Raw genomic sequence first — 57671 nt, 5'->3', positions numbered from 1 at the left:
GCCGCGTGCCGGGCTGCGGTTCGTACGCGGGCGCCTGCTTCGGCCGCGCCGCGGAGGAGCCCTCGGCGGTCGGCGCGGGCGAGCGCTTCCGGGTCGTCGAGGAGTGACTCGTCGAGCATGTGGTGGGCCTCCGATCGCCGTGCGGGTGCTTCTACGTCAGTGGCGTGAGGATGTGCCGGGCCGCCGGGCGTCGGTCGGCTCCGGGGCTCGGCTCACGCTGTCGTGGCGGGGGCACGGGTCCGTGCGGTGCCCTGCCGACGCACCGGGCGTGTGCACCGGATGGCGGCGGAGCGGTGGGCGTGTCACCGGTGGCACGTGTCAGGCGGGTCGGCGGGCTTCGTCGACGAGCAGTACGGGGATGTCGTCCCGCACGGGGTAGGCGAGGCCGCAGTCCTGGCCGGTGCAGATCAGCTCGGGGTCATCGGCTGCCGTGCGGTCGTCGAGGGGTGCGTGGCAGGCCGGGCAGGCGAGGATCTCAAGGAGGCCGGCTTCAAGCGGCATGGGTGCGGTGTCCTCTCGTGGTGATGGAAGTGACTCGGCGTTGGCCGGGTCTGGGTGGATTGGCCACGTCAGCGTACCGCCGGGGGAACGCGCGGGGCGCGTTCTGGCGATGCTGGGCCTTCGCCGGGCGCTGCGCCCACGGGCGCGACGGGCGGCCGGAGGCAGCAGGGCCGGGTCAGGGCCGCGTGGCGGTGGGGTCGGTGGCGGATTGCCGTGGGACTGGGCAGCCGATGAGGGGTGGCGGGACGCCTGGCTAAGGGTGCAGGCCAGGGGTGCGCGACGACCACGGCGTGCGGTCGTGCCTGATCGTCAGGGGGTACGAGCGCGGGGCCACCCTCGGGATGCGCACCCAACGGATGAGAACTGAGGGCCGGAACCCAGGCCGTCGTCCTGATCCACGGCTTGCGGCTGCGGCCCACACCTGCGCGGCGTGTAGAACGAGGGACCGGCTCGGAGGAGCTCGCCGACGTACGCGGGCCGCACCGCCGTCGTGGTTGCAGCGGCTGCTGTACGGCGGTCGGCTTTCGACTGCCGTACAGCGGTCGGCTTTCGGGCTCGCCCCGGGCCGGTTCCGAGGACGTACCTCGGTACTTGGCCTTCGGACAGGGCGAGCGCCCATGAGGTGGTGGTGCGGCGGGGACGGGCAGCCCGCCCCCGCCGCACAACACCGGCAACCGCGCCCACCGAACAAGCGCGACGAACCAGGTGGATCTACTCGGCGCGCACCAGTGCCAGTACCTCGTCGCGCACCTTGTTCAAGGTCTCCTTGTCGCGTGCCTCGACGTTCAGGCGCAGCAGCGGCTCGGTGTTGGAGGGGCGGAGGTTGAACCACCAGTCCTCGGTGGTCACCGTGAGGCCGTCCAACTCGTCCACGGTCACTCCGGGCAGGGAGGCGTAGGCATCCTTCACCGCGGCGGTCCGCCCCGCCTGGTCGTCCACCGTGGAGTTGATCTCGCCCGAGCCCTGGTAGCGGTCGTACTGGGCCAGCAGTTCGGAGAGGGTGCCCTCCTGGGAGCCGAGGGCGGCCAGGACGTGGAGTGCCGCGAGCATGCCGGTGTCCGCGTTCCAGAAGTCGCGGAAGTAGTAGTGCGCGGAGTGCTCACCGCCGAAGATCGCGCCCGTGTTCGCCATCTCCTGCTTGATGAAGGAGTGGCCCACGCGGGTGCGTACGGGCTCGCCGCCGTTCTCGCGGACGACCTCGGGCACCGACCAGGAGGTGATCAGGTTGTGGATCACCGTGCCTCCGGGGTGCTTGGCCAGCTCCCGGGCGGCGACGAGTGCGGTGATCGCGGAGGGGGAGACTCCCTCGCCGCGCTCGTCCACCACGAAGCAGCGGTCGGCGTCTCCGTCGAAGGCGAGGCCCAGATCGGCGCCTTCCGCCCGGACGCGTGCCTGGAGGTCGACGATGTTCGCCGGGTCCAGGGGGTTCGCCTCGTGGTTGGGGAAGGTGCCGTCGAGCTCGAAGTACATCGGTACGAGGGTGACGGGCAGCGAGGCGAAGACGGTCGGGACGGTGTGACCGCCCATGCCGTTGCCGGCGTCGACGACGACCTTGAGATGGCGCATCGAGGACAGGTCCACCAGGGAGAGCAGATGGGCCGCGTACTCGACGAGCGTGTCGTGCTCGCTGATGCTGCCCGGCTTCTCAACGGGGGTCGGGGCCCCGGAGTCCGACCAGCGCTCCACCAGGGAGCGGATCTCGGAGAGTCCGGTGTCCTGGCCGACCGGGGCGGCGCCCGCGCGGCACATCTTGATCCCGTTGTACTGGGCGGGGTTGTGGGAGGCGGTGAACATGGCCCCCGGCAGCCCGAAGTGCCCGGAGGCGAAGTACAGCTGGTCGGTGGAGCAGAGGCCGATCAGGGTCACATCGGCGCCGCGCGCCGCGGCCCCCCGGGCGAACGCCCCGGACAGCCCGGGTGACGACGGCCGCATGTCATGGCCGATGACGATCGCATTGGCATCCGTCACCTGGACGAAGGCCGCTCCGAAGAGCTCGGCCAGCGCCTCGTCCCACTGGTCCGGCACCACGCCGCGGACGTCGTACGCCTTCACGATCTGTGACAGATCAGCAGTCACGGGTCAACTCCTCTGAAAACTCTGCGGTCGCATCAAACTACCGGCATTCGCTCATCAGTCCTGTCCGTAGCGCGGATCGACCGACTCGGGGGCCAGTCCGAGGAGCTCGGCCACCTGCTCCACCACGACCTCGTGGACGAGCAGTGCGCGCTCCTCGCGGTTCTTCGTCCGGATCTCGACCGGCCGTCGGTAGACCACGACCCGTGCGGGCCGTCCCTTCTCCGCGGAGGACGAGCTGCCGAGCGGCACCGATTCCTCCGGTGCGCCCGGTACGTCCACGACGAGGAAGTCGACGTCCGCCAGTTGTGGCCACCGCCGCTCAAGCCGTTCCACGGAGTCCTGCACCAGGTCCTGGAAGGATTCGGCACGGCTGGCGGCGAGGGGTACCTGTGGTGGGGCGACGGGTCCGCGCATGCCCCGGCCGTGGCGGTCACGACGGCGTGGCCGCGGCTCGACCGGGTGGGGCGGTACAGGACTGTCCATCACTGACGCAGGGTAGCCCTCCGGAACACACCGCGGCCGGGTACGCGCTGGGGAAACCGCACAGGAGACCGAACTCAGCCACGAGGTGTCGTCAAATGAACGTTCGAGTCGCACTTCAGTGCGGTTCGACAGCTGTTTTCGATCATGGAATGGACGGTGAATGACCTGATTAATGGCACGCCCCGACCGAATCCTGCGGGGCAGTCTTCGGTACGCCGCCCTTTCACCGCAGGTCAGCGCGGTGAATCGGGGAACCTCCGAACAAGCCCGCAGACCACGACACGGTGGAGTGACCTGGTGGAGAGTCGTCGCAGCCCGCTCAAGAGTGCGGTACCGTCCAACGTCGTGAGCCCTGTACGTCGCTGTTCGCGCACCGCCTGCGGCCGTCCTGCCGTCGCGACACTGACGTACGTCTATGCCGACTCGACCGCAGTCCTCGGCCCGCTTGCCACCTACGCCGAACCCCACTGCTACGACCTGTGCGCCGAGCACAGCGAACGCCTGACGGCGCCACGTGGCTGGGAGGTCGTGCGCCTCACCGACGGTTCGACTCCGGCCCGCCCCAGCGGTGATGATCTTGAGGCGCTGGCCAACGCAGTTCGCGAGGCGGCCCGCCCCCAGGGACGCGCTGCCGAGGCAGCCCAGAACGGGCGCCGGGGCGCCGACCCCATGGAGGTCGCCCGTCGCGGCCATCTCCGGGTGCTCCGCTCCCCCGACTCCTGAACTCCAAAAACCACACCAGCCGCAGCTCACCGAGCGCGCCCGTCGCCCATGGCCTCTGGTCCAGGTCCAGGTCCGCTGGGCGCCCCGGTCCAGCGGCCCGGTCCAGTGGACGGCTCAGCGGACGGCTCAGTCCAGGACGGTGAGTTCATCCGTCACGCGCGGCACCGCCACCGTCCCACGATCGTCCGACAACGTCTGAATGGTGAACGCCGCAACACCACCGAGCGGTAGGGCGAGCGCACGCGACGCGTGCACCGGACCGCCGGACTCAACGGTCACGGTCAGGGCGTACGACCCCTTCAACCCGGCCGGCACCGGTGGGACGAACGCCTTCGTGGTGCCCGCGGGCACCTGGTAGGTCTTCACCACGGGTGTGCCGCCCCCACTGCCCGATGACGCGGTCACCCGGACCCGCGCCGCCGCACCCGGTGCCGTCAGCGAGAGCGTGGTCCCCTTGGCGCGGTTGTCCGCGATCGAGGCACGGGCACCCACCGGCGCCGTCGCCGGGATGAACGCGATCTCCTGCTTCGTCCCCTTGCCCCGGACCACGCGCAGTGCCGCGACCACCGGTGTCGCCCGTCCGCGCTGCGCCGGGCCGAGGATCAGGGAGCCCGCCTCACCCCGGGTGACGTCCTTGAGTTCGATGCTCGCCGTCATCCCCGACTTCACGTGCAGGCCCTCGCTCCCGGCGGGGACGATCTTCCCCCCGGGACCGGCAAGTTGGATCTTGAGGTCGGCGTCGTCCTCGCCAGGAGCAAAGGCCACCAGCCGTACGGACGTGGCATCGGCCGGGATGCCCGGTAGGACGACGGCCGCCGAGGGGCCTGCGGTGGCGTTCAACCAGTCGCTGCCTTCGGCGGCGAACGCTGCGCCCGCCTTCGCGGCGGTCGGGCGGGTCTCGGCGGCCCGCACCGCCGCGCCGACCCGGCCCGAGCGGGTCGCGACGCGCACGGTCACGTCCTCGGCGACATCGGTCGTCAGCGTCGAGAGCAGCACCGGCACGCTGGAGCCGGCCGGAACCGGGATGCCCTCCGTGACAGTGGTGCGCAGCAGACCGGCCTTGCCGTACAGCTCGACGTCCACCACGGCCGGAATGTCATCCGGGTTGGTGAGGTGCACATAGTCCTGGCGTTCCTTGGCCATGGACGCACCGGGAAACCAGAACTCCGCGTCGGGGACCGAGCAGTTGACGCCGAGCAGCCCGCGCCCGTCGCCCTTCGCGACGGAGGTCAACTGGGCCGTCCAGCCGGGGGCCAGCCGTCCGGAGGCGGTGCCGACGAGTGCGGGGGCGGTGGCAGCGGTGGTCCTGGCGGTGGCCGGTCGGCCCTGTTCGGCGAGCGACAGCACCGGTTTGCCATCGGTGGCGGGGCGGCTCACGGGGGCCTTCTTGGTCCCGGCGTTGCGGTCCGTCAGCGCCGCCACCGACCTCTTGAGCTCGGCGCTGCCCTGGGCCGCGCCCCCCGACCCCAGCGGTGTGTAGGAGGTGTAGGTGGTCTCGGCCGCCTCGGTTCCACCGGGCGCGGGGCAGAGCAGATGGACGCGCTCGACCGGCAGCCGGGCGGGAGCCTTGGCCTGTTGGGGCGCGTCGGCGGTGTCCGGCGCGGTGATGGCGGCGATCCCCGTGACCGCGGAGAGCGCGGTCACGGCGGCAAGCAGGGACAGGGTCGTGCGCTTCACTCTGACGTGCCTCTGGTCGCGTTGGGATCTGCATCGTGGTCGACGGCGGGTCGTGACGGGTCGCGTTCGGACCTGGTACGACGGACTCCCGGCGAGCTCCGGTCACCGGCGGGGAAGTCGTTCGGGCGGGAGCCGGGGGCGTGCGGATCATGTCCGTACGGGTCGGTGTCCGGCCTTGGGCGGCGCGGCTGCGGCGCCCGTTCGGAACGCCCGCTTCCGTACCTGGGCGACCGGTCGTCGGCCTCCCAGATTCCGTCAGTGGACTCGGCTCCGTAAGAGGGCTCAGTTCCGTAGGAGGACTCGGTTCCGTAGAAGGACTCACTGGAGGACTCGGGGCGGTGGGAGGACTCGGGGCCGTTCCCGTACGAAAGCGGTGTGCCGTGGGTGGTCGCGTACGCCGCCTTTGTCGGTGCGTCCGCGGCGCCGACCGTACGAGTCGATCCGCCCACGGGCTGCGGAGGAATCCCCGACCGCAGGTGCGACAGTGGCGTGGGAAGCGCAGTGGTCTCTTCCGGGAGGTCGTCGTCGAGTCGGGCGCGCCGCCCGGGAAGGGCCAGGACGACCAGGACGAACACCAGGCCGGCCTGGGTCCAGAGCCACCCGGTGTGTCCGGTGGGGTTCTCATGGGTCAGGATCAGCCGTCCCCCGGCGGCGGGCAGTTCGAAGCCCTGCGCCCAGCCGTCGACGAGCTTCTTCGGTAGCGGGCGACCGTCCAGTGTGGCGCGCCAGCCCGCATCGGCGCGATCGGCGATCCGGAGGATACGGCCTTCCTTCCCGGCCGGAATCCGGGTGTCGGCGCCGATGGTGTCCGACGCCACCGGGAGGGGATCGCGCTTGCCGTCGACGATCATGGCGCGGGCGACCTGGCGGTCCACTCGCCACAGGGCGCCGCCGTCCAGTCGACTCAGTCGCCCCAGACCGGGGGTGGCGTCGAGGGTGCGACTGATCTGCGGGGGTGCTCCCTCCCGTACCAGGACATAGCGAATCGCGAATCCGCTGAGCTGACGGGTCTGGTCGGCTCCCGAGCCGGCCACCAGGTGGGCGACCACCTTGTCGAGGCGCTCGTCACCGCCGTTCGCCTCGGCGAGTTCCGCATCACCGAGACGGCTGCCGACCCCGCGCACCAGGGTGTACGGGACGTCCGCGGCCGATTCACCTCCCAGGACCAGGGTCCGCGGCCGGTCCTTGGTGTCGCTCTCCTCGGCGACGAAGGGGGGCACCTGGACGGGATCGCGACGCTCCAGCGGACCGGCAGCGCCATGCAGCATCCAGTTCGCCGCGGCGAAGAGCGGACCGACGGCCGCGACAACGGCGATCAGGACCGCGACCGGTTGGCGCCAGCCGAAGTTCTGTGCACCCGCTCGCGTACGGCCGAGTTCGGCGCCGAGGACGGCTGCGACGAGGAGGGCGATGCCGTAGACGAGGGTGGCGGGGCCGGCCCAGCCGCTGTGATTGGTCAGCACGGCGAAGAGCAGCGCGACGAGCGCCACCACCCAGGCGACGCGGATCGGCAGTTGCCGCTCCTCTCGCACGAGTGCGGCGAGCGCTGCGAGCACCACACCGGCGAGGACGATCCCACCGACGGTCTTCGGGCCCCCGGGGCTGATGCCGAGCAGGTCGAGCGCGGAGGCACCGCCTGCACCGAGGTCGAGCCCGGCTTCGCGCAGCAGCGTGGACGGGTTGCTCAGCAGCGAGAGCGACCACGGCGCGAGGAGGAGGACGGGAGTGCCGATCGCGGCGACGAACCTCAGGGCGTACGCGGTGAGGTCGTGGCGGCGGAAGATCAGCACACCGATCCCGAGCACCAAGGCGAGCGGCCAGACGATGGGCGTGAACGCCATGGCCAGCGCCAGCAGCAGGCCGTACGCCCAGGTCGCGCGCCATGATCCACGTACCCCTGCGGGGTGGAACCCATGGGCTGCGACGGCCGCGCGGGCGAGGAACGGCAACAGGATCGCGAGGACCGCCGTGCCCAGTCGTCCGGTGGCGAGTGCTCCGGTGGCGGCGGGCAGGAAGGCGTACGCCACGCTCGCCCAGGCCCGCAGCAGCCGGGAGCCGACCAGGGAGCGGGAGGCGAAGTAGGCGCTGAGCCCGGCGAGGGGCACGGAGCAGACGAGGAGCACGGTCAGGGCGAAGCCCGTGGAGCCGAGGAAGAGCACGGACAAGCCGGCCAGCACGGCGAGATAGGGGGGCGCGGTCCGGGTGCTGCCCGTGCTGAACGGCTGCCAGGTCTCGGTGTAGCGGGCCCAGAGTTCCGATACGTCGGTGGGCGCCGGCAGCAGGGCGCCGCCCATGAGGGTGCCACCGCCGAAGAGCCCCCGGCAGGCGACGACGGAGACCACCAACAGGAGGGCGAAGAGCACGGGTTCCGGTTGCCGGCCGAGCTTCTTGAGCCGGGCGAACTGCTCGATCTCCAGGAAGTCGGCGTCCTCGTCGCCCGGACCGGATTCCACGGCGCCGTGTCGCGGCGCCGAATCCGCGGCATCGGTGCCGGTGGCGAAGTGGCCCATCGCCTGCTCGACGGTGGCCTTGACGGTGGCGCCGCGCGGCGGGAGGAGCGGGCGCAGTTCACGGGCGTCGGCCGCCCGGGTGCGAGCCCGCCTGCGCCGGCCTGCGATGATGCGCTCGGGGCGCAGCAGGGTGCCGATGAGCGCGCCGATCTCGTCTATGGCGTGGCCCGGGGCCTTGCCGAGGAGATAGGCGGCGGCACGGATCAGGGTGCCGAGCACGATCCGCAGCAGGACGTAGGGGAGTGCCGCGAGCCGGGTGTTGGTGAGCAGCGTGTAGATGGCGCCGGCTTTGGCGACGCGGTGCGGACTGGCGGTGGAGCGGCCGGCGCAGTCGACGGTGCGGCGTTCGCGCGACGCGGCTTCGGCGTGGTGCAGAACGGCCTCGGGCGCGATCAGCACCCGGTGTCCGGCGTTCTGGACCCGCCAGCAGAGGTCGATGTCATCACGCATCAGGGGGAGCCTGCGGTCGAAGCCGCCGAGCTGCTCGAAGACGTCACGACGGATGAGCATGCCGGCGGAGGAGACCGACAGGACGGTTCGTACCTGGTCGTGCTGGCCCTGGTCCTGTTCACGGCGGTCCAACCCGGTCCAGCGCCGGCCGCTGTTGGCGATGGACACGCCGACTTCGAGGAGTTGGCGGCGGTCGTACCAGCCGCGGAGCTTGGGGCCTGCCACGGCGGCCTGGTCGTCGGCGTCGACGACGCGCAGCAGTTCGGCGAGCGCGTTCGGCTCGGGCGCGCTGTCGTCGTGGAGGAGCCAGAGCCACTGGACCGGCTCGCCGTAGGGGAGTTCCGGCATGTCGTAGGCGTCGTCGTGCCACGTCCTGGTGGCGGGGTCCCAGCCGCTGGGCCGCTTGAGGTAGGGCAGGTCCTCCGGGGTGAGCACGGGGGCTGTGCGCACGGCTTCGTCGACCGCGCCGCCGAAGCCGGTGCGGCGCGCGAGGTGGAGCACTCGATGGGTGCCGAGGGAGTCGGTGAGCAGCCGTGCGCACTCGTCGGCGCTGCCGGTGTCAGCGGCGATGACGTTCTGTACGGGGCGTTCCTGGCCGAGGAGTCCGGCGAGGGTGTCGGGGAGCCAGCGTGCGCCGTCGTGGGAGACGAGCACGGCGGTGACGACGTGCCGGGGGAACTCCTGCGGGTGTGCGGGGGAGAACGCGGCTGTGGTGGCGGACATCGAGGTACGGGCCCTCCGGCCGGGGTCGCCCCGTGCGGGGGCGCTGAAGCATCTGGGACGGGGCCCAACACTAACGGTAGCGAAAAGGGCCGGAGCGCTAAGCGATGTGACGTGCGGGGTGAAGTGTGCTGTTGGGGCGAGAGATGCACATCAGGTGCCAGGGACCACTGATGTGATGGTCGGTCGGAGTCGCAGGGTCGCGGGTCGCGGTCGCGGTCGCAGTCGGAGTCGCAGTCGCGGTCGCGGTCGCGGTCGCGGTCGCGGTCGCGGAATCAACGAGGGGTGGACGGCGCGGGAAGGAACACGGAACGGAAGGGAGGAGACGGGAGGGAAGGTGAGGGACCGGGGCAGGGGGTGGCTGGCGACGGTCGGCAACCCATGACCGCCCGGGCGTATCCCGGACGCTCCCCGGCCCGTTGGTAGAAGGGGACAGTGGGCAGCCGTCGGCGGACCCGGGCGGCGAGGAGTCGCTCAGCCGGGAGTGGCGCGGCAGCCCTGGGCAGCCCGGTCGGCTTCGGCGCGGGTCGCGAAGGTCGGGTACGGAGGCCCTGGAGGATTCGCGGGGCAGGTGGTTGCGGAGGGTGGAGGGGTGACCCGCGGCCATCGCACCCAGCGGTCGGCATCCGACGGGCGATCCGTCCGGGAGTCGCGGTGGGCCGGGGCTCCGGGCCCACACGGACCACTCCCCCACATCTGCGGTGGCGGTCGATCGCCCAGGATTCGGCCATGGAATGACCGGACGAGCCCACCCGGTGCCGCACTTGAGCGTTCCACCATCGGAATCGAACCGGAGTTATGCGTCGACCCATCGAGCGGATATCCCGTACGGAGGCTGCTGATCGTGTTGATGGTGACCGGGAAACCGTTCGGGGCACAGGCCCACCGCTCATGGAAAACGGTTCGCCGATCGCGTTCTGAACGCGATCGACGAACCGTCTTCGATACTCTTATGTGTCGTTCAGTCAGGTTCGGTATATCCGTTCGGTTTTTCAGACGGCAGCCTTCTTCAATCGTCGCCGCTCCCGTTCGGACAGCCCGCCCCAGATACCGAATCTCTCATCGTTGGCCAGGGCGTACTCAAGGCATTCCGAACGGACTTCGCAGGCGAGGCAGACCTTCTTCGCCTCGCGAGTGGAGCCGCCCTTTTCGGGGAAGAAGGACTCGGGATCGGTCTGCGCGCACAACGCGCGCTCTTGCCAGCCGATTTCGTCATCCGCGTCCTCGACCAGCAGTTGTTCGAACAGCTCGGTCATGTGCGCCCCTCGTCTGTCTTTTCGTCCCCGTGATGTTGCCGTGATCGATATCGGCCGAACGACACGAGTGAAATTACAAGTGTGTGCATCCGGGCCAGTCAAGCCGGGATCTGCTATTGGGCCCCGTATTCACTCTGCGGAACCAAGGCTATGCGGAAAGTGTTCAAATCACCAAAAACCTGACACCCGCCAGCAGGCCCGCTCCGCACTCATGCGCACCCCCTCACCAACGAGGACGACGCCGGGTTCGATCTTGTTGCGAACGGACCGCCGAAGCGATCCGGATCACAGTCCGAACCCGAACCCCCAAGAGCACCGTGACCTCCACAAACCCGATGGACGCGGCGAGCGCGGTTGCTGCCGCATGTGTCCCGGGCTCCCACTGAACAAACCTTTCTCCAGATTCCGTAACCGGATGAGGTGAAACATTGCCGCCAAATCGGTCACTGAGTTGACATGAAAGAGGCGAACCCGGCACCTTGGGTCTCATGCCAGCCATCTCAGCGCCTCTCGCGACCCCCGCACGAGGGTTCCGCAACGCTGTCCAGGTGCGCTGTTGCTGTTGCTGTTCCAGCTGTTGATGCCCTAGCGCTCCAGCACTCTTCTCCGCCGTCTCGCTCGGCCGCAGCACCCCACCGTGTTCCTGCTCGCCGCCGTGCCCCCACGCCGCCCGTGCACCGTTCATCGCCGAGGACCCACGCATCCCATGAACAGCGACAGCGACCTCCAGATCGCCGGCGACATCCTCGCCGTACAGCACCTCCTCCAGCCCGCGCCGGAGCACCCCTCCACGGTCTCCGACTTCGTCCGCCTCGCCCGCACCATCACCGCCGACCGCGCCCGCTGGGCCCACCTCGTGCAGTACGACGCGGCGAGCCGCTGGTACCACCGGCTCGCCGCCGGCCCAGGCCACGAGGTGTGGCTGCTGTCCTGGGTACCGGGGCAGCGCAGCGGACTCCATGACCACGGACCCTCCTCCGGAGTGCTCACCGTCCTCGAAGGACAGCTCACCGAACGCACCCCGCGCGGATCCCGCGAACTGACGACCGGATCCCAGCGCGTCTTCGCGCCCGGCTACGTCCATGAAGTGGTCAACGACTCACTCGAACCGGCCGTCTCCCTGCACATCTACTTCCCGGGCCTGACCGCAATGCCGATGCACTCCCACTCCGCCCAGTGCTCCCCGGCCGCCCACGACGTCGTACCCGTCTGACCACCGCCGGTACGACGACCAGGCAACAACGATCAGGCTCCGCCAGACAGCCCCACCCGCCACCCGACCACCACCCCAACAACGATCAGGCTCCGCCTGACAGCCCCACCCGCCACCCGACCACCACCCCAACAACGATCAGGCTCCGCCAGACAGCCCCACCCGCCACCCGACCACCACCCCAACAAGGATCAGGCTTCGCCTGACAGACTGTTTTGTATGCGCATTGTGGTTTTGGCCGGCGGTATCGGTGGTGCCCGCTTCCTACGTGGCCTCTTGCAGGCCGTACCGGAGGCGGACGTCACCGTGATCGGGAACACCGGTGACGACATCCATCTGTTCGGGCTCAAGGTCTGCCCCGACCTCGACACCGTGATGTACACGCTCGGCGGCGGCATCAACGAGGAGCAGGGCTGGGGACGTACGGACGAGAGCTTCCGGGTCAAGGAGGAACTGGCCGCGTACGGCGTGGGCCCCGAGTGGTTCGGGCTCGGCGACCGCGACTTCGCCACCCACATCGTCCGCACCCAGATGCTCGCCGCCGGCTACCCGCTCAGCGCGGTCACCGAAGCGCTCTGCACACGCTGGAACCCCGGCGTCCGGCTGCTGCCCATGTCCGACGACCGCATCGAGACCCATGTCGCCGTCGAGGTCGACGGCGAACGCAAGGTCATCCACTTCCAGGAGTACTGGGTCAAGCTGCGGGCGTCCGTCGCGGCGGAGGCGATCGTGCCCGTCGGCGCCGAACAGGCAAAGCCAGCACCCGGAGTGCTGGAGGCGATCGCCGCCGCCGACGTCATCCTCTTCCCGCCGTCCAACCCCGTCGTCAGTGTGGGCACCATCCTGGCCGTCCCCGGGATCAGGGAAGCCATCGCCGAAGCCGGCGTCCCCGTCGTGGGGCTGTCGCCGATCGTCGGAAACGCGCCCGTGCGGGGAATGGCCGACAAGGTCCTCGCCGCCGTCGGCGTGGAGGCCACCGCGGCTGCCGTCGCCGCCCACTACGGCTCTGGGCTCCTCGACGGCTGGCTGGTCGACACCGTCGACGCCGACACCGTCGCCGATGTCGAAGCCGCGGGCATCCGCTGCCGTGCCGTCCCCCTGATGATGACCGATCTGGACGCCACCGCAGAGATGGCCCGGCACGCCCTGGCCCTCGCCACGGAGGTCCAGGCATGACGTCGTACACCGTCCGCGCCCTGGCCGGACTGCCCGAGATCGCGGCGGGGGACGACCTCGCCAAGCTGATCGCCACGGCCGGCCCCGACCTCGCGGACGGCGATGTCCTCCTCGTCACCTCCAAGATCGTCAGCAAGGCCGAGGGCCGTCTGGTCGCCGCTGACGACCGCGAGGACGCGATCGACGCGGAGACCGTGCGGGTGGTCGCCCGACGCGGCCCCATCCGCATCGTCGAGAACCGCCAGGGGTTGGTGATGGCCGCGGCCGGGGTCGATGCCTCCAACACACCCGCGGGAACCGTGCTGCTCCTGCCAGAGGAACCCGACGCCTCGGCGCGCGGCATCCGCGACGGGCTCAGGGAACACCTCGGTGTGGACATCGGCGTGATCATCACGGACACCTTCGGCCGGCCCTGGCGCAACGGGGTCACCGATGTCGCCATCGGAGCCGCAGGCATCCAGGTCCTCGACGATCTGCGCGGCGGCACGGACGCCCACGGCAACCCGCTGAACGCCACCATCGTCGCCCTCGCCGATGAACTCGCCGCCGCCGGTGACCTGGTCAAGGGCAAGACGTCCGGGCTCCCCGTGGCGGTCATCAGCGGTCTGGGGCACCTGGTCGACCCCGCAGGAGACGACAGCGCCAGCCTGCTGGTGCGCCCGGCCGCCGAGGACATGTTCCGGCTAGGCACGTCCGAGGCGGTACGGGAAGCGGTCACCCAGCGGCGCACGGTGCGCGACTTCACCGACGAACCGGTGGACCCCGCGGCGGTCCGTCGTGCCGTTGCCGCGGCCGTCACCGCACCGGCGCCCCACCACACGACCCCCTGGCGCTTCGTCCTGCTGGAAACCGCCGCAGCGCGCCGGGAACTCCTCGATGCCATGCGCGACGCCTGGATCGCCGATCTGCGACGCGACGGCAAGTCGGAGGAGTCCATCGCCCAGCGGGTGCGCCGCGGGGAAGTCCTGCGCAGAGCGCCCTACCTCGTCGTGCCCTGTCTCGTCATGGACGGTTCGCACCACTACGGAGACAGCCGCCGCGACACCGCCGAGCGGGAGATGTTCGTCGTCGCCACCGGCGCCGGCGTACAGAACTTCCTCGTGGCGCTGGCCGGTGAACGGCTGGGCTCGGCCTGGGTGTCGTCGACCATGTTCTGCCGTGCTGTCGTCCGCGAGGTGCTGGGGCTGCCCGATGACTGGGACCCCATGGGCGCCGTGGCCGTGGGGCACGCCTCAGCGGCGCCGAAGCAACGGCCCCCGCGGGATGCCGCCGCGTTTATCGAGGTGCGCTGACCACCGCAGAAGGCTCGCTGACCGCCGTAGGAGGCTCACAGCAAGCCGATGTCGACCCGCGGCATCTTGGGCTTGCGACGCGCCGGTACCCGACCGCTGAGCAGGATCAACCGAGCGGCGCGGTGACGCTGTCCGGCATACGGAGCGAGCAGTTCCAGCATGGCGGCGTCATCGGCGTCACGGTCGCCCGCCAGCGCCCAGCCGACGATGCCCGGTAGATGCAGGTCACCGACCGTCAGGGCGTCGGGGGCACCATGGCTGCGCTGGATGGTCTCGGCGGATGTCCAGGGGCCGATGCCGGGGACCAGTTCCAGCCGCCGCTGGGCCTGCTCGGGGGCGAAGGTGACCGCCTCCTCAAGCCGTCGTGCCACCCGCACCGCGCGCAGGATGGTGGACGCCCGCTTGTCGTCGACACCGGCCCGGTGCCACTCCCACGACGGGATGAGCGCCCAGGTGCGCGGCTCGGGCACCACGTACAAGCCGGTCATGGGGCCGGGGGCGGGCTCGCCGTACTTGCGCACCAGCAGCCGCCAGGCGCGGTACGCCTCGTCCGTGGTGACCTTCTGTTCCAGGACGGAGGGGATCAGGGATTCCAGTACCAGTCCGGTACGGGTCAGCCGTAGCCCCGGCCGTCGGTGGCGCGTGATGGCGAGGAGACGGTGTCTCGGTGTGAGTGCGTCCGGGTCGTCAGCGGCCCCGAGCAGCGCGGGCAGCCCGTCCAGGAGCCACTCGGCGCCGGGGCCCCACGCCTGCGCCCGGACCTCCGACCGGTCCCCGCCCACGACGACCCTGAGCGTGCCCGGCCCCTGTGGAGTGCGACTGGTCCGCCAGAAGGAGCCGTCCGGGGCGGTGCGATAGGTGGGATCGGCGGGTCCGCGCCGCAGCGGGGTGAGTACGAGCGCCAGGTCGAGGGGCCAGGGAGGGGTCCAGTCGCGCGTCAGGGTGCCCTGTCCCTCGACGGGCTGTTGCCCACGGGCCTGCCGGGGTGGGACGGCCGGCCCGGAGGCACGCTGACCACGGGCACGCTGGCCCGGTGGGCGAGCCTCTGGTTCGGGTGTGAAACGGCCTGACACGTGGGTCCTCAGTGGTAGCTGGTGCTACCGAGGGTAGGTGTTGGGGTCGGCTTCCCTGGCATCGCGGGATGGCTCAGGGCCATTGAGGGGCCCTCGATCGCGGGGTACGGCAGGCACCCAGGACCGCCCCCTGCCGGTACCTGGTCACGACGTGCGCACAGGGCCCCACCCGGTCACGACAGCTGTTCAGGTCGTCCGGAGTCGGCTCCCGAGAGCTGACCCCGTACGGCACCTGCCGCATCCCGACGCGGCAGGTGCTCCGGACTGCCGGGGTTACTGGTCGGACGAGAAGCGGACCGCACCGGGCGGCAGGGTCGCGTCGCACCACACCCGGGCGCCGTCACGCAGTTCGTTGTCCGCGCCCACGACCGCGCCGTCGCCGATGACCGCTCCCGACAGGGCGACCCGGGCGCCGATCCTCGCTCCCACGCCGATCAGGGACGAGGTGATCACGGCGCCTTCCTCGACCACCGCTCCCGCCAGCACCACACTGCCGTCGATGCGAGCCCCGGGGTGGACCACGGCGCCCTCGCAGACGACCGTCCCCCCGGTCAGCTTGGCGTCCTCCGCCACCGAGGCGGACTCCAGGACGAGGCGGTCACCGCACCGTCCGGGCACGGCGGGGGACGGAGCGCGCCCCAGCACCAGATCGGCCGAGCCACGGACGAAAGCCTGCGGGGTGCCCAGATCCAGCCAGTAGGTCGAGTCCACCATGCCTTGCAGATGAGCACCCGCCGCCAGTAGTTCGGGGAACGTCTCCCGCTCCACCGACACCGGTCGACCGGCGGGGATGGAGTCGATGACGGACCGGCGGAAGACGTAGGCCCCCGCGTTGATCTGGTCGGTGACGATCTCTTCCGGGGTCTGCGGCTTCTCCAGGAACGCGGTCACCCGACCACTGTCGTCCGTCGGCACCAGTCCGAAGGCCCGCGGGTCAGTGACCCGCGTCAGATGCAGGGACACGTCCGCGCCGGACGTCCGGTGGGTGTCCACCAGGGCTCGGATGTCGAGTCCGGTGAGGATGTCGCCGTTGAAGACCAGGACGGGTTCGTCCGGTCCGGACCGCAGTCGTTCGGCGACGTTGCGGATCGCTCCGCCGGTGCCGAGGGGTTCGTCCTCGGTGACGTACTCCAGGCTGAGCCCGAGTGAGGAACCGTCACCGAAGTACGGCTCGAAGACCTCGGCCAGATAGGAGGTCGCCAGCACGATGTGCTCGACCCCGGCGGCGCGTGCCCGCGCCAACTGGTGGGTCAGGAAGGGGACGCCCGCGGCCGGAACCATCGGCTTCGGCGTGTTGACGGTGAGTGGCCGCAGTCGTGTGCCCTTGCCTCCGACCAGGAGGATCGCTTCTGTCACCTTTGTCGTCTCTGCTTCCTGTTCAAGGCCGGAGTGTTCATCCGTTCGAGACCGGCAAGTCTATGCAGTGGATATGCCGTGGTTGGTACGTTTCCGGATTGTCAGCGTCCCTGGTAACCGGCCGAAGCGCTCCGGATGGCGCCGAGCTTGCCGTACAGGCGGGTGCCCGGGCAGTCGGTGACGAAGGCGTTCCGATGTCCGGCGATGACGTTGAAGCTGACCTTCTTGCCCTTGGCGTACTTGCCGCTCCCCCCTGAAGTCAGCGTCACCTTGGCCTTCGGGTTCCGCTTGAACAGCCCGAGCTTCCAGGCGGTCAGCCTGGCGACCGCGGTCACGGCTGCCGCGGGCGGATTGGTGTGACTGTATGTGCCGAGCAGCGCGATTCCCATGCTGTTGCTGTTGAAACCGAGCGTGTGTGCGCCGAGCACCGCTTTGGTCACGCCTCCTGCGCGACCTTCGTAGATGTTTCCGCACTTGTCGATGGCGAAGTTGTAGCCGAAGTCACGCCAGCCGCTGCTCACAACGTGGTAGCGGTAGATACTGCGAAGGACGGATGGCGCCTGCTTGCAGGTGTAACTGTTGCCCGTGGCACTGTGGTGGACGAATGCGGCTTTCACCGTCGATGTGTAGGCGAACTTCTTTTCCCGAAGCGACTCGTCCGCGCCCCAGCCCTTGCGGGTGGTGATCTTCGGACGGGGCCCGATGAACGGAGCCGCAGCCTCCGCTTTCGGTGCGGGCTGGGAGGTTTGCTGCGGCTGAACAGTGTCCACGCCCGCGGGCCTGCCCACGAGGTTCCACACGTCCGTGAGGTCGGGCAGGTACGACGTGCCCGGCACGGTGGCGCTACCCGGTTCGTCCTTGGCCCGCAAGACGCGCGGGCGTTCAGCGTCGGTCGCCGGCGGGTCGGCGCCGGGGTCGACGAGTTCGAGCCGCAGCCCGTCGGGCAGTGCCTCCGCATGCGGGGCGTCCGGCCGTACACGCACTTCGACGCCGTCGGACGCCCCGACCCACAGCGGAGCGGTCGCCCCTCGGGTGCGTTCCGATCTGGCCTCGGCCGTGTCCGGGTCGGCACCGTGTTCGTGGGTGTGCGTCTCCACGTCCTGCCAGGTCGACCACCGACCGGTGGTCAGCGTGCGAGTGCGTACCTGGACCGTGCCCGCGAGTTCGGCTGCCGGGTTCTCCCACACCACACCGACCAGCGAGAACGGGCTGATGCCCACGGTTCGCAGCTCCCGCTCTCCGGTGGGGGCCAGGGAGCGGTTCGTCGAGGGGGAAATCGGCAGGGAGCGGGTCGAGCCGGGTGTGTCGGGGGTCGGTTCGAACGCGGACCGACCCGGTGCGGCGTCGGCCGCGGTCGGCACGGAGGCGGGCGGGGGCGGCGCGGCCAGTGCGGGCATGGCCAGCGGGAGCGAGAGCGGAAGGACGAGCGCGGCTGAGGCCGCGACACCGATCGGGGAAGCCAGGAATCCACGCATACGGACGATCGTGGTCCGTGCTGCCCGACCTCGCTCGTCGGGAAACTGACAGCTCGTCGGTCCAACCGGAGTACGCCGTCACCGGTACGGCGGTACGGCGGTTCGGCCGCGGAGCGCTGCGCGTAGGCTTGCCGCGATGAATGCCAGCGACCTTACCCCTGCCGACCTGCTGCGATCCGCGCTCGCCGCGGACCCCACTCGTCCCTTGGTCACGTTCTACGACGATGCCACCGGTGAGCGCGTCGAATTGTCCGTCGCCACCTTCGCCAATTGGGTGGCCAAGACGGCGAATCTGCTTCAGGGCGACCTCGCCGCCGAGCCGGGTGACCGGCTCGCGCTGTTGCTGCCCGCGCACTGGCAGAGCGCTGTCTGGCTGCTGGCGTGTTCGTCCGTCGGCGTGCTGGTCGATGTGGGGGGTGACCCCGCGCGGGCCGATCTCGTCGTCAGCGGGCCGGACACCCTTGAGGCGGCGCGGGCCTGCTCCGGCGAGCGGGTGGCCCTGGCGCTGCGACCGCTGGGCGGCCGTTTCCCACAGACTCCGGCGGGCTTCTCGGACTACGCGGTGGAGGTGCCTTCACAGGGCGACCGCTTCGCTCCCTATGCTCCCGTCGACCCTGCGGGACCTGCCCTGTCCGTCAGTGTGGACGGAATCGATCTGAACGGTACGCAGGTGGTGGAGCGGGCGCGCGCCGATGCCGAGGCACTGGGGCTCAAGAGCGGCTCCCGACTGCTGTCCGGACTGGGCTACGGCGATTGGGCCGGTCTGTCAGCGGGGCTCTACGCTCCTCTTGCGGTCGGCGGTTCGGTGGTGCTGTGCCGCCATCTGGACCAACTGCCGCCGGACGGTCTCACCCAGCGGATCGACAGCGAACGCATCACCGACACTGCGGTATGACAACCCCTGGAGGGCCACCCATGTGGCCCACCCCCGGGCCGGGTCCCTCGGCCCGTGCCCTCAACTCCGTTAGATGATCGGCGAAACGCAACTCTCAACGCACAACCATGCGCGAGGTTCAGCCGTCTAGTCCTGCGATCGACGGTCCAGCGCGCCGCCGACGCCATGAAGGATGGACGCAGACGTGACCGACAATGCCGGCACGCCGACCGGATCGGACGGTCAGGCATCTGACTCCGATGCCGAGCGCGCGACAGATGCGGAGAACGACTCCGCGGCGGCCGGCAAGGACTCCCCGCCGTCAGGCGAGTCCGCCGCGCAAGCGTCGACCGATCCGACGCCAGGGCCGCACGGCTCGACCGATGCCTCGCCCGAAAGCCGGGCAGCAGGCCCGGAAGACGCAGAAGAGGCAGGCGAGGCAGGAGAAGCGGGCGCAGTGGGCGCTGAGCCCACCCCGGACCCCCGTACGGACACGGATTCCGACCGCGATACAGCTCCTGAGTCCGACGCAGATGCCAGCACCGACACCAACACCGGCTCCGACTCCGACTCCGACACCAACGCGGATGCGGATGCGGATCGGGAGGACACTGCCCCGACCGCCGAAGGCGAACGCCCCGGTGACCGGCCGGAAGCAGAGGCACCGGCCGAGGGGGCGGACGCCCCGGCCGCCCTGCTGGCCGTGGAACCCAAGGTGACCCCCGAGACGGCCGCGGTCCCCGACCCCTCCGGGGCGGAGGGCTCCTCGCCCCCCAAGCGCAAGCGCATCTGGTTGCGTTGGGCCGCGCTGGGCACCTCCATCGTCGTCCTCGCGGCCTCCGGTGCGGCCTGGTGGTTCTACACCAAGCTGGACGCCAACATCACCACCGACACCACGGCCGCCGCCGAACTGCGCACGTACGAGAAGGAGCGGCCCACACCACTGGTGCTCGACGCCCAGAACATCCTGTTGCTCGGCTCCGACACCCGTGCAGGCAAGGGCAACAGCAAGTACGGCCGCGACGAGGGCGGCAGCCAGCGTGCGGACACCGCGATCCTGCTCCACATCGCGGCGAACCGGCAGAGCGCGACGGCGATGTCCATCCCCCGCGATCTGATGGTCACGATTCCCAGTTGCCGCAAGGCCGACGGCTCGCGCACGCGCAAGCAGTTCGCCCAGTTCAACTGGGCCTTCATGTTCGGTGGCGCGGCCTGCTCGATCCGTACAGTGGAACTGATGACCGGGGTGCGGATGGACCACCACATCGTGGTGGACTTCCGCGGCTTCAAGAAGATGGTCGACGCGGTGGACGGCGTCGAGGTGTGTCTGAAGGAACCCATCGACGACAAGGCGGCCCGGTTGAAGCTTCCGGCCGGACACCAGACCCTCGACGGCGAGGAGGCGCTCGGTTTCGTCCGGGCGCGCAAGACGCTGGGCGACGGCAGCGACACCGAACGAATGGAACGCCAGCAACAGTTCCTCGGTTCGCTGGTGAAGAAGGTCAAGAGCAATGGGGTGCTGCTCAATCTGACCAAGCTCTATCCGGTGCTGGACGCGGCGACCAAGTCGCTGACCACTGACCCCGGCCTGGATTCCTTGCGGGACCTCTATGACCTCGCCCAGTCGGTACAGAGCATTCCGACCGAAAAAGTCCAGTTCCTCACCGTTCCCCGACAGCCTTATTCAGCCAATCGGAATCGGGACGAACTAGTACAACCAGATGCCCGGCAACTCTTCAAGAAGCTCCGCGAGGACACCCCCATCACGGTGCTTCCCCGTGGCAGTCGGGACGAGAGCGACAAGAAAGACAAGGCGAGTCGGAAGCCGGATGGAACGACGTCGGCGAGCCCTACTCCGAGCCCGAGTTTCACCGGTACAAACGCGGCGGAGGGCCTGTGCGGGTAAAGCAATGACCAAACTCTGCCCCACTCTCTATGTGGATTGGGTGGATTGCCCGGTTGTAAGCAGCGTGGAATTTGTCACGGGCGTCGACCCACGCTGAACTGGGCGGATAGTGTGGCGCGATCCGGTACTCCGGCCCCGCGTCGTAGAGCACTGCTGGATCGAGAGACGAGCGCCGTTCGGGGGGGAGGCGCTTCGCGTGGCAGCGACGGAGGATTCAGGCAACCGTGGATGCGCAGAGCCGTGGGCGGGCGGACGAGATCGACCCCGCCGACCAGTGGGTACTCAACCCGCAGACCGGCAATTACGAACTGCGATTGGATCAATCCTCAGCGCAGTCGTCGACCGCGCCGTCTGCCGGCGGCAGATCGAAGCCTCCGTCAGGTCGCGGCAGTCGTTCCGCCTCACGGACACCCGGGCCGCGCAGCGCTGAGGGCCGCAGGTCAGCGGGGGGACGGAGGAATTCGGCCCCGGCGAACGAGGTGCCCCCGCAGCGTTCGCGGCGCTCGGTCGACACCTCCGGCGGCGGTGGCGCGGCAGCCGCAGCGGGGCGTCGCAAGCGCAAGCAGCAGAAGTCGGGGAAGAAGAAGGCCCTGATGTGGACGGGCGGGGTCGTGGCCTTCGCCATCGTCGTCGGCGGTGCCGGAGCCTACTTCGTGTACTCCAAGCTGGACGGCAACCTCAACACCATCGACATCAAGGGCGCGGGCAGCGGCGGCTTCAAGAAGGACCAGGCCGTCAACATCCTGGTCATCGGAACGGACAAGCGGACCGGCGCGGGCAATCAGTCCTACGGCGACCGCAACAGCCCCGGGCACGCGGACACCACGATCCTCTTCCATGTCTCCAAGGACCGCACCAACGCGACCGCGCTCTCCATCCCCCGTGACCTGATCACCGACATCCCCGCCTGCGAGACCAAAACCGATCAGGGCACCAAGACCATCCCCGGAACGCCCAGGACCCGTTTCAACGAGAGCCTGGGGCAGTCGGAGCGGGACCCCGGCTGCACCATGCGGACCGTCAAGGAACTCACCGGCATCGAGGTCGACCACTTCATGATGGCCGACTTCAACGCCGTGAAGACGATGTCCGCCGCGGTCGGCGGGGTCGAGGTGTGTCTCGACAAGGACATCGACGACAAGAAGTCCAAGCTCAAACTCCCCGCCGGCAAGCATGTGCTCAAGGGCGAGGACGCCCTCGCCTTCGTACGCACCCGCCACTCCGTCGGCCACGGCGGCGACTTGAGCCGCATCGAGATCCAGCAGCAGTTCCTGAGCTCGATGATCCGCAAGATGAAGTCCGGCGACACGCTCACCAGTCCCACGAAGATGTGGGACCTGGCCAACGCGGCCACCAAGGCCCTGACCGTCGACACCGGCATAGGCAGCATCAAGAAGCTCCAGGACCTCGGTATGGAGCTGGCCAAGGTGAACCCCAAGAACATCACCTTCGTCACGATCCCGGTGCTGGACAACGCCGACGGCGCGACCGTCCTCCTCAACGAGAGTCAGGCACGACCGCTGTTCTCGATGATCCAGAGCGACACCTCGCTGACGGAGGTGGAGCAGAAGGAGAAGGACGCGAAGAAGAAGCAGCAGAACCAGTTGGCCGGCAAGAGGGCCCCGGTGGGCGATGTCCGGGTGAAGGTGTTCAACGGCAGCGGCACCCAGGGAGCGGCCGGCACCACACTCGACTGGCTCCAGAACCAGAAGCGGGTCCTGAAGTCGAGCAACGAGGGCAACGCACCGCAGAAGCTCCCCCGGACGATTCTGGAGTACGCACCGAACCAGGCGGACCAGGCCCGTACGCTCGCCGATCTGATGGGTCTGCCGGCCACGGCGCTCAAGCAAGGCACCAAGGACGCCCAGGGGCTCGAAGCGATGACGCTCACCCTCGGCGCCGACTTCAAGGGCGTAGGAGTGCCCATCTCCGGTCCGGCGAAGGCGCCGGAAGGAGTCAAAACCGTCGAAGCCGACAAACAGGTGTGTGCCAAGTGACAGGGGACTCCCCCGTCATACGCCATGCATGACAGGGGGACCAGTGCGACAAGAACGCGTGCGGGGAAAGGGGACGCGATCAAGCGTCCCGCACGCCCGCGATCGGGGCTGGGACGACAGCCTCTACGCGCACGACGGTACGCCGAAGGACGCTGAGGGTCGGGCCCGCTTGCGGCTCGACGACGAGCACGACGTGAACGGCGGCGCCCGGGCCGGTTCCTCCGCCCGCCGCCGCAAGGGTGGCAAACGCCGCGTACTGCGCTGGGTGGCCGCCGTTCTGTCGCTTCTGATACTCGGCACGGCGGCGGCCGGTTACCTGTACTACGAGCACCTCAACGGCAAGCTCAAGAAGGACGATCTGACCCTCGGCGGCAAGATGCCCGAGCACAAGGCGAACGCCGCCGGCCAGACCCCGCTGAACATCCTCCTGATCGGCTCGGACGCGCGGAACACCAAGGCGAACCAGAAGCTCGGCGGTGCCAAGAACACCTTCAACAGCCCGCCGCTCGCCGATGTGCAGATGCTGGTGCACCTGTCGGCCGACCGCTCGAACATCTCCGTGATCAGCATGCCCAGGGACACCCTGGTGAAGATTCCCAGGTGCGTCGACCCCGACAGTGACAACGTCTACCCCGCCACCGGGCTGAAGGCGGCGAACGAGTCACTCGGCCGTGGGGGCCCGGGCTGCACGGTCGCCACCTGGCACCAGTTGACCGGCATCACCATCGACCACTTCATGATGATCGACTTCGCCGGCGTGGTCTCGATGGCGGACGCCATCGGCGGAGTCCCCGTCTGCGTCGACCAGAACATCAGATCCCGCAACAGCAGGGGCCAGGGTTCGGGCCTGACCCTCACCAAGGGCACCCACCCGGTCAAGGGCGAGCAGGCCCTCCAGTGGCTCCGTACGCGCTACGGGTTCGAGGACGGCACCGACCTGGCCCGCACCCGTGCCCAACACATGTACATGAACTCGATGGTCCGGGAGTTGCGGCGCAACACCAAGCTCACCGACCCCAACAAACTGCGCAAGCTCGCCGAGGCGGCGATCGGTGCGCTCACCGTCGACGAGGGCATCGACTCGGTGAAGAAGCTCTACGACATCGGCAATCAGCTCAAGAGCGCACCGACCGGCCGGATCACGATGTCACGGGTACCGAGCCGGTACTCGGAACTGCCCGGGTTCCAGGGCAAGGTGGAGCCCATCCCCGGCGAGGCGGAGCAGCTGTTCCGGCTGGTTCGCGAGGACATTCCGCTCGACGGCAAGGGTGTCACCGCACCGAAGCCGAAGCCGACGCCCGTCTCCCAGGACCCCGCAGCCGCGCCCGCGGAGATGGCGGTCAGGGTGCAGAACGGAACCGGCACCGACAGCCAGGCGCCCAAGCGCGGTCGGGCCGCCGAGATCTCCACCCTGCTGCACGGCAAGGGCTACACCAAGGCGTACACCGACCAGACCAGGAATCCGCAGGCCGAGACCGTCGTCCACTACGGCGGCCCGGAGTTGGAGGGTGACGCACAAGCGGTCGCCAAGGCCCTGGGACTGCCGGTGACTTCGGCGAAGAAGTCGACGGACGTCACCGGGATCGCCGTGGTGGTGGGTGCGGACTGGCGCGAGGGCGATGTCTATCCGAAGAAGGAAGCCCCGAAGGACAACACCACCCCGTCCGAGGCCAAGGCGCTGCGGGGCGACGACGAGAGCGCCTGCATGAAGGTGCAGCCGGGGTACACCTGGTAGGAGGAAAACGCAGGGGCCCGGGTGCTCAGCACCCGGGCCCTCTTTGCTGTCTTCTGCCCCGTCCGACCCGCACGCGGTCCGGCACGAGGGGTACGGATCAGGCGGAGGCGGTCCGGACCGCGGGGCGGCGGCTGGCGATGACCTTCTTCGCCAACGATCGCGGACTGGTCAGGAAGCCGAAGCCCCACGACATATGCATGGTCGCGAGGGCCACCGGAATCTGGAGCCGCGCCTTCAGCGGCAGCCCCTTGCCCGCGGGCATCGAACCCGCGACGATCGCCGCCAAATAGCCACCGGGGACCACGAACCCCCAAGGGGTGAGCGCGGCGCCGACGAGGGTGCCAGCCGCGATCGCACAGACCGCCGTCGGTGGGGCCAGATAGCGCAGATTGATCGAGCCCTGGTGGTAGCGGGCAACGACATGGCGCCAACGACCGTAGTCCTTGTACTGCTTGGCGAGGGCCCGCACGGAAGGCCGCGGACGGTACTGGACGCGCAGTTCGGGCGAGAACCAGATCTGACCGCCCGCCTCACGGATGCGGAAGTTCAACTCCCAGTCCTGGGCGCGGATGAACTCCTCGTTGTAGCCGCCCTGCTGCTCCAACGCCTCGCGTCGGAAGACGCCGAGGTAGACGGTCTCGGCGGGGCCTGCGGCGCCACCGGTGTGGAAGGCCGCGTTGCCGACACCGATCTTGGAGGTCATGGCGGCGGCGACGGCGTGCTCCCAGTCGTTCTCACCCTCCGCGTGCATGATCCCGCCGACGTTCTGGGCTCCGGTCTCCGTCAGGAGCCGCACAGCGGTGGCGATGTAGTTCGCCGACAACATCCCGTGCCCGTCGACGCGTACCACGATCGGGTGACGTGACGCCTTGATGGCGGCATTGAGCGCGGCCGGCGTGCGCCCGGTGGGGTTGGGGACGGTGCTGACGCGGGGGTCCTCGCGGACGAGCTCGGCGGCGATCTCGTCGGTGCGGTCCGTGGACGGTCCGAGCGCGATCACCACCTCCATTTCGCCGTCGTACTCCTGCTCAAGGATGTGGCGGACCGAGTTGCGCAGATGCCGTTCCTCATTGAGGACCGGCATGATCACGGAAACGGGAGGCGTGGCGTTCATCGCCTGCCACGTTACCGCGAATGGGGGATGTGGAAGCGCGCCGGGCGAGCCGGTGCTGTTGACCGCAGATCGTATGGGCCTACGGTGTGCTGGATTCCCCCTACTGGTCCACTCTTGTCCCCCTCGTCCGCCCTGTTCACTTCGTCCGCCCTGTTCACTTCGTCTGCCCTGTTCGCACTGCTCGCCCTGTTTCCAGAGATCTCGCAGCTTTCTTTCCGTTCGCCTCCATCACCCCGTCGCTTCCTTGGTCCCCGTGTGGGGCGTGCAGCCGGTCGTCGCACGAAGGCGCTGTCCGTTCGATGCCGGGCTCGGGGACCCGGTCGATCGTGGCTCGATCACTCGTTCGCCCCGTCACGTCCCGCTCTCGCCACCCGCGGAGGTGTCCCCCTCGTGCCCATGCCGCCCCCTTCCCCGCGTCCCCGACCACGTCCAGGGCCTCGGCCCCGGACCAGACGGCCGGTGATCCGGCCGCGCTGGGGGCTGCGGATGGCGACCACCCTCTCCATGTTGGTGCTGGGGGCCGGCGGCATCGGGCACGGGCTGATGAACGGGCTGGACACCGGGATCAGCCGGGTGGACCCCTTCCGCGACATGAAGAACCGGCCCGAGGCCGGGCACGGCATGAATCTGCTGCTGGTGGGCACCGACGGGCGCGACCGGATCACCGCGGAGGAGAAGGAGAAGTACCGGCTGGGCGGGGCTCCCTGCCATTGCACCGACACGATCATGCTGGTGCACATCTCACGGGACCGGAACCGGGCGAGCGTGGTGAGCCTGCCGCGCGACAGCTATGCGGAGATCCCCGCACACACGGACCGCAACAGCGGCAGCACCCATCGTCCGCACCCGGTGAAGCTGAACGCCGCCTATGCGGAGGGCGGGCCCGCGCTGACCGTGCGGACGGTCGAGCAGCTCACCAAGGTCAAGATCGATCACTATCTGGAGGTCGACTTCACCAGCTTCATGAAGACGGTCGACGCGATGGGCGGGGTGGAGATCTGCACCACGCAACCGATGAAGGACTCCTACACCGGGCTCGACCTGGCAGCCGGCTCCCATCGGCTCGACGGCGGCGAGGCCCTCCAGTACGTGCGCTCCCGGCATGTCGACGGCGCCTCCGACCTGGGCCGGATGCAGCGACAGCAACGGTTCCTCGCCGCCTTGATCAAAAAGGCGACCGGCAGCGGGGTGCTCCTCAACCCGGTGAAGTTCCGCCAGGTGACCTCCGCCATGCTCGGCTCCGTACGGGCCGACAAGGGGTTCGGCACCGATGAGATGCTGGCGCTCAGCAGGGCGATGCGCGGCTTTTCAATGTCCTCGTCGGAATTCGCATCGGTGCCGATCGGCTCGATGGGCCCCATCGACGGCGTCGGCTCCGCGGTGCGGTGGGACCAGGCCAAGGCGCAGCGACTCTTCCAGATGCTCCGTGAGGACAAACCGCTCTCACGGACTCGCTCGAAGGGGAAGAAGGCGAAGCTGGTGGATGTCTCACCCCAGCAGATCCGGGTGCAGGTCTACAACGGAACGCGCGCCGAGGGCCTGGGACGGAAGGTGGATGCCGCGCTGAGGTCCACGGGCTTCGACACCACGCGCGCCCCTCTCAACGGCGCCGCGGCGGAGGTGGACCAGACGGTCGTCTCCTATGACCCCCGCTGGGACCGATCGGCGCTCTCGCTGGCCACGGCGCTGCCCGGATGCCGGATGCAGCCGGTGCCCGGACAGGGACGGACGCTCAAGGTGACGGCCGGGAGCGACTACCAGGGTGTTGTGCCGGTCCGGGCGCAGGACGCCTACCAGGGCGAGTTCGGTGCCGTCACCGGCGATCAGGTCGTGTGCCCCTGAGCATGGCCGGGGAGCGCCCCGTCATCACCGCACCCGGTCAGTCCTCGATGCCGTCGGCGGCCCGCTTCTCCCGGAGTTCCATGATCGCTCGGCGACGGGCCAGGCGATGGGTGCGTCGGATCTGGGCCTCCTGGTAGCGCCGGTTGTCCCGCTCGGTCTCGGGCATCACGGGCGGTACGGGCCGGGGCTTGCCGTCCGCGTCGACGGCCGCGAAGACGAGGTAGGCGGAGCCGACCTGCTGCGCGGGGGTCGATTCGTTCCACCTCTCGGCCAGCACCCGTACGCCGACCTCCATCGAGGATCGACCGGTCCAGTTCACCTGGGCCTTCACATGCACCAGGTCGCCGACCCTGACCGGCTCCAGGAAGACCATCTCGTCCATGGAGGCCGTCACGGCGGGTCCGCCCGAGTGCCGCCCCGCGACCGCGCCCGCGGCGTCGTCCACCAGCTTCATGATCACACCGCCGTGCACGGTCCCGAGGAGGTTGGTGTCCGAGCCGGTCATGATGTGGCTGAGAGTGGTACGGGAAGCCGAAGTCGGCTTGCCCGGTATATCGGGGTCGGTGCGCTGGGCCTGGTCTGTCATGCCCTCCACCCTAAGCGGGACGTTTCACCAGGTCTCGCGCGGGCGAACCCGACCGTACGGAGACGTCGGACGCAGGGGACCTTGCGTTCTCCCTCCGTCGGGCCCTCGGAAGCACACGGTGGGCACCCAGGGCTTCCCGGGCGGTACGGTGGACCGCTGGGGTGGGTGAGGCTGGAGCGCGGTGCGAGCAGAGCGAGACGAGGCCACCCGGCCCACGTGCTGCGACCAGGCCCGTAAACCTTCCTGGTGCAATGCATCAGCTTGGCAACAGGCCCGGCCCGATTCCTCTTCCACCCTGTTGGTGCCGGCCCGACCCCCGGCACACTTACCGGCATGAACGATTGGCCCGAAGGATACGGACGCGGCAGCCAGGGCTCCCAGCCCGAAGGCGCTCGCGCGATGCGCCATGTGCAGCGACGACCGGTCCCGCAGCAGCAGTCGCAGGGACATGACGACGGTCATAACGCCCCGTACGACAGCGGCTACAACACGGGCCAGGTCTATGGCTCCCCGGCCGGACGGGCGAATCGTCAAGGTCCCCAGGGCGGTCAGCCCGCGTACGGCGGACAGGGCAACCAAGGGGGGTACGACAACCACCAGGGCGGCTACGGCAACGGTGCTCCCCCGCCGCCGCCCGCCGGCCCGCCGCGTCCCGCACCGGACTGGAGGCGCCGGATAAAGATCGGGTCGCTGGTCCTGGTCGGCTCGCTCCTCGTGGTCTCGATCGGCACCTACTTCTGGGCCGATTCCAAGATGAAGCGCGAGGTCGATCTCGCCAAGGTCATCGAGAGACCGAGGGAGAACGACTGCACGACCTATCTGATCGTCGGCTCCGACAGTCGAGAAGGCATGTCGGCCGAGGACAAGAAGCGGCTGCGCACCGGTTCCGCCGAGGGCAAGCGCACCGACTCGATGATGATCCTCGCCGAGTGCTCCAGCGGAAACACCATGATCTCGCTGCCGCGCGACTCCGACGTGGAGATCCCGTCGTTCAAGGGCTCGGAGTCGGGCAAGCTGTTCGAAAACACCGGCCGGCGGGTGAAGTTGAACGCCGCGTACGCCGAGGACGGTCCTGAGCTGCTGGTGCGCACGATCGAGCACAACACGGGTCTGCGGATCGACCACTACGCGGAGATCGGTTTCGCGGGCTTCGCGCAGATCGTGGACGCGATCGGCGGGGTGGAGCTGGACATCCCCAAGGCGTTCAAGGACAAGAAGTCGGGAGCTGACTTCCAGGCGGGCAAGCAGACGCTCGACGGCGAGCAGGCGCTCGCGTTCGTACGGACCCGCTATGCGTTCGGCGAGGGCGATCTGGCGCGTACGAAGAACCAGCAGAAGTTCCTGGCCGCGCTCGCCAGCCAGACGGCCACCCCGGGGACGGTCCTCAACCCGTTCAAGCTCTATCCGGTGATGGGTGCGGGGCTGGACACGGTCGTCGTCGACAAGGAGATGTCGCTCTGGGACCTGAGCCAGATGTTCTTGGCGATGAAGAGCGTCACGGGCGGCGACGGCAAGTCGATGAACATGCCGATCTCGGGTAACCGCGGTGGCAATCTGGTCTGGGACAAGACCAAGGTGAGCCAGTTGGTCAAGCAGATCCAGAACGACGAGAAGGTGACGGTGTCGGGCAACTGACCGACTGACCGTTCGCGGGCCCGCCCTACCGGGGCGGGCCTTTGCATGTACTGGACGGCGCGTCGATCGAGGAACGGTCCGCGCCCCGGCAGCATCTCGCCTTGCCCGGAGCGCAGTTACCATCGCACGTCTCTCAGTCGCCCTCAGTCGTCCTCAGTCGTCCTCAATCGTCGCTCGGACGGCGTGACGGCCGTTCACCGAGGCCGTCGGGCGGCGACTGCGCCTGCCGGGCGATCACCGCCCTGAGCTCATGGCAGGCGGCGGCGAGTCGAAGGTCCTCATCGTGCGGATCGGTGAACTCGAAGCTGTGGCCGCCGGGATGGAGAGCGAAGAGGGAGCACACCTCGTTCTGGGCAGCCGACTCACGGAAGTGGGCTGCCGAACGGGCATCGCCTGGGGCGGCGTTCGGTCCTGATGCCCGGCCACGGGCGGAGCAGTCGGGCTGGATGACCACTAATTCGGGCGTGTCGCCCTCGGCCCAGAGCGCCCACATGTCCCCGCTGTCGGGGTCGTCGAGTTGCCATACGACGTCGTAGTGCCAGCCGGTCGCATGCGCCTCCAACGGGCAGCAGAGGACCGTCTCCAACGCCTCGGGGTCACGCGCCGCGGGAGTGGCGTCCAGGACGAGCGACACCAGGCCCAGGGGCATCACCGCCCGCGCCCCACACATGCGTCTCTCCTCGCGGTTCGTTCGATCCGTCATGTCAAAGCTCCCCATCTGCTCATGGCATTGGCCTGCGCAACGTCCGCACTCATCGCGTCCGAGGCCCTGGCAGGAGCGAGGTCCTCGACCCGAGCCGCCCACTCCCGCCCACCGTTGAGCGGCCGAACCCGGTACTCCGGCCCCACGTGCCCCATCACCTGCCCCACCCGCTTGCAACAGGCATCCCGCACGATGTCCCCCGCCCGTGGCTCGTACGGGTGCTCCCGCGCACCCGTCTCGGCCAGGTCTTCCATCTGTTCGTGGGAGATGCCATTGCCGTTCATGGCCAATTACCACCCTTCGCCAACGAAATTCTGCCTGTGTGTAATCAGATGAACACGGATTGCCATGTGCTTGCTGTGCTTGAGCTGCGGCCGTTCGAGTGCGAGCCATCGGAGGAGCCTGGATCAGAGTGCGAATCATGAGGTCATACGCATGAGCGATGAAGTTTCCTCAGAGAAATCGAATCCCTTGCACTCCTCGACCGAAAGGCCGAGCGACCACCCCGGGCCGACGAGGGGAACGCGGCAGCATAAGGGGAGGAGCGGGGGCAGCCAGATCGAGCGGGGGACCCGAGCGGGCGATTCGCCACGGCAGTCCCTCCACCACCTCGCCGGAGCAATCCGGTAGATCTGGTCTGCGCCCTCGTGGACTCTGCGCCCTGATGGACTCTGCGCCCTCGTGGACCTGGGCGCTCTACGCCGCCCCGGCCAGCACCACACCGAACACAGCTACCCAGGGATTTCCCATGCTCGCTAGTGCGCCTTCCCCCTTCAGGGCGAGGGCCGCTGTTTCAGTCTGGCTCAGGACTGTTCCCGACCCTCGACTCTGATGTGCCGTCACAACAAAGCTTGTGCAAGTTGGCGCAAGCCACTCGACACCGGAGGCAGCCATGGCACTGCGGTTCATCGGGATTGATCCGGACACCGGGCAGCAGGGCTCCCCCACCGTATGGGTGGACGAGGAAAAGGGAGAGTTGGTGCTCCAGGGCTGGAAGCCCGACGAGAAGCTGGAAGCGGAGTGCGCAGCGTTCGAGGTTCTCGGACACACTCCGGGCATCCCGCCGCACGAAGCCGTGATTCGGATTCCGGCCCGTATGGTGCCGATACTCAGGAAGGCGTGCGATGTCGCAGAACGAGCCGGGTTTTGACGAACTGCTGGCCGCAGCCGAGCACTCGGCTGTGCACCTGGAGCTGCGCGACTGGTACGGCGTTGGGGACGAGGCCAGGGATTTCGAGACCTGGAAGCGCACGGGCCGACGCGACATAGATCCCGCATCCACCTACTGGGCGCCGTGGGTCGATTTGATGCGCAGCACCGTGGCCCGAGGCGTGGCCGTCCGCCGCGCCCGAGTCGTATCGGAACCGGTATCGGACTACATCCGCTATGAGCATGCCGGCAGCACGGTCAATCTTCATGCTGGGGAGCAGATCCGCTGGCTTCCGCGGCGGCAGGCTTCGGACATCGCACTTCCCGGAAACGACTGCTGGGTGTTCGACGGCAAGATCGTTCTCTTCAATCACTTCTCAGGGGATGGGAACTGGTCTGAGCCTGGCTGGGAGGTTCGCTCCGAACCCGCTGTGGCACGACTGGCCTCCGCTGCATTCGAGGCAGTCTGGGAGCGCGGTGTCCCGCACGAGAAGTTCACGGTCTGAACTGACGGAACGAAGAGCCCACTCATGTCTGCGTCCCCCTCGTCCAGCGCCCAGGCCGCCCGCGAAGCCATCGCCGCGCGCCTCGGGGGGCTGCGCAAGGACGCGGAGCTGACCGGGCATGAGTTGGCTCTTCGGTGCGGCTGGAGTCCCGCGAAGTCCTCACGCATCGAGCGGGCCAAGACACCTGCATCGGCCGCTGACATCCGCGCCTGGTGCAAAGCATGCGGAGCTGAAGACCAGATCGACGACCTGATCGCCGCGAACCGCCAAGCCGACCAGATGTACGTCCACTGGCAAAAACTGCACCGCCACGGCATGCGCCGGGCGCAGGAAGAAGTCGTCCCCCTGTACGAGCAGACCCGCCACTTCCGCGTGTACTGCTCGAACGTGATGCCGGGCATGCTCCAGACCGAGGCGTACGCGGCAGCCCTGCTATCGACCATTGCCGTCTTTCAAGGCACCCCTGACGACTCGGAGACGGCGGCAGCGTCCCGGATCGAACGCTCGCGCGTGCTCCACGGCGGCAACCACCGCTTCGCGCTGCTGTTGGAAGAAACGGTGCTCCGCTACCGAATCGGCGACGCTGCGACCATGGCAGGACAGCTTGGCTATCTGTTGGCGGTCATGGCTCTCCCGAATGTGAGCGTCGGGGTCATCCCGTTCACTGCGCAGCGGCTCGTCTGGCCGTTGGAAGCCTTCTACCTGTTCGACGGCCGTCAAGCGAGCGTGGAGTTGCTGACGGCCGCGGTGAACGTCACAGCGCCCAGCGAGGTTGCCACCTACACCAAGGCGTTCTCAGAGCTGTCCAAGCTCGCTTCCTACGGCGCTCCCGCCCGGGCTCTGATCTCGGAAGCGATTACGTCTCTCGGTTAGTTCGTGTGCAAGTCGGTGCAAGAATCTGGATACCGGGGAGACACCCTCCTAACGTCGTCTTCACACCGAGTGACTGCGGGCAACGCACAGTGTGTATGTGTGTTGAGGGGGCGGCATGGCGAGGACGAAGAACGCAAAGGCACCGGAGCTACGGTCGTACACGGGTCGCGAACACCGCCGAATCCCCTGCGCATGGCAACCCTCAGTTCCCCGAAACCGCTACGTACGTGCACCTTGCCCCTGGGGGACATCGAGTCCGGAACTGCTGTGCCCGCCTGAGTAGTCGAAGCAGCGAAGGAAGCCCTGGCTGATGGTCGAGTGGCCTCGGCCCAGCTCAGTGGCGATCTACCGGACGATCGCCCTCTGACTCAACCCGTCCGCGAGGAGATGAGGGGTTCCTCCGACTCCCGGGCTTCCCGCCCATACCGGAAGAGTCGGAGGAACCCCGTTGAAGGCCCTCGCCGAGCGGATGGTGGCCGCTACGGCAGGTTCCTTACCATCACGATCCGCTGGATCTGGTTCGTGCCCTCGTAGATCTGGGTGCTTTACCGACCATACGGTTCTGACCTGCACGGACACCCCTCCCTGGAGGGGTCTCCCCAGTATTTCCCATGATCGTCGGCAGTCAGCCCTGGTAAGCGCCGTAACAGAGGCGCCACCACACGCCGCGCGGCAGACGAGCGGGCTCGTGGCGGGTTACGCGGTTTCTTGTTCCATCAACCGTGATCGCTTGACCCGCGCACCTCACCCTCGGGAGCATCGAGCCACACGCGGGGTGCTGGCAGCAGCACGCGAGGGGGAACCAGGACCATGAAGGTCACCAAGCTGATCAGCACGTGCGACATCAAGGACTGCCCGACGATCTACGCGACGGATCGCGGCACGTTGCTGGTGCAGGGCGAGACTCCGACCGATCACGGGCTTCAGATTCCCGCTCACGAAACCCTCGTCGAGATTCCGGTGGAACTGATCCAGAAGGCAATCCGTGACAACCTCATCTAGGACCCTCGGCGACCTCTTCGACGCGTTCGAGCGTGAGGCGTTCAGGCTGGAAACCCTGGACGACTACAGCAGGTCCGGGAACGTCGACGCCTATCACGCGTTCCTGGCCGGGGAACCGCAGCCGGACGACTACAACGCGGGCTGGGTCGAAGAACTCCGCTCACACACCGGAAAAGGGAAACGAGTCTACCGGGTTCACATTCTGAGGCGCCCGCTCACTGACTATCTTAGGTTCGAACTCGGGTGGGGGTATCAGAAGAACATGTCAGGGGGTGAGGAGTTCTTCATGCTCGACATCACCGATAGGCCGAACCCCCTAGAGAACGTACCTGATTTCTGGCTCTTCGACTCCGAGTCCGTGGCCGTCATGAATTACGACGGCACCGGAAAGTACCTGGGTTCCGAAGTCCTGCCGCCGGAACGCGCGCCGGAATTCGCCGGGCACCGTGACTTGGTACTGGCGCACGCGGAGCCGTTCACCGAATGGTGGGCCAAGCACGGGGCGTGAACAGGGCACAGCTTGGGGCCGCGCTGCGGGCCCTGCGAGTGGCATCCGGCAAGGAAGCCAAAGCAGTGGCCCGCAGCGCCCTCATGTCTCCGTCCAAGCTTTCCAAGATCGAGAATGCCAAGCTCGCGGCCAGCGCGACGGACGTAGAGCGCATCCTGACCGCCATCGGCGTCTCGGACGAGGTGAAGGCGGAGTACACCGAGGCTGCGCGGGCATCGGCAACGGAAGCGACGGCATGGCGCCTGTTGAAGCGCATCGGAGTCCACAAGGGCCAGCAAGCCGCCAAGGCCCTTGAGGCCCAGATGTCCACGCTCCGGCTGTTCCAACCGGCCCTGGTGCCGGGGCTGCTCCAGACACCGGAGTACATCCGTGCCGTCCTCCAGCGGCATGATCTGAGTGAGGACTCTCTCTCCCGGACGATCAACGGCAGGCTTGAACGTCAAGCGGTCCTCTACGACAACGCCAAGTCGCTGCGGTTCGTAATCACAGAACCTGTCCTGCGGTGGCGCATTGTCCCGCCACAGATCATGGCGGCACAGCTCGACCGAATCGTTTCCTTTTCCCGCCTGCCTCATGTGGACATCCGCATAGTCCCGTTGCGGATTCAGCAGCGCGACATTGCGAATCATGCGTTCGTCATCCGTGACGATCGAATGGTCACGGTTGAGACCGTCCACGCTGAGGTAGTCGTGACGGACCCAAGGGACGTTGGCCTCTACGTCGAGAAGTTCGAGAGATTCGAACGAGTGGCATTGTCAGGTGACCACATGCGGGGTCTGGTCGAAGGTATCCGCGATGACTTTTTGCGGGAACAGGAAACAGGCTAGAGCCGCATCCGTGGCCCGCCGAAGATGGCGCCATGGAGAGCGAAGAGAGAACTTCCGATCCTGGAACCCACACGACAGCACGAACGTGCCTGTCGGAGCCACCTCGTGAGCCGTCACCCAAACCCGGTTGCGCTGACTGCCTGTCCATATCGGTAGCCCGCGCGAACGCGCGCTCCACGTTCGACTACAGCGCCGTATCCAACGCCAACGTACGGATGCGCCAGCACCACGCAGAGGCGCACGCGTCATGAACAAGGAACAGACTCAAGGCTCTTCGCCGACCGCCCCCTGATGAGCATGCGGGTCCCTCGCGACTCAGGGCAGACCTGGGGCCGGAGCAAGCCGTGGCCACGACGGACGATCTTCCGCCGTTGCTCACAAGCGCTTGGCCGCCATGCGAGTGCTGGCGCTGCACGGAAACGCGGCCAAGGTTCCGGACGCTGAAGTCTCTCCCTCTCCTCCCTTGAACTCCCGCCCGGAATGGGCGGCGGCGGTCAGCCATGGCCGCGATTAGTTGAGCAGGAAGGTGCAGTAATGCTGAACGGAACCGACCTGTATGGGCTCGACATCGGCGGGGCCTCGTTCGTGAAGGCGTGCGGCGGCCCCTGTACCGAGGGGTGCGTGACCCTGGCCCGGATCGGCGACGACGCCTGGGCCCTCGGCGACAGCAAGCGGCCGGACGCGCAGCCGCTGCGGTTCACCACGGAGGAACTGGACGCGGCCGGGATCGACCCGGCGCGGTTCGGCCTGAACGTCTGATCCTCCCTCTCCGTCAGCCGGGCCGGGTCTATCCCCCGTCCCTGGGCCCGTGCCCGTGCCCGGCTGGCACTTCTCGAAACGGGAACGACTCGTGCACCACCACGGCTATTTGTGGACCGGCCCGAAAGAGCGCTTCGACGACGAGGCCCTACGGCGGCCCCCTCATCCCGATCCGCCCCCGGCCGGAAGCAAGCCGGAACTGATCCAGAGGTATCGGGAGGTCACGGCGGAGTTCCCGAACGTTGGCCTACCGCCCCTCGAAACGGCGTACTGGCTCATCAAGCCCCGTTCCTTAGTTCGTGGCACGTGGGAAGAGGCGAAGGAGGCGGCAGTCTGGCTCGGGGAGCGGCTGGCCGACCACGCGCCCCGGTTCGCTTCCGAGAGGGAGCGGGAAACGACTCATCTGGCACAACTAGTGAACGCGGCTGCGGCACAACTGCACTCGGGCGCTGATGTGTCGTACGGCTTCTACCTCGAACGTCCCTCGTATCTGTCCCTGGCAGTGGTGACGTGCGCCCCGAATCGTTCCCATTCTGAACTGGCTTGCCCAGTCGAGTAGTCGAATCAACAAAGAAGCCCCGGCCCTTGCTTCCGTTCCAGTGGTCGTTGCAGCACCCCAGTTCAAGGGGTGCGATGGACTTCAAGATCCGGGAGAATCGGGGACCAGAGGGCGGTGGCCGTCTGCTGCTGCTCCCACAAGTGGTTGACCATGCTCGCGCCGGAGGTGATCCCGGAGGTGGTGTGGGTGGCGAGGAAGCGGCCCAGAGACTTGTCAAGGACGTGAAGCGCGGCCCGGAGCACGGTTCCCTTCCCCCTGCGAGCACAAGAGCACGGCCGGGCGGCTGACGACTCGGGAAGTCCTGGCGATGCTCGACGGGGCTCCGCCCCCGTACAGGGCCGTGCTCTGGCAGATCGACTTCAAGCCAGAGGTACTACGCGTCGATTTCCAGATCGCGGAGGATGGCGAATCCGAGTCCGGCAAGAACAGCGCACTACACCGACGCCACATCAAGGCACGCGACGCAGAAGAGCCGGGGCGTGTCGTGCCACTGCCGCCCAACGTGGCCTTCGATACTGCGGAGACACATCAAGAACCAGGGCGTGTGGGGGTGGCCTGAGCAAGGCCATGGCTACGGCCCCCGGCATGATGCCGGGGGCCGTAGTGTTTGTGCAGCTCAGAGGTGGTTTCAGTCCCAGTGTCAGCCCAGGATTTCCCCAGTATGACGCCCAGGATCACCCCGGAACGGGCTCGAACAGACCGGAACCCGAGCCAGCTTCCCTGACCGGGCCACAGGGTCACTGACCTGCAAAAACCCTGCTACGGCAGGTTCCTCGCCATCACGATCCGCTGGATCTGGTTCGTGCCCTCGTAGATCTGGGTGATCTTGGCGTCGCGCATCATGCGTTCCACCGGGTAGTCGCGGGTGTAGCCGTAGCCGCCGAGCAGTTGGACGGCGTCCGTGGTGATCTCCATGGCCGCGTCCGATGCGTAGCACTTGGCCGCGGCGCCGAAGAACGTGAGGTCGGCGTCCACCCGCTCGGACTTGGCTGCCGCCGCGTAGGTGAGCTGGCGGGCGGCCTCCAACTTCATCGCCATGTCGGCGAGCATGAACTGGACGCCCTGGAAGTCGCTGATCGGCTTGCCGAACTGCTTGCGCTCCTTGACATACCCCTTGGCGTAGTCGAGGGCGCCCTGCGCGATGCCCAGTGCCTGGGCGGCGATGGTGATGCGGGTGTGGTCGAGGGTCTTCATGGCCGTGGCGAAGCCCGTGCCCTCCGCGCCGATCATGCGGTCGGCGGGGATGCGGACGTTGTCGAGGTAGACCTCGCGGGTCGGGGAGCCCTTGATGCCGAGCTTCTTCTCCGGTGCGCCGAAGGAGACCCCGGCGTCGGACTTCTCGACCACGAAGGCGGAGATGCCCTTGGAGCGCTTGTCGGGGTCGGTGACGGCCATCACCGTGTAGTACTCGGAGACGCCCGCGTTGGTGATCCAGCGCTTCACGCCGTTGAGGACATAGGAGTCCCCGTCGCGCACCGCACGGGTCTTCATGCCCGCCGCGTCCGAGCCCGCGTCGGGTTCGGAGAGGCAGTACGAGAACATCCCGTCGCCCTTGGCGAGCGGGCCGAGGTAGCGCTTCTTGAGGTCCTCCGAACCGGAGAGGACGAGGGGGAGCGAGCCGAGTTTGTTGACGGCGGGGATCAGCGAGGACGAGGCGCAGACCCGGGCCACCTCCTCGATGACGATGACGGTGGCCAGCGCGTCGGCGCCGGCGCCGCCGTACTCCTCGGGTACGTGGACCGCGTGCAGGTCGTTGGCGGTGAGGGCGTCCAGCGCTTCCTGCGGGAAGCGGGACTCCTCGTCAACGGCAGCGGCGTGCGGGGCGATCTTGGCCTCGGCCAAGGCGCGGATGGCGTCCCGGAGCATGTCGTGCTCCTCGGACGGGCGGTATAGGTCGAACTCTGAGCTCCCGGTCGATCCGGCCACGTTCTGTCACTCCCCAAAGAAGCTAACTACCGTTAAGTAACCTATTTTAGTGGTGCCTCTCCCCCCGGCGTACGTGAGCTACGCGACAGGGGCAAAGCTGCCCTCGGAGGTGCCCGACTATGCTCGGGTCGCGTCCCTCAGAGCTGTTTGGAGCACCCATGGCCCTCAAGATCACCGTGATCGGCACCGGCTACCTCGGGGCGACCCACGCCGCGGCCATGGCGGAGTTGGGTTTCGAGGTGCTGGGGCTCGATGTCGTTCCCGAGAAGATCGAGATGCTCTCCGCCGGCAGAGTGCCGATGTACGAGCCCGGTCTGGAAGAGCTGCTGGCCAGCCATGTCGTCGGCATCGAGGGATCCAGTGGACGGCTGCGCTTCACAACGTCCTGGGAGGAGGTCGGCGAGTTCGGCGATGTCCACTTCGTCTGTGTGAACACCCCGCAGAAGCACGGAGAGTACGCCTGCGACATGAGTTACGTGGACGCCGCCTTCTCCTCGCTCGCCCCACAGTTGAAGCGCGGCTCCCTGGTCGTCGGCAAGTCGACCGTGCCGGTCGGCAGCGCCGCTCGGCTGGCGAAACTGCTGGCAGAGCAGGCGGCCGAGGACGTCGAGCTGGCATGGAATCCGGAGTTCCTGCGCGAGGGCTTCGCCGTGCAGGACACCCTGCGCCCCGACCGGATCGTCGCCGGTGTGGCGAGCGAGCGCGCGGAGAAGCTACTCCGGGACGTGTACGCCACGCCGATCTCCGAGGGGTCCCCGTTCGTGGTGACGGACTTCCCGACCGCCGAACTGGTGAAGACCTCGGCGAACTCCTTCCTCGCCACCAAGATCTCCTTCATCAACGCCATGGCCGAGGTGTGCGAGGCCGCCGACGGTGACGTGGTGAAGCTGGCGGAGGCCATCGGCCACGACGAGCGCATCGGGTCCAAGTTCCTGCGGGCCGGGATCGGCTTCGGGGGCGGCTGTCTGCCCAAGGACATCCGGGCCTTCATGGCGCGTGCCGGCGAGTTGGGCGTGGACCAGGCCCTCACCTTCCTCCGGGAGGTCGACTCCATCAACATGCGTCGCCGCGGGCACATGGTGGAGCTCGCCCGGGAGTCCGTGGGCGGCGGGTCGTTCCTCGGAAAGCGGATCGCGGTCCTGGGCGCCACCTTCAAACCCGACTCGGACGACGTACGCGACTCCCCGGCCCTCAATGTGGCCGGGCAGATCCACCTCCAGGGGGGCCAGGTCACCGTCTACGACCCGAAGGGCATGGCGAACGCCGAGCGCCTCTTCCCGACCCTGGGGTACGCGGAGACGGCCCTGGAGGCGGTGCGCGGTGCGGACGCGGTGCTGCACCTGACGGAGTGGCGTGAGTTCCGTGAGCTCGACCCGGCGGAGCTGGGCGAGGTGGCGAGCGCACGGATCGTGCTGGACGGGCGCAATGCCCTCGATCCGGTGAAGTGGCGCGAGGCGGGCTGGACGTACCGCGCGATGGGGCGTCCGACCGCTTGATCCCCCCGTTCGACACCGGGGAACCGGGGCAGGCATCACCGTTGGGACACCCGGTTCCGCGAAGGTCGAGGTGCCGGATCAGTCCGTCGCCCACGGCAGGACGGGTACCGGCTGAACCGGCTGTATCGCCCTGTCGACGACCGTGAGGCCGGTGCTCACCGAACGAGCCGTTGCTCACTGAACGAGAGGACAAGAAACCCCATGGCCATCGCTGCGCTCCGCACCATCGCCCTCGACTGTCCGGACCCGATCGCGCTCGCGGGCTTCTACCAGCGACTGCTGGGAGGTGAGATCACCGCAGACGGCGACGACTGGGTGGATCTGGCGGGCTCCTCCGCAGTGCCGCTCAGCTTCCAACTGGCTCCCGGCCACGTCCCACCGCCGTGGCCGTCATCGACCGGCGCCCAGCAGATCCACCTCGATCTGACGGTCACCGATCTGGAAGCGACGGAGCGGGAGGTGCTGGCGTGGGGCGCGACCCTGCTGGACGGCACCGAGAACCGCAAGTGGCGCGTCTACGCGGACCCCGCGGGGCATCCGTTCTGCCTCTGCGCCGACTGAGCACTACCCCCTCGGCCAGGAGGTGTACCGCATCGCCAAGTGGGCGCCGGGCAGCGGCGGTTGGCGAATGGGCGCTCCGCGGGCAAGCGGTGAACGTGCAGACTGGAGTCGTTCGCAAGCGACCGCACGAGGGGACCGCAACCACCATGAGCAGATGGATCGTCCTGGCCACCCCGTTGCAGGGTGTCTCGACCATGAATTGCGACACCAAGATCGCCCGGGAGGTCGAGGGCACCGAGGACGACGCGTTGGACGCCCTGCTGAGCGTGGCGAACACCTTCACCGACAGGGTGAAGGTTCGACGGAGAGAGGTGTTCCGGGTCTCCGACCGCTCCTACTTCATCAGGATCCGGAACCGGATTTCGACGTACGCGTACATGATCCAGATCGCGGAGCTGGTCTCCGACTCGGATCAGCCGGGCGCCGGGGTCGCTGAGCCCGCGGATGCCGTGCCCGAGTAACCGTCGGGATCCTGGGGCGACCACGCGGCTCTGCACGATCGGTGCGGTGGGGGTGGGCGGCTGGCCCACCCCCACCGTCGTTCACCCGTCCAGTTGCCCGATGGTCGCCACCGACGGCCCCCTGCGGGACTGCTCGTCGCGGGCAACCGACTCGGCGTCCCCGAGGACCCGTACAGCATTGCCCCAGGTCAGCTTCGCCAGATCGGCTTCGGACCAGCCTCGGCGCAGCAGCTCCGCGATCAGGTTCGGATAGCCGGCGACATCATCGAGCCCGGCCGGGGTGAACGCCGTCCCATCGAAGTCACCGCCGATTCCCACGTGATCGATGCCCGCGACCTCGCGCATGTGGTCGAGGTGGTCGGCGACCGTGTGTGCGGTGGCGATCGGACGGGGGTTGGCGTCCTCAAAGGCTGCGTGGAGCTTCATCGCCTCCGCGGACATGTCCAGCGGATGGAAGCCGTTCCTGCGCAGGTTCTCATCGGCGGCCAGGGTCCAGTCGACCGCCTCGGGCAGGATGAACTTCGGTACGAAGGTGGCCATCGCGAGCCCGCCGTTGGACGGGAGCAGCGCCAGTACGTCATCCGGCACATTGCGGACGTGGTCGCAGATCGCCCGCGCCGACGAGTGCGAGAAGACCACCGGGGCGGTGGACGTCGCCAGGGCGTCGCGCATGGTGGAGGGCGCCACGTGGGAGAGGTCAACCAGCATGCCCAGTCGGTTCATCTCCCGGACGACCTCGTGCCCGAAGGGCGAGAGGCCACCGACGCCGGGGCTGTCGGTGGCGGAGTCGGCCCAGGGCACGTTGTCGTTGTGGGTGAGCGTCAGATACCGCACGCCCAGGGTGAACAGCGCGCGCAGGGTGGCGAGGGAGCTGTTGATCGAGTGGCCGCCCTCCGCTCCCATCAGTGAGGCGATCCTGCCCTCGGCGCGTGCGGCCTCCATGTCCGCCGCGGTCAGTGCGGGGGCCAGTTCGGTGGGATAGCGGTCCAGCAGTTGGCGTACGCAGTCGATCTGCTCCAGTGTGGCGCTCACCGCGTCGTCGCCGGACATCCCGGAGCGGACGTAGACGGACCAGAACTGGGCGCCGACCTTGCCCGCGCGCAGCCTGGGGAGGTCCGTGTGGAGGCTGCCGGTGAGGTCAGCGGAGATGTCGAGCTGGTCGAGGTCGTAGCGGACCTTCTCGCGCAGGGCCCACGGCAGGTCGTTGTGGCCGTCGACGACCGGATGGTCGCCGAGCAGTTCCAGGGCACGGGCGAGATGTGCGGGGTCCGGGGCGTCGGCGAGGGTGAGCACCTCCTGGCCGTTCTCACCGCCCTCGGGGTTCTCGGGGTCGCCGTGCGTACCGTTCGTATCGTTTGGCATGTCGTCTTTACTTCCCGAAGCCGAAGGAACCAGTGCCCTCGACCTTGGCGCGGAGGCGCTTGCCCTTGTCGGTGGCCTGCTCGTTCAGCTCGTCCTGGAACTCACGCATCCGGTTCAACAGTTCGGAGTCGTGGGTGGCGAGGATGCGGGCGGCCAGCAGTCCCGCGTTACGGGCGCCGGCGACGGAGACGGTGGCGACGGGGACGCCCGCGGGCATCTGCACGATCGACAGCAGGGAGTCCATGCCGTCGAGGTACTTCAGCGGTACGGGCACGCCGATGACGGGCAGCGGGGTGACGGAAGCGAGCATGCCCGGCAGATGGGCGGCTCCCCCGGCACCCGCGATGATCACCTTGAGGCCGCGGGCGTCCGCCTGCTCTCCGTACGCGACCATCTCGCGCGGCATCCGGTGTGCGGAGACCACGTCGACCTCGAAGGGGATCTCGAACTCGGTCAGGGCCTGGGCCGCGGCCTCCATGACGGGCCAGTCGGAGTCGGAGCCCATCACGATGCCCACGAGCGGGCCGGGTGCGGAGGTGCTCATTCGGTGATCGTTCCTCTGAGGTAGTCGGCTGCGTGGCGGGCGCGCTCGCGGACGTCCGCGAGGTCGTTGCCGTAGGTGTTGACATGACCGACCTTGCGGCCGGGCTTCACGTCCTTGCCATACATATGGATCTTGAGCTGGGGGTCCCTGGCCATGCAGTGCAGATACGCCGCGTACATGTCCGGATAGTCCCCGCCGAGGACGTTGCACATCACCGTCCAGGGCGCACGGGGACGGGGATCTCCGAGCGGGAGATCGAGTACGGCCCGGACATGGTTGGCGAACTGCGAGGTCACCGCGCCGTCCTGGGTCCAGTGGCCCGAGTTGTGGGGGCGCATCGCCAGCTCGTTGACGAGGATCCGGCCGTCGGGCGTCTCGAAGAGCTCGACGGCGAGGTGACCGACCACGCCCAGCTCTGCGGCGATCTTCAGGGCGAGCTGCTGGGCCCGGCCCGCCAGTTCCTCATCGAGGTCGGGCGCGGGGGCGATGACGGTGTCGCAGACGCCGTCGACCTGCTGGGACTCCACCACCGGGTAGGCGACGGCCTGACCGTGCGGGGAGCGGACGACATTGGCTGCCAGCTCGCGGGTGAAGTCGACCTTCTCCTCGGCGAGCACGGGCACACCGGCACGGAAGGGGTCGGCCGCATCGGCTGCGGTCCGTACGAACCAGACGCCCTTGCCGTCGTACCCGCCGCGCACGGTCTTCAGGATCACGGGGAAGCCGCCGACCTCGTCGGCGAAGGCCGCGACATCGGCCGGATCGGTCACGATCCGATGGCGGGGGCAGGGCACGCCCAGTTCCATGAGCCGCGCCCGCATCACGCCCTTGTCCTGGGCGTGGACCAGCGCGGCAGGTCCCGGCCGTACGGGGATGCCCTCAGCCTCCAGGGCACGCAGATGCTCGATCGGAACATGCTCATGATCGAAAGTGATCACGTCGCAGCCCCGCGCGAACTCACGCAGCGTGCCCAGATCGCGATAGTCGCCAATGACGACATCGCTGACCACCTGGGCCGCAGAGTCCTGCGGGGTGTCACTCAAGAGCTTGAAACGGATGCCGAGGGGGATGCCCGCCTCGTGGGTCATACGGGCGAGCTGACCGCCACCGACCATGCCGACTACCGGGAACGTCACCCTTATAGGGTATCTGTCGCACCCGAACGCCGAACGAGCGTGTCACGGCCTCGCCACACCATCACCGGCGTCCCCGGGCGGGAGCACGCAAGGGTGGTTAGCATGACTGGGTTGACGACACCGATCTGATGGGGCTGGACTCTCACTATGAGTGAACGAGGCGGTGCGCTGCGCGGGCAGCTGCAACAGCTCCTGCGTGAAGTCGCCAAGTTCGGAGCGGTGGGTGGCGCGGGTGTCATCGTCAACCTCGCGATCTTCAACCTGGTGCGCGCCACCACCGAGATCCCCGTGGTGCGGGCCTCGCTGATCGCCAACGCGGTCGCCATCATCACCAACTACCTCGGCTACCGGTACTTCACCTACCGTGACCGCGACAAGAGCGGACGCACGCGCGAGCTCTCGCTCTTCCTGGTGTTCAGCCTGATCGGCATGGTCATCGAGAACGGCATCCTGTACGTCGCGACCTACGGCTTCGGCTGGGACAGCTCGTTGCAGAGCAATCTCTTCAAGTTCCTCGGCATCGGGATCGCCACCCTCTTCCGGTTCTGGTCGTACCGCACCTGGGTCTTCCGTGCGCTGCCCGACCGGGAGCCGGAACAGCCGGAGCCCGTGTCTGCCGATCCCGCGTACCGCGTGGTGAAGCCGCAGGGCGAGGCGTGCCCGGGCATCCCCATCGACCAGGCTCTGGCGCCTTCCTTGGAGGAGGAGCTGGAGTTGGAGAAGCTGGGGCAGGAGGCCCGCTCGGCCGAGCCGGACGCCGTGGGCCCGCGCAGCTAGCGACCGGGACCCGCATCCGCCCACTTCACCCACGCCGGGCGCCGGCCCCTGCATCCGGCGCCCGGTGCCCGTCAGCCCTCAGCCGTCAGCCGTCAGCCGTCAGCGCACGGTCAGATAGCTGTTGTCCTTGCGCTTGCGTGCCACCCGGCTGAGGAACAGCGCGAACACGGGCGGGTGCTGCTGCAACAGCTCCAGCCGTCCGCCGTCCGCCTCGGCGAGGTCCCGGGCGACCGCCAGCCCGATGCCCGTGGAGTTTCGGCCACTGATGGCCCGTTCGAAGATCCTTGCCCCCAGCTCTCCCGGCACGCCGGGCCCCTCGTCGGTCACCTCGATCACCGCCTGGTTGCCGGTGACACGCGTACGGAGCGCCACCGTGCCACCACCGTGCATCAACGAGTTCTCGATGAGCGCCGCGAGCACCTGGGCCACCGCGCCGGGGGTCCCCACCGCACGCATCCCCTGTTTGCCCGAGCAGACCAGGGCACGGCCGGCGCTGCGGTAGGCCGAGCGCCACTCGGCGATCTGCTGCTTCACCACCTCGTCGAGGTCGAAGACGATGGCGGAGCCGGTGCGCGGGTCGCGGGCGTTGGTCAGCAGTCGTTCGACCACATCGGTGAGCCGTTCCACCTGGGTCAGGGCGATGTTGGCCTCCTCCTTCACCGTCTCGGGGTCGTCGGTGGCCGAGATCTCCTCCAACCGCATGGACAGGGCGGTCAGCGGGGTGCGGAGTTGGTGCGAGGCATCGGCCGCAAGTCTGCGTTCGGCGGTGAGCATCCGGGCGATCCGCTCGGCGCTGGCGTCGAGGACGTCGGCGACCCGATCCAGTTCGGGCACCCCGTAGCGACGATGGCGGGGGCGGGGGTCACCGGAGCCGAGGCGCTCGGCGGTCTCGGCGAGGTCCGTGAGCGGCGAGCTGAGCCGATTGGCCTGCCGCACGGCCAGCAGGATCGCCGCGATCACCGCGACCAGCGCGACCCCGCCGATGATGAGCAGGGTGCGCCCCACCTCACGGGTGATGGAGGAGCGTGACTCCTCCACGATGACGGTCTCCTCGCGCTGCCCCTGTGCCTCGCTGCGGATCACGCTGCCGCGGGGGCGGTCGCCGACCTCGATGTCGGGCCGTCCCGGGATCTCGATCCGTACGTACCGTCCCCCGCCGACCTGTTTGGCGAGGACGGCGCTGTTGAGGGGCTCCCCGCCGATGATCCGGCTGTCCACGATGTTCGCGAGCCGAAGGGCCTCGGCCTTGACGCTCTGCTCCGCGCTGCTGGTGATCGTGCGGGTCTCGACAAGGACGAGCGAGACGCCGAAGACGCCGATCACCACCAGGACGACGGCGAGGGTGGAGTTGATGAGTCGTCGGCGCAAGGGGCCCTCCGGGGTGGGGTGACGGCTCCTTGAGCCTATGCGCCGGCGCGCGGCCCTCCCGGTCCTTTGCCCTCCTGAGGGCACTTCTTGGGTACGCCCTGGTGAGCGGGGGCACGGCGGGGCTCGCTCCGGGTGTCGCGGGAAGCCCCGGCGCGCGCCTTGGGGGTGGCGCGAGCCGGGGCGGGCGGGCTCCCGTTCGCTCAGCTGAAGATCACCGAGCGGAGCTGGAGCCGGTCGGTGGTCTGCTCCCCGTGGGGGCGCAGTCGAAAGGACTGACCGGTGCAGTCGGGCTCGGTGTAGACGATGGCGACGGAGCCGGTGTCGTTGCGCGGCCCGAAGGCGGGTGACGAGGAGCCGGGGTTGGCCGCTTCGGGGATGACCACGCACCGCTGGCTGGGCGGATCGACGAGCACACCCGGTTGGGGCTGTCCGTTCAGACCGGTGTACCGGTAGTGGAAGTTGCCGACTGCCGCGCCGGCCGGGGAGGCGAGCGGCACCACGAGGGCGAGCGCTCCGAGGGCTACGGCGGCGGCTGAGGTACGGGGTCGCACGGGTGCTCCTTGTCCTTCGGGGGTCCCGGATGAGCAGGGACGCCGGGGGACTACCCCGCGCGATCGCCCCGGCCCACCTCCTCGGGGTGCGGAAACGATCACTTGTCGCCCGTTCGGCGCAGTAGGGCGTCCGGCGACGTACGTCGAGGTCAACAAGGTCGGCAGGGCTGCGGGCGCAATGCCGGACACCCCGCCGGCTGGGTCCGGACGGGGTGTCTGCTCGGTGGGATCGCTCACTCGGCTCAGACCGGGCTGGTGGGTGGCCTCGGCGGAGGCGCATGCGGATGCGGAGAGCAGTGGGTCGAGGACGGGGGCGCCCTCCCTGTCGACCCAGCGGTCGTTCCAGACGAAGCCGTGTTCCGGGCCGCGCTGTCAGGTCTGGGGCATCCGACCCCCGGATCATGCGCAAACACCGACGACGAACCATGCCGACCCAGCGCCACCGAGGGATCACCCGCCAACCCGCCGCCCGGAAGCCCCCGTCCGGGGCCCTCTCCCCCGCCCCCGACTGCCAGGTGTGCCACAGCTCGCCGTCCTCCCCCCGTAAGAAGACGGCGAACTGTGGCCTGGCGGCCGACCACCGCACACGGGCGGCCCGCGGCCCCCGGTGCAGGTCGGCCCAGCCCGGTCCACGGTGAGCGGGTGCCCGTGGCGGTCTGCCAGCGGTGGGTGACGCCGCCCGCCGGATCCGCTCTGGCCGCCGCTGCCGCAGGCCCGGCCGATCCCCAGGTCGGGCGTGCCGGGGCAGGCGGCCAACAGCAGGTCACGGAAGTACAGGACCCCCGGCTTGGCCGTGGGATCGCCGTCGCGCTGGGGCTCGTACAACGCGTAGGGGTCGAAGTGCGGGCCGAAGTCGGGTGCTGTCGGTGGCATGGGGTGCTCCTCGGACTGAGCCCCCGCCCCGTGCGAGGTGGCTCTATCCGTCAGGCGCCAGATCCCGACCGTCCGGCCCGCCAGATCGGATCACGCAGATGCGGCTCAGCTCTTTTCGAAGCGGAAGCCCACACCCCGAACCGTGGCGATGTAGCGGGGGTTGGCCGCGTCGTCGCCGAGCTTCTTGCGCAGCCAGGAGATGTGCATGTCGAGCGTCTTGGTCGAGGACCACCAGGTGGTGTCCCAGACCTCGCGCATCAACTGGTCGCGGGTGACGACCCGACCGGCGTCGCGGACCAGTACCCGCAGCAGATCGAACTCCTTGGCCGTGAGTTGGAGTTCTTCATCGCCCATCCAGGCCCGGTGGGACTCGACGTCGATGCGCACGCCGTGCGTGGCCGGCGGGGGCGCGGGCTCGGTCGCGCCGCGGCGCAGCAGCGCCCGGACACGGGCCAGCAGTTCGGCCAGCCGGAACGGCTTGGTGACGTAGTCGTCAGCGCCGGCGTCGAGACCGACCACGGTGTCCACCTCGTCCGCGCGGGCCGTCAGCACCAGGATGGGGACCGTGTGCTTCTCGGCCCGCAGCCGTCTGGCGACCTCCAGGCCGTCCATGCCGGGCAGTCCGAGGTCGAGGACGACCAGGTCGACACCGCCCGCGAGTCCGGCGTCCAGCGCTGCCGGTCCGTCCTCGCGCACCTCGACCTCGTATCCCTCCCTGCGCAGCGCGCGAGCCAGGGGCTCCGAGATGGATGCGTCGTCTTCGGCGAGCAGTACACGCGTCATGGAGTGATGGTAGTCCGCGGGGCGTTCGAACCGGGGTGCGATGCGGAACCCCTGCGGGTCTATGAGTGGATCTTGCTGAAGACCTTGGAATCAGCGACTGCGGTTCCAAGATCGCCTGTGATCCAGCTCTCCAGCGCTTTCGTATTGCGTTGTGTCGTGTCGTATGGTGTCGACTACGCCTGTAGCACTACACGGAGACCTTTGGCCTGCGCGCAAGCAGCTAGCAGTGAGCGCGGCAGTGAATCCAAGGGTCTCTTTCTGTGCTCGAAGCCGGAAATACCGGCATCGAAGACAGTGAATGACCTGTGGGCCGGGCCCTGAGCGCAAGAAGCATTCGGGGCGTGGATCCCGGTGCGTACTGTCCCTGCAACTGCGGCCAACCCAGCCGGAGCAGCCCCTTGGCGTGGGGCGGGGCAGTCTCGTACCGGTGCCGGCCACCCCCCACCGGGCGCTCGACCGCTCACGAAGCGGTGCGTCCCGAGCACGCAAGGATCGACCATGGCGTCAAGCCTGACGAAGGACTCGACCGGTTCCACCGGTACCGAGAAGACCTTCCTCGGCCACCCCCGCGGACTGGCCTTCCTCTTTATGACCGAGATGTGGGAGCGCTACAGCTTCTACGGGATGCGGGCGCTGCTCGTCCTCTACCTCTCCACGGAAGTGGTCGAGGGCGGACTCGGTATGAAGACCGCGACGGCTGTCGCGATCTACTCCGTCTACAACGCGATGGTCTATCTGCTGGCGCTCCCCGGCGGCTGGCTCGGCGACCGCGTCTGGGGTGCGCGCAAGGCGACCGCCATCGCCGGCGTGATCATCATGAGCGGCCACTTCATGCTGGCCGTGCCGGTGGACGCGATGTTCTTCGTGGGACTGGCGTTCATCGCCGCGGGTTCGGGTCTGCTGAAGTCCAACATCTCCACGATGGTGGGCCATCTCTACCCCGACCGGAGCGACCCCCGTCGTGACGGTGGCTTCACGATCTTCTACATGGGCATCAACCTGGGTGCCGTCGCCGCCCCGCTGACGATCGGCTCGGTCGGCCAGAACGTCGACTGGCACCTGGCGTTCGCGATGTCCGGCGTCGGCATGGCGCTGGGTCTGGTCTTCTTCTTCCTGGGCTTCAGGCATCTGAGCCCCGACTCCAACCAGGTCCCCTCGCCGGCGTCCGCCGAAGAGCGGGCAGCGCTGCTGCGCAAGGGTCTGATCTGGGTCACCGTTGCCGCAGCCGCCTATGCGATCGTCGGTCTGACCGGCGCCTTCACCGTGGACTGGGTGCTCTGGCCGCTGACGATCCTCGGTCTGCTGCTGCCCGCGTGGTACCTGTTCAAGATCCGTCGCGACAAGGATCTGACCCAGGTCGAGCGGTCCCGGATGTCCGGCTACATCTGGTTCTTCATCGCCGCAGCCGCGTTCTGGGCGATCTACGACCAGACAGGTTCGGTGCTCGCGCTCTTCGCGAAGGACAACACCGAAGCGACCCTGCTGGGCTTCGAGTTCCCGACCACCTGGTTCCAGTCGCTGAATCCGCTGTTCGTGATGACGCTCGCGCCGCTGTTCGCCATGCTCTGGGTGGCCCTGTACAGGCGGAGCAAGGAGCCCAGCACCCTGTCGAAGTTCGCCTTCGCCCTGCTGATGGTCGGCGGCTCCTTCTTCGTGATGATGGTGGCGCAGGGGGTGGCCACGGGCGATGTGAAGGTGTCGCCGATGTGGCTGGTCAGCGTCTACTTCATGCAGACCGTGGGTGAGCTGTGCCTCTCCCCGGTGGGCATGTCGCTGACGACCAAGCTCGCCCCGCGGAAGTACGCGTCCCAGATGATGGGCGTCTGGTTCCTCGCCATGACGGCGGGCAACTCGGTCATCGCCCTGTTGCAGCTGCTGGGCGCGTCCACGGACACGCAGGGATGGTTCGCCAGCCAGGGCGTCGTCGCCGTACTCGCCGGTGTGGCGATCTTCATGTGGCGGCGCAAGGTGCAGCCGCTCATGGGAGGCGTGAACTGACGATCCACGGTGGACGGGTACGGACCGTCCGCAGCTGATCTCATACGTACGAGAGGGCCGTCGATCCGGAATCACTCCGGACGGCGGCCTTCTTGGCTGACGTCCACCGACCGGACGGGAGCGGTTCGGTCCGCGGCACCCAGCCCGCCCCACCGTCCATGGAGTCGGGTGCTGGTGTCCCTCCAGGGTGTACGGAGGAGCAGTCCAGGGCGTACGGAGGAGAGCCCACGGTGTAAGGAGGAGCAGCCGGAACGCCTCGTCAAACCGGTGCGAGCAGGGCGGGGATACGTCCAACCGGATGCCGGAGAAGCCGAAAGAGCACGCCTCGGCGGCGTGCTCGGCAACGGACGTGCGCCGCCCGGACCGGACGGCGGGAATGCAGACGGAACCACTGGATCAGTCGAGACCAGGCGGGACTGCAAGGTCAGGCGGGGCTCGCGGGATCGGACGGCCCCCTGGATGAGTCGGGATCAGGCGGGCGCGGCCAGCTCCGCCCATACTGTCTTGCCCGGCGCACCGGGCACCCGGACGACGCCCCAGTCCAGGCAGAGCCGCTGGACGATGAACATGCCGTGGCCACCGGGACGGCCGGCGCGGTGCGGTGTGCGGGGCGCGGGCTGGCCGGCTCCCCGGTCGGAGACCTCCAGCCGCAGCACCTTGCCGTCGCAGCCCACCTTCAGCTCCTCGGGACCCTCGGCGTGCAGACAGGCGTTGGTGACCAGCTCCGAGACGACCAGCAGCACATCCTCGGCTGCCGCGCGGCGATCGGCGGTGGCTGCGGGCAACCAGCCCCAGTCGTAGAGCGCCTGGCGCGTGAAGTCCCGGGCGAGCGGAACAATGCCGCTGGCGCTCCCCAGGGCAAGGGTGCGCACCCGCCCACCGGGTACGCCGGAAGCAGCGCCAACGACGTCCTCCGACTCGGGGCCGAGGTCGCCCGGCTGCTGCGGCCGGGTGGTGCTCATCAGCGCTTCACCTCACCGATTCACCAGTTCGCGTTCGTATCTCATCAGGTCAGCGTGGCCGCCGCGCGTCAGAGCGCCGCCGCACACACATTCAGAGTGCCGGACGGCGGACCTTCGCGTGGCCCCGCGGGGGTTCTCCTGCCCTGTCGCGTGGTGACAACACTCACTACGCCGAAAGCGGATCTCACCGCGCGGACGGCGCATGCGCCACATCCACCGCATAGGGCACTCAGCTCGCCAGAGCGTCCTCAACCGTGTCATGCACGGTGAAGACCGCTTCTGCTCCGGTGATCTCCAGCACCCGCGCCACAACGGGCAGCATGCCGGCCAAATGGACCCCTCCCCCGGCCGCCTCGGCCTTGAGTCGCGCACCGAGCAGCACATTGAGCCCGGTGGAGTCGCAGAACTCCAGTTCGGAACAGTCCACGACCAGGCGTGACCGCCCCTTGGCGAGCGCCTCGTCCAGAGGAACACTCAGCAGGTCGGCCGTGTGGTGATCCAATTCACCCGCCGGCCGCACCACTTCACTGCCGCCCTCGGTCCGAACCTCGACCTGAAGTCGGCCACGATTCGCGCTACCGACCGTCCCGCGATCCATGTCCGTCCCTACTTCGCCGTGTGAGCCGTGTGAGCCGTGTCACCGGATATAGCCGTCCGTCGTGCGGCACCGGCCATGGCGTGTGCCACAGCCCGCCTCCGCTTTCCCGCGGGCCTTCGCCGGCCGGTCCGCAGGACGGCGAGGCGCCGACCGCGTGACCGGTGGTGTCCGGTGCGGAACCACCGCGACGTCATACGACTCATCACGGCGGCTTCCCTCGAACATTACGCCTCCTTCACGGGACTCGGCCAGCAGAACTCCCCAACAAACCAAGCATTTCGGACATTTGACACTTGCAACGCCCCCGGGGGAGCGGGTAGGTCTGGAAGGGACCACGAGAACCAACCCCCACGACGGCTTTGGAGGCGCCGCTCACCGCAGCGCATGTAGAGGCATCGGCAGCCTTGTGCCGAGCACGATGGAGGAGACCCATGTCAGCCCCCACCCCGCACCACCCCCGACGCCCCGACGTCCCCGCCGCACCCCGCGTCGGCACCGCCCTGGTGGAACGCCCGGGCCGGCCCGCCCGCGCCGAAGCCGCCCACGGCGTGGAGCTCGACGAGGCCGACGCCCCCTCGGCCACGGAAATCACCGGAAGCCGCGACATCAACGGGGACGCCCCCTTCGACGAGATGGCACCGCTGGACGCGCGAGCCCTGTCGAAGACCCTCTTCGCCCGGTTGGAACACCTCGAAGAAGGCACCTACGAGTACGCGTACGTCCGCAACACCCTCGTCGAGCTCAATCTGGCGCTGGTCAAGTTCGCCGCCTCCCGCTTCCGCTCCCGCAGCGAGCCGATGGAGGACATCATCCAGGTCGGCACGATCGGCCTGATCAAGGCGATCGACCGGTTCGACCTCGACCGCGGCGTGGAGTTCCCCACCTTCGCCATGCCGACGATCGTCGGCGAGATCAAGCGGTTCTTCCGCGACACCAGTTGGTCGGTGCGCGTCCCCCGCAGACTCCAGGAGCTCCGTCTCGAACTGGCCCGCGCGGGCGACGAGCTCTCACAGCGGCTCGACCGGGCCCCGACCACGGCCGAACTCGCCGCCCACCTCGACCTCGGCGTGGACGAGGTCGTCGAAGGCATGGTCGCCAGCAACGCCTACACGGCCGCCTCGCTGGACGCCCAGTCGGACGGCGAGGACATCGGTGACACCGAGGGCACCCTCGCCGATCGCATCGGCTACGAGGACCATGGACTCGAAGGCGTCGAGTACATCGAATCCCTCAGGCCGCTGATTGCAACCCTTCCGCCACGGGACCGTAAAATTCTCTCCCTGCGTTTCGTCGCAAACATGACACAGTCCGACATCGGCGAAGAGTTGGGCCTGTCTCAAATGCATGTGTCCCGACTGCTCTCCCGAACCCTCGCCAAGCTGCGCAAAGGGCTCACACTCGATGAGTGAACACCCCCCTCGCGACCTCCCGGGACAGGGCCTTTTCCCCTAGGGAAGGGGCCCTTCCTCATGTTGACGAGGCTGGCTGGATCGGTTCCCATTGAGCCCGCATCAATGGGGGGACAATAATGGCTCTTGGGGAGGGCTGCCCGTCCGCGTACTCAGCACTGGAAGAGCTGATGCGCCGACGCCTGGGCAGAGAATGTCTGTATGTGCCGTCATGCCGTTTGGGGCTCTACATCGCGCTGCGCCACTGGTGCCCGCCGGGCGGACGGGTGTTGATGTCACCCGTCAACGACGATGTGATCTTCTTCGTCGTCCTCGCCGCAGGACTACGCCCGGTGCAGGCGCCGCTGCGCGCCGACGACGCCTCGATCGACGTCGACGCGGTGCCCGCGTCACTGTGGTCCGGTCTCTCGGCCGTGCTCACCACCAATCTCTACGGAAATCCCGACCCCGCACCCGAACTGCGGGCCCGCTGCGACCGACTCGGCATCCCCCTCCTTGAGGACGCCGCACACGCCATAGGCAGCGAGGTGGCGGGCCAGCCCGTGGGAAGCTTTGGTGACGCGTCCGTCTTCAGCCTCTCCAAACACACGGGAGCCAAAACGGGCGGCTTCCTCGCCATCGCCGATCCGGCGCTGCGGGGGACACTTGAGCGGGCCCGGGACGAACTCCTCCAGCCGACGCGGCTGACGGCGGAACTGACCTACGGCCTGCGACCGTACGCCGAGGCCGGTGTGCGGGGACTGCGGCTCACGGGAGCGGCCCGGGCCGCCCTGAGGCTGCTCGGCCTTGAGGAGCGCGAGGACATCCGAATGGCACTGCGGCCCGGCGAGCTGAAGGAAGCGGTCGCGGTCGCCCCCGCGCTCGACGACTTCGACTCCTGGATACGAGTGGACATGCACGACTACCGACTCAGCCCGGGTAGGACGCGCCTACGGCGCACCGAGCGACTGCTCAACCGATTGGAACCGAGGCTGGACGCCTGCCGCAGCGGTACGGAACGCCTCGCCGCCTCCCGCTGGGCGGCCCCGCACTCGGGACCCCACCAGCCCCTCTTTCGCGTACCCCTGCTGGTGGAGGACCGGACGGCGGCCATGACCGCGCTCGCCCGGCACCGGATCACCACCGGATACCTCTACGACCCGCCGCTCGACACCTATGCGGGCGAGGCGTTCACCGACCCCTCGCCGGCGCCCGGCAGCGCCGACTACTTCGCGCGGCACGCACTGCCCGTCGATCCGCTCCGCGCCGAGCAGGTCATGTCGATACTGCACCGGTCCGGCATACGACCGGCGCCACCCGCGCCCGATGCCTCCCACCCCACCGAACCGTCCGGCGGCACCAGCCGGACCACGGAGGTGGCGACAGGTCTACGCAACACCGCAGCACCGCACCCGAGGACCGCGGCGGGACACCCCGCCACCCAGGGCGAGACCGGTGGCTGACATCACCCGACTGCACAAGCCGTCCAGTTCCGGCCCCGGGGACGCCCCGGTAGACCCGGGCCCACCCGACGTGCACGATCCGCGGCCCCCGGGAGAGATCCCGGAGCCGGCCGCGGGAGAAGCGGCCGGGGACGCAGAAGGCGGCAGCGGAGACTCCATGTTCCGCAACGCCTACATGCTGATGCTCTCCACCGGAGTCTCCGCAGGGCTCGGGCTCGGCTTCTGGCTCGTCGCCGCCCGCTACTACAGCAAGGACGCCGTCGGTGAGGGCTCCGCGGCGATCGCCGCGATGCGACTGCTCGCCTCCATCACCGCGACCACCATGATCGGCGCGGTGGTGCGCTACGTACCGCGCGCCGGACGCGCAACCGGTCCGCTGGTGTGGCGCACCTACCTGGCCAGTTCGCTCGTGGTCTGTCTGGCATCGGTGGTCTTCCTCTTCACGCTCGACCTGTGGGGGCCTTCGTACGAACCGCTCGACGGCGTCGGGCCCGGACTCTTCTTCATCGCGGCCTGCGTCGGTTGGGCGCTGTTGACCCTCCAGGACGGAGTGCTCACCGGTCTGCGCAAGGCCGTGTGGGTACCGGTCGGCAACGCGGTCTTCTCCATCGGGAAGCTGCTGCTGCTCGCCGCGTTCGCCGCGACCCTGCCCGTGCTGGGGATCTTCGTGTCCTGGGCGGCGGCCATGGTGTTGTCGGTGTTCCCACTGGCCTGGCTGATCTTCCGCAAGCTGATACCCCAGCAGGCGGCGGCCGACCGGGACCGCGAGCCGCCGCGGATGAAGGAGATCGGCCGCTTCCTCGCCGGTGACTCGGTGGGTTCGCTGTTCTCACTGGCGATGATCAACCTGCTGCCGGTGATGGTCGCCGTCAACTTCGACGCCGAACACAACGGCTTCTTCTACATCGCGTACACGGTCGGCGGCACGATGGAGTTCATGGCCATCAACATGGCCTCGTCGCTCACCGCGCACGCCTCGCACAGCCCCGAGACACTGGCCGCCGGCGTACGCGGGGCGCTGCGCCGGATGGCGCTGCTGCTGGTGCCGGTCGTGCTGTTCCTGGTGCTCTTCGCCCCACTGATCCTCGCCCCCTTCGGGGCCGCCTACGCCGAGAACGGCACCACTGTCCTACGGCTGCTGGCCGCCGCAGCGCTGCCCCGGGTCGCCGTCGAGTTGTACATCGGCGTGCTGCGCGTCCAGGGCCGCACCGGAATGCTCGCCGCGCTCCAGTGCACCATGTGCGCGCTGGTGCTGGGCAGTGCGGCGATGCTGCTCGGCCCGGTCGGCATCTCCGGCGCGGGCTGGGCGATGCTCGGCTCGATGCTGCTGATGGCGGTCGTGTCCGCACCGGGGCTGCGGGCCACGCTCGTCGGCCGGGAGCCCGCGCCTTCGCGGACCGCCAAGGTGCTGGGCCGCCTCGCCCGCTCACTGCGCAAGGACGCCGAACCGGACGTCGAGTACGGCACCAGTTGGGCCCGCAAGGCCGCCGAGCGCCGCGAGGCGGCGGCGGAGGAGTACGCCAAGGAGTACGGCGAGGACTGGGCCCGCCAGACGGCGTACCTGCGCGGTGTGCACGACGACACCGCGACACCGGCGTTCGGCATCCCCATGTACGTACCGGACCGGACCGCGCAACAGGCCGCACAGCAGCGGGCCGCCAGTACACAGGTGTCGGTCAGCGATGCGGCCGAAGGTCGGATCGCGCTGACGCTCTGGGTGCTGCTGGGGCTGGCGACCGTACTGTTCTGGGCACCGCTGTTCCGGGCCCCGAACGTCACCGGGGGCGAACTCTCCGGGACCGAGTTGATGAAGGCGCTGCCGCCCATCACCCTGACCGCGGGCGTACTGCTGATCGTGGTGCACAGCGCCGCGCTCTCCCTGCTGCGTCCGCGCCCATGGCTGTTGGGCGCCGGAATGCTGGCCACCTTCGCCGCGCTGCACAGCGCTCCCGCGGTGCTCGGCTGGGAACCGGAGCCGGTGGAGGGCGCGTGGTACGAGACACTGGCACGCTTCCTCGCGTCGGCCGGGGGGATGGAGAGCACCGAGCCCCTGTTGCGCTGGCTGCCGACCGTCTGCCAACTGTTCTGCCTGGTGGCGGTGCTGGCACTGGCACGCGGCCTGGAGCTTCCGGTGCCGGCCCAGTGGGGGGTCCTCTGGCTGCTCGCGGTGTGTGGTTGGGCACTCCAGCGCCCGCTGGCACCCGTTGCACTGCCGCTTCAGCTGATCCTTACCTGTGCGGCATTGGCACTCATCTGCATACGCGCGGCGCGTAGTACGCCGTCAAGGAACTGAGCTACCTGGGGTGAACCGTGCAACAACCAGCCACTGACACCGGGAAACCCGTGGCACCCCCTGGCGAACGTGTCCCTGACGAGCCCAGCGACGCACCCGCACAGGACCAGTCCACGATGGCGCTGTCCGTCGTGGACCTCCGCAAGGCGCAGAAGGCGTCGGCGGAGCGGAAGGCCGAACCGGAAGACGAACCGAAGGATGAACCGAAGGCCGAAGGGAAAGCCGAAGCTGAGGACGGGCCGACAGACGTCCTGAAGACCGAACCGGAGGGCGACTCGACGGACGGGGCGAAGGCAGGGGCCGAGCCGGCACAGGAGCAGCAGGCAACGACCCGGCCGGCGTCGAAGGACGATCGGCCGGAAGGGGATTCCGCCGAGGAGCGGCCCAACGAGTCGACCATGGCCCTCTCCGTCGCCGACCTCCGCAAAACACAGCGCACAGCAACCACCCCAAAGGCAGCAGAACCCACCGAGGAACGACCCAACGAATCCACCATGGCCCTCTCCGTCGCCGACCTCCGCGAAGCACAAAAAGCGGCACGGGAAGCAGCGCAGAAGTCAGCACAGAAGGCAGCC

Annotated in this window: 50 protein-coding genes and 1 pseudogene (1 of these 51 running past the window's edge); 27 read left to right on the top strand and 24 right to left on the bottom strand. The window is 68.6% G+C overall.

Going from position 1 to position 57671, the window contains the following annotated elements; translation table 11 throughout:
• From ACFXJL_RS13910 to ACFXJL_RS13895, 4 genes are all read right to left on the bottom strand, one after another.
• Positions 1-119: the 5' end (the start) of an SIS domain-containing protein gene (locus ACFXJL_RS13910; RefSeq protein WP_384692083.1), read on the bottom strand. 1018 nt of this gene lie to the left of the window's left edge; the window shows 119 of its 1137 coding nt (coding positions 1-119); the start codon lies at positions 117-119; its stop codon lies beyond the left edge, outside the window.
• A gap of 199 nt (positions 120-318) precedes the next feature.
• Positions 319-501, bottom strand: a complete 183-nt coding sequence (locus ACFXJL_RS13905; RefSeq protein ID WP_329019803.1) for a Trm112 family protein — start codon at positions 499-501, stop codon at positions 319-321.
• 711 nt (positions 502-1212) lie between these two features.
• Positions 1213-2577, bottom strand: a complete 1365-nt coding sequence (locus tag ACFXJL_RS13900) for a phosphomannomutase/phosphoglucomutase (RefSeq protein WP_384640411.1) — start codon at positions 2575-2577, stop codon at positions 1213-1215.
• A gap of 54 nt (positions 2578-2631) precedes the next feature.
• Positions 2632-3060 carry a metallopeptidase family protein gene (locus tag ACFXJL_RS13895; RefSeq protein ID WP_329019808.1) on the bottom strand — a complete coding sequence of 143 codons (429 nt, stop codon included), beginning with the start codon at positions 3058-3060 and terminating at the stop codon, positions 2632-2634.
• Between the two features lie 297 nt (positions 3061-3357).
• Here ACFXJL_RS13895 and ACFXJL_RS13890 point away from each other — a divergent pair, with 297 nt between their 5' ends.
• A complete protein-coding gene (locus ACFXJL_RS13890; RefSeq protein WP_384640407.1) occupies positions 3358-3783 on the top strand; it encodes a DUF3499 domain-containing protein in 426 nt (141 codons plus the stop codon).
• Positions 3784-3909: 126 nt separating this feature from the next.
• Here the strand turns inward: ACFXJL_RS13890 and ACFXJL_RS13885 are convergent, their stop codons facing one another.
• From ACFXJL_RS13885 to ACFXJL_RS13875, 3 genes are all read right to left on the bottom strand, one after another.
• Positions 3910-5460, bottom strand: coding sequence for a DUF5719 family protein (locus ACFXJL_RS13885; RefSeq protein WP_384640404.1), 1551 nt, complete (start codon positions 5458-5460; stop codon positions 3910-3912).
• Complete coding sequence (locus ACFXJL_RS13880) at positions 5457-9143, bottom strand: glycosyltransferase (RefSeq protein WP_384692078.1); 3687 nt, start codon at positions 9141-9143, stop codon at positions 5457-5459. The genes ACFXJL_RS13885 and ACFXJL_RS13880 overlap by 4 nt, the downstream gene beginning before the upstream one ends.
• Positions 9144-10132: 989 nt before the next feature.
• The gene (locus ACFXJL_RS13875; protein WP_006348971.1) at positions 10133-10396 is read right to left on the bottom strand and encodes a WhiB family transcriptional regulator; all 264 of its coding nucleotides are present in this window, start codon (positions 10394-10396) and stop codon (positions 10133-10135) included.
• A gap of 706 nt (positions 10397-11102) precedes the next feature.
• Here ACFXJL_RS13875 and ACFXJL_RS13870 point away from each other — a divergent pair.
• From ACFXJL_RS13870 to ACFXJL_RS13860, 3 genes are all read left to right on the top strand, one after another.
• Positions 11103-11609, top strand: a complete 507-nt coding sequence (locus tag ACFXJL_RS13870) for a cysteine dioxygenase (RefSeq protein ID WP_384692075.1) — start codon at positions 11103-11105, stop codon at positions 11607-11609.
• Positions 11610-11828: 219 nt separating this feature from the next.
• Positions 11829-12785: a 2-phospho-L-lactate transferase gene (cofD, locus tag ACFXJL_RS13865; protein WP_384692072.1), complete on the top strand. Its 957-nt coding sequence runs from the start codon at positions 11829-11831 to the stop codon at positions 12783-12785.
• The gene (locus tag ACFXJL_RS13860) at positions 12782-14077 is read left to right on the top strand and encodes a coenzyme F420-0:L-glutamate ligase (RefSeq protein WP_384692069.1); all 1296 of its coding nucleotides are present in this window, start codon (positions 12782-12784) and stop codon (positions 14075-14077) included. Before cofD ends, ACFXJL_RS13860 begins: the two co-directional genes overlap by 4 nt.
• A gap of 35 nt (positions 14078-14112) precedes the next feature.
• On the opposite strand, the gene ACFXJL_RS13855 is transcribed toward ACFXJL_RS13860, so the two are convergent.
• The 3 genes from ACFXJL_RS13855 to ACFXJL_RS13845 all read right to left on the bottom strand — a co-directional run bounded on the left by ACFXJL_RS13855 (position 14113) and on the right by ACFXJL_RS13845 (position 17981).
• Complete coding sequence (locus ACFXJL_RS13855) at positions 14113-15150, bottom strand: DNA-3-methyladenine glycosylase family protein (RefSeq protein WP_384692066.1); 1038 nt, start codon at positions 15148-15150, stop codon at positions 14113-14115.
• A 273-nt stretch (positions 15151-15423) separates the two neighbouring features.
• Entirely contained in the window at positions 15424-16506 is a 1083-nt protein-coding gene (locus ACFXJL_RS13850) for an NDP-sugar synthase (RefSeq protein WP_358880055.1), read from the bottom strand.
• Positions 16507-16607: 101 nt separating this feature from the next.
• Positions 16608-17981 (bottom strand): peptidoglycan recognition protein, encoded by a 1374-nt coding sequence (locus ACFXJL_RS13845; RefSeq protein ID WP_384692062.1) that lies wholly within the window; start codon positions 17979-17981, stop codon positions 16608-16610.
• A gap of 136 nt (positions 17982-18117) precedes the next feature.
• Between ACFXJL_RS13845 and ACFXJL_RS13840 the strand changes: the two genes are divergently transcribed.
• The 4 genes from ACFXJL_RS13840 (at position 18118) to ACFXJL_RS13825 (ending at position 24493) form a co-directional block, all read left to right on the top strand.
• The gene (locus ACFXJL_RS13840; RefSeq protein WP_329019842.1) at positions 18118-18876 is read left to right on the top strand and encodes a TIGR03089 family protein; all 759 of its coding nucleotides are present in this window, start codon (positions 18118-18120) and stop codon (positions 18874-18876) included.
• Positions 18877-19060: 184 nt separating this feature from the next.
• Positions 19061-20761 (top strand): LCP family protein, encoded by a 1701-nt coding sequence (locus tag ACFXJL_RS13835; RefSeq protein ID WP_384692059.1) that lies wholly within the window; start codon positions 19061-19063, stop codon positions 20759-20761.
• A gap of 224 nt (positions 20762-20985) precedes the next feature.
• Complete coding sequence (locus tag ACFXJL_RS13830; RefSeq protein ID WP_384692056.1) at positions 20986-22758, top strand: LCP family protein; 1773 nt, start codon at positions 20986-20988, stop codon at positions 22756-22758.
• 28 nt (positions 22759-22786) lie between these two features.
• Entirely contained in the window at positions 22787-24493 is a 1707-nt protein-coding gene (locus ACFXJL_RS13825) for an LCP family protein (protein WP_384640379.1), read from the top strand.
• A 97-nt stretch (positions 24494-24590) separates the two neighbouring features.
• On the opposite strand, the gene ACFXJL_RS13820 is transcribed toward ACFXJL_RS13825, so the two are convergent.
• A complete protein-coding gene (locus ACFXJL_RS13820) occupies positions 24591-25607 on the bottom strand; it encodes a glycosyltransferase family 2 protein (protein WP_358880050.1) in 1017 nt (338 codons plus the stop codon).
• A 486-nt stretch (positions 25608-26093) separates the two neighbouring features.
• On the opposite strand from ACFXJL_RS13820, the gene ACFXJL_RS13815 reads away from it, so the two are divergent.
• Positions 26094-27449: an LCP family protein gene (locus ACFXJL_RS13815; RefSeq protein ID WP_358880049.1), complete on the top strand. Its 1356-nt coding sequence runs from the start codon at positions 26094-26096 to the stop codon at positions 27447-27449.
• A gap of 37 nt (positions 27450-27486) precedes the next feature.
• Here ACFXJL_RS13815 and ACFXJL_RS13810 read toward each other — a convergent pair whose 3' ends face one another.
• Positions 27487-28035 (bottom strand): acyl-CoA thioesterase, encoded by a 549-nt coding sequence (locus ACFXJL_RS13810; protein ID WP_329019852.1) that lies wholly within the window; start codon positions 28033-28035, stop codon positions 27487-27489.
• A gap of 333 nt (positions 28036-28368) precedes the next feature.
• Between ACFXJL_RS13810 and ACFXJL_RS13805 the strand changes: the two genes are divergently transcribed.
• Complete coding sequence (locus ACFXJL_RS13805) at positions 28369-29670, top strand: LCP family protein (protein WP_358880048.1); 1302 nt, start codon at positions 28369-28371, stop codon at positions 29668-29670.
• 163 nt (positions 29671-29833) lie between these two features.
• Here the strand turns inward: ACFXJL_RS13805 and ACFXJL_RS13800 are convergent, their stop codons facing one another.
• Both ACFXJL_RS13800 and ACFXJL_RS13795 read right to left on the bottom strand, forming a co-directional pair.
• Positions 29834-30373 carry a hypothetical protein gene (locus ACFXJL_RS13800; protein WP_384692050.1) on the bottom strand — a complete coding sequence of 180 codons (540 nt, stop codon included), beginning with the start codon at positions 30371-30373 and terminating at the stop codon, positions 29834-29836.
• Complete coding sequence (locus tag ACFXJL_RS13795; protein WP_358880046.1) at positions 30370-30657, bottom strand: hypothetical protein; 288 nt, start codon at positions 30655-30657, stop codon at positions 30370-30372. The genes ACFXJL_RS13800 and ACFXJL_RS13795 overlap by 4 nt, the downstream gene beginning before the upstream one ends.
• A gap of 608 nt (positions 30658-31265) precedes the next feature.
• Here ACFXJL_RS13795 and ACFXJL_RS13790 point away from each other — a divergent pair.
• From ACFXJL_RS13790 to ACFXJL_RS13755, 8 genes are all read left to right on the top strand, one after another.
• Positions 31266-31523, top strand: coding sequence for a hypothetical protein (locus ACFXJL_RS13790; RefSeq protein WP_384692047.1), 258 nt, complete (start codon positions 31266-31268; stop codon positions 31521-31523).
• The gene (locus tag ACFXJL_RS13785) at positions 31498-32028 is read left to right on the top strand and encodes a DUF6879 family protein (protein WP_384692044.1); all 531 of its coding nucleotides are present in this window, start codon (positions 31498-31500) and stop codon (positions 32026-32028) included. Before ACFXJL_RS13790 ends, ACFXJL_RS13785 begins: the two co-directional genes overlap by 26 nt.
• 24 nt (positions 32029-32052) lie before the next feature.
• Positions 32053-32901: a helix-turn-helix transcriptional regulator gene (locus ACFXJL_RS13780; RefSeq protein WP_358880043.1), complete on the top strand. Its 849-nt coding sequence runs from the start codon at positions 32053-32055 to the stop codon at positions 32899-32901.
• Between the two features lie 810 nt (positions 32902-33711).
• The gene (locus ACFXJL_RS13775) at positions 33712-33903 is read left to right on the top strand and encodes a hypothetical protein (protein ID WP_384692041.1); all 192 of its coding nucleotides are present in this window, start codon (positions 33712-33714) and stop codon (positions 33901-33903) included.
• Positions 33887-34411 carry a DUF6879 family protein gene (locus ACFXJL_RS13770; protein WP_384640367.1) on the top strand — a complete coding sequence of 175 codons (525 nt, stop codon included), beginning with the start codon at positions 33887-33889 and terminating at the stop codon, positions 34409-34411. The genes ACFXJL_RS13775 and ACFXJL_RS13770 overlap by 17 nt, the downstream gene beginning before the upstream one ends.
• Entirely contained in the window at positions 34408-35238 is an 831-nt protein-coding gene (locus ACFXJL_RS13765) for a helix-turn-helix domain-containing protein (RefSeq protein ID WP_384692038.1), read from the top strand. Before ACFXJL_RS13770 ends, ACFXJL_RS13765 begins: the two co-directional genes overlap by 4 nt.
• 534 nt (positions 35239-35772) lie before the next feature.
• Positions 35773-35997 (top strand): DUF397 domain-containing protein, encoded by a 225-nt coding sequence (locus ACFXJL_RS13760; protein ID WP_383537361.1) that lies wholly within the window; start codon positions 35773-35775, stop codon positions 35995-35997.
• Positions 35998-36088: 91 nt separating this feature from the next.
• Positions 36089-36556 carry a hypothetical protein gene (locus tag ACFXJL_RS13755; RefSeq protein ID WP_384692167.1) on the top strand — a complete coding sequence of 156 codons (468 nt, stop codon included), beginning with the start codon at positions 36089-36091 and terminating at the stop codon, positions 36554-36556.
• A gap of 62 nt (positions 36557-36618) precedes the next feature.
• Here the strand turns inward: ACFXJL_RS13755 and ACFXJL_RS13750 are convergent, their stop codons facing one another.
• Together ACFXJL_RS13750 and ACFXJL_RS13745 are read right to left on the bottom strand one after the other, a co-directional pair.
• Entirely contained in the window at positions 36619-36798 is a 180-nt protein-coding gene (locus tag ACFXJL_RS13750) for a hypothetical protein (RefSeq protein ID WP_384692036.1), read from the bottom strand.
• Positions 36799-37315: 517 nt separating this feature from the next.
• The gene (locus ACFXJL_RS13745) at positions 37316-38482 is read right to left on the bottom strand and encodes an acyl-CoA dehydrogenase family protein (RefSeq protein WP_358880040.1); all 1167 of its coding nucleotides are present in this window, start codon (positions 38480-38482) and stop codon (positions 37316-37318) included.
• A gap of 158 nt (positions 38483-38640) precedes the next feature.
• Between ACFXJL_RS13745 and ACFXJL_RS13740 the strand changes: the two genes are divergently transcribed.
• The 3 genes from ACFXJL_RS13740 to ACFXJL_RS13730 all read left to right on the top strand — a co-directional run bounded on the left by ACFXJL_RS13740 (position 38641) and on the right by ACFXJL_RS13730 (position 41000).
• Positions 38641-39978 carry a UDP-glucose/GDP-mannose dehydrogenase family protein gene (locus ACFXJL_RS13740; RefSeq protein ID WP_358880039.1) on the top strand — a complete coding sequence of 446 codons (1338 nt, stop codon included), beginning with the start codon at positions 38641-38643 and terminating at the stop codon, positions 39976-39978.
• A gap of 201 nt (positions 39979-40179) precedes the next feature.
• Positions 40180-40539 (top strand): VOC family protein, encoded by a 360-nt coding sequence (locus ACFXJL_RS13735; protein ID WP_384692033.1) that lies wholly within the window; start codon positions 40180-40182, stop codon positions 40537-40539.
• A 146-nt stretch (positions 40540-40685) separates the two neighbouring features.
• Complete coding sequence (locus tag ACFXJL_RS13730; RefSeq protein WP_358880037.1) at positions 40686-41000, top strand: hypothetical protein; 315 nt, start codon at positions 40686-40688, stop codon at positions 40998-41000.
• A gap of 81 nt (positions 41001-41081) precedes the next feature.
• On the opposite strand, the gene ACFXJL_RS13725 is transcribed toward ACFXJL_RS13730, so the two are convergent.
• From ACFXJL_RS13725 to ACFXJL_RS13715, 3 genes are read right to left on the bottom strand one after another with little or no spacing between them, the layout of a single operon-like run.
• Entirely contained in the window at positions 41082-42362 is a 1281-nt protein-coding gene (locus tag ACFXJL_RS13725) for a dipeptidase (protein ID WP_384692030.1), read from the bottom strand.
• A 7-nt stretch (positions 42363-42369) separates the two neighbouring features.
• A complete protein-coding gene (purE, locus tag ACFXJL_RS13720; RefSeq protein ID WP_383537374.1) occupies positions 42370-42906 on the bottom strand; it encodes a 5-(carboxyamino)imidazole ribonucleotide mutase in 537 nt (178 codons plus the stop codon).
• Positions 42903-44048 (bottom strand): 5-(carboxyamino)imidazole ribonucleotide synthase, encoded by a 1146-nt coding sequence (locus ACFXJL_RS13715; protein WP_383537472.1) that lies wholly within the window; start codon positions 44046-44048, stop codon positions 42903-42905. Before ACFXJL_RS13715 ends, purE begins: the two co-directional genes overlap by 4 nt.
• 141 nt (positions 44049-44189) lie before the next feature.
• Between ACFXJL_RS13715 and ACFXJL_RS13710 the strand changes: the two genes are divergently transcribed.
• Complete coding sequence (locus ACFXJL_RS13710; protein ID WP_384640349.1) at positions 44190-44819, top strand: GtrA family protein; 630 nt, start codon at positions 44190-44192, stop codon at positions 44817-44819.
• A 99-nt stretch (positions 44820-44918) separates the two neighbouring features.
• Here ACFXJL_RS13710 and ACFXJL_RS13705 read toward each other — a convergent pair whose 3' ends face one another.
• The 3 genes from ACFXJL_RS13705 to ACFXJL_RS13695 all read right to left on the bottom strand — a co-directional run bounded on the left by ACFXJL_RS13705 (position 44919) and on the right by ACFXJL_RS13695 (position 48394).
• On the bottom strand, positions 44919-46187 hold the full coding sequence (locus ACFXJL_RS13705; protein ID WP_358880032.1) for an ATP-binding protein: 1269 nt from the start codon (positions 46185-46187) through the stop codon (positions 44919-44921).
• A 200-nt stretch (positions 46188-46387) separates the two neighbouring features.
• Positions 46388-46738, bottom strand: coding sequence for a hypothetical protein (locus tag ACFXJL_RS13700; protein ID WP_358880031.1), 351 nt, complete (start codon positions 46736-46738; stop codon positions 46388-46390).
• Between the two features lie 978 nt (positions 46739-47716).
• Complete coding sequence (locus tag ACFXJL_RS13695; RefSeq protein ID WP_250920445.1) at positions 47717-48394, bottom strand: response regulator transcription factor; 678 nt, start codon at positions 48392-48394, stop codon at positions 47717-47719.
• A gap of 498 nt (positions 48395-48892) precedes the next feature.
• Between ACFXJL_RS13695 and ACFXJL_RS13690 the strand changes: the two genes are divergently transcribed.
• Positions 48893-50392, top strand: a complete 1500-nt coding sequence (locus ACFXJL_RS13690; RefSeq protein ID WP_384640344.1) for a peptide MFS transporter — start codon at positions 48893-48895, stop codon at positions 50390-50392.
• A gap of 470 nt (positions 50393-50862) precedes the next feature.
• Here the strand turns inward: ACFXJL_RS13690 and ACFXJL_RS13685 are convergent, their stop codons facing one another.
• Entirely contained in the window at positions 50863-51354 is a 492-nt protein-coding gene (locus ACFXJL_RS13685) for an ATP-binding protein (protein ID WP_358880030.1), read from the bottom strand.
• 229 nt (positions 51355-51583) lie between these two features.
• The gene (locus tag ACFXJL_RS13680) at positions 51584-51952 is read right to left on the bottom strand and encodes an STAS domain-containing protein (protein ID WP_329019897.1); all 369 of its coding nucleotides are present in this window, start codon (positions 51950-51952) and stop codon (positions 51584-51586) included.
• A 431-nt stretch (positions 51953-52383) separates the two neighbouring features.
• On the opposite strand from ACFXJL_RS13680, the gene ACFXJL_RS13675 reads away from it, so the two are divergent.
• The 4 genes and pseudogenes from ACFXJL_RS13675 to ACFXJL_RS13660 form a co-directional block, all read left to right on the top strand.
• Positions 52384-53361, top strand: coding sequence for an RNA polymerase sigma factor SigF (locus ACFXJL_RS13675; protein ID WP_358880029.1), 978 nt, complete (start codon positions 52384-52386; stop codon positions 53359-53361).
• A 170-nt stretch (positions 53362-53531) separates the two neighbouring features.
• A complete protein-coding gene (locus ACFXJL_RS13670) occupies positions 53532-54803 on the top strand; it encodes a DegT/DnrJ/EryC1/StrS family aminotransferase (protein WP_384692163.1) in 1272 nt (423 codons plus the stop codon).
• Complete coding sequence (locus tag ACFXJL_RS13665) at positions 54796-57096, top strand: lipopolysaccharide biosynthesis protein (RefSeq protein WP_384692022.1); 2301 nt, start codon at positions 54796-54798, stop codon at positions 57094-57096. Before ACFXJL_RS13670 ends, ACFXJL_RS13665 begins: the two co-directional genes overlap by 8 nt.
• Positions 57097-57212: 116 nt before the next feature.
• Positions 57213-57671 (top strand): annotated as a pseudogene (locus tag ACFXJL_RS13660) (hypothetical protein); the annotation flags it as partial.

Source organism: Streptomyces sp. NPDC059256, assembly GCF_042753785.1.
Lineage (GTDB): Bacteria > Actinomycetota > Actinomycetes > Streptomycetales > Streptomycetaceae > Streptomyces.
The sequence above is the reverse complement of the archived record's forward strand: the minus strand, read 5'-3'. Positions and strand labels throughout refer to the sequence as shown.

Coding starts and splice junctions, on each gene's coding strand:
- ACFXJL_RS13800 (WP_384692050.1), bottom strand. CDS start 30,373: ATGACGGATCGAACGAACCGCGAGGAGAGACGCATGTGTGGGGCGCGG.
- purE (WP_383537374.1), bottom strand. CDS start 42,906: ATGAGCACCTCCGCACCCGGCCCGCTCGTGGGCATCGTGATGGGCTCC.
- ACFXJL_RS13695 (WP_250920445.1), bottom strand. CDS start 48,394: ATGACGCGTGTACTGCTCGCCGAAGACGACGCATCCATCTCGGAGCCC.
- ACFXJL_RS13905 (WP_329019803.1), bottom strand. CDS start 501: ATGCCGCTTGAAGCCGGCCTCCTTGAGATCCTCGCCTGCCCGGCCTGC.
- ACFXJL_RS13725 (WP_384692030.1), bottom strand. CDS start 42,362: ATGCCAAACGATACGAACGGTACGCACGGCGACCCCGAGAACCCCGAG.
- ACFXJL_RS13690 (WP_384640344.1), top strand. CDS start 48,893: ATGGCGTCAAGCCTGACGAAGGACTCGACCGGTTCCACCGGTACCGAG.
- ACFXJL_RS13845 (WP_384692062.1), bottom strand. CDS start 17,981: ATGCGTGGATTCCTGGCTTCCCCGATCGGTGTCGCGGCCTCAGCCGCG.
- ACFXJL_RS13880 (WP_384692078.1), bottom strand. CDS start 9,143: ATGTCCGCCACCACAGCCGCGTTCTCCCCCGCACACCCGCAGGAGTTC.
- ACFXJL_RS13775 (WP_384692041.1), top strand. CDS start 33,712: ATGAAGGTCACCAAGCTGATCAGCACGTGCGACATCAAGGACTGCCCG.
- ACFXJL_RS13810 (WP_329019852.1), bottom strand. CDS start 28,035: ATGACAGACCAGGCCCAGCGCACCGACCCCGATATACCGGGCAAGCCG.
- ACFXJL_RS13875 (WP_006348971.1), bottom strand. CDS start 10,396: ATGACCGAGCTGTTCGAACAACTGCTGGTCGAGGACGCGGATGACGAA.
- ACFXJL_RS13710 (WP_384640349.1), top strand. CDS start 44,190: ATGAGTGAACGAGGCGGTGCGCTGCGCGGGCAGCTGCAACAGCTCCTG.
- ACFXJL_RS13740 (WP_358880039.1), top strand. CDS start 38,641: ATGGCCCTCAAGATCACCGTGATCGGCACCGGCTACCTCGGGGCGACC.
- ACFXJL_RS13895 (WP_329019808.1), bottom strand. CDS start 3,060: ATGGACAGTCCTGTACCGCCCCACCCGGTCGAGCCGCGGCCACGCCGT.
- ACFXJL_RS13860 (WP_384692069.1), top strand. CDS start 12,782: ATGACGTCGTACACCGTCCGCGCCCTGGCCGGACTGCCCGAGATCGCG.
- ACFXJL_RS13685 (WP_358880030.1), bottom strand. CDS start 51,354: ATGAGCACCACCCGGCCGCAGCAGCCGGGCGACCTCGGCCCCGAGTCG.
- ACFXJL_RS13675 (WP_358880029.1), top strand. CDS start 52,384: ATGTCAGCCCCCACCCCGCACCACCCCCGACGCCCCGACGTCCCCGCC.
- ACFXJL_RS13780 (WP_358880043.1), top strand. CDS start 32,053: ATGTCTGCGTCCCCCTCGTCCAGCGCCCAGGCCGCCCGCGAAGCCATC.
- ACFXJL_RS13680 (WP_329019897.1), bottom strand. CDS start 51,952: ATGGATCGCGGGACGGTCGGTAGCGCGAATCGTGGCCGACTTCAGGTC.
- cofD (WP_384692072.1), top strand. CDS start 11,829: ATGCGCATTGTGGTTTTGGCCGGCGGTATCGGTGGTGCCCGCTTCCTA.
- ACFXJL_RS13670 (WP_384692163.1), top strand. CDS start 53,532: ATGCGCCGACGCCTGGGCAGAGAATGTCTGTATGTGCCGTCATGCCGT.
- ACFXJL_RS13795 (WP_358880046.1), bottom strand. CDS start 30,657: ATGAACGGCAATGGCATCTCCCACGAACAGATGGAAGACCTGGCCGAG.
- ACFXJL_RS13760 (WP_383537361.1), top strand. CDS start 35,773: ATGCTGAACGGAACCGACCTGTATGGGCTCGACATCGGCGGGGCCTCG.
- ACFXJL_RS13840 (WP_329019842.1), top strand. CDS start 18,118: ATGAATGCCAGCGACCTTACCCCTGCCGACCTGCTGCGATCCGCGCTC.
- ACFXJL_RS13820 (WP_358880050.1), bottom strand. CDS start 25,607: ATGAACGCCACGCCTCCCGTTTCCGTGATCATGCCGGTCCTCAATGAG.
- ACFXJL_RS13805 (WP_358880048.1), top strand. CDS start 28,369: ATGAACGATTGGCCCGAAGGATACGGACGCGGCAGCCAGGGCTCCCAG.
- ACFXJL_RS13825 (WP_384640379.1), top strand. CDS start 22,787: ATGACAGGGGGACCAGTGCGACAAGAACGCGTGCGGGGAAAGGGGACG.
- ACFXJL_RS13785 (WP_384692044.1), top strand. CDS start 31,498: ATGTCGCAGAACGAGCCGGGTTTTGACGAACTGCTGGCCGCAGCCGAG.
- ACFXJL_RS13735 (WP_384692033.1), top strand. CDS start 40,180: ATGGCCATCGCTGCGCTCCGCACCATCGCCCTCGACTGTCCGGACCCG.
- ACFXJL_RS13870 (WP_384692075.1), top strand. CDS start 11,103: ATGAACAGCGACAGCGACCTCCAGATCGCCGGCGACATCCTCGCCGTA.
- ACFXJL_RS13730 (WP_358880037.1), top strand. CDS start 40,686: ATGAGCAGATGGATCGTCCTGGCCACCCCGTTGCAGGGTGTCTCGACC.
- ACFXJL_RS13815 (WP_358880049.1), top strand. CDS start 26,094: ATGGCGACCACCCTCTCCATGTTGGTGCTGGGGGCCGGCGGCATCGGG.
- ACFXJL_RS13790 (WP_384692047.1), top strand. CDS start 31,266: ATGGCACTGCGGTTCATCGGGATTGATCCGGACACCGGGCAGCAGGGC.